Origin of the sequence: Mycobacterium sp. ACS4331 (assembly GCF_001667265.1) — a bacterium.
Lineage (GTDB): Bacteria > Actinomycetota > Actinomycetes > Mycobacteriales > Mycobacteriaceae > Mycobacterium.
In genome coordinates this window covers 1-55277 of sequence record NZ_LZHW01000010.1, presented here as the reverse complement: position 1 = coordinate 55277, position 55277 = coordinate 1, and the positions used below count along the sequence as shown (strand labels likewise).

The following is a 55277-nucleotide window of genomic DNA, read 5'->3' as shown; positions in this document are numbered from 1 at the left end:
TGGGACGGCGACGGCCCGACATCAGCGTGACCATCCTGCGCCTGGCCAACATGATCGGACCCGCCATGGACACCCAGTTGTCGCGCTACCTCGCCGGTCCGGTGGTGCCCACCACGATCGGTCGCGATGCGCGCCTTCAGCTTCTGCATGAGCAGGATGCGCTCGGCGCCCTCGAGCATGCGACCACGGCGGGCCGGGCGGGCACCTTCAACATCGGGGCCAGCGGCGTGATCATGATGTCGCAGGCGATCCGGCGCTCGGGCCGGCTGGCTTTGCCACTGCCCGCCACCGGGGTGCGTGTGGTGGATTCGCTGCGCCGGGCCACCGGTGCCACCGAGCTCAACCGCGAACACCTTCGCTACATGTCCTACGGCCGGGTGATGGACACCACCCGGATGCGCACCGAGTTGGGGTACCACCCGAAGTGGACGACGCTCGAGGCGTTCGACGATTACGTACGCGGTCGGGGTTTGACTCCGATCATCGATCCGCAGTGGGTACGCTCGGTGGAGACACGTGCTGTGGCCGTGGCGCAGCGGTGGGGGAGCTAGACATGCAGAACTTTCGTCGGGGGAGAGGTCATTGAGCGTGGCGGGTGACGGGCGAGCAAAAGTCATTCCGCTGCATGGCAATTCGAGCCGTGCAGCGTCATCCCGGAGAGCTGGCCAGCGCGCTGACGCGGCGCGGCGACATCCGTCGCTGCTGTCCGATCCGGACACCAGGGCGACTGCGGAGCAGCTCGCCGCGGTGGTGCGTGAGATCGATGAGCATCGAGCTTCCGCGGCAGGCCCCGACGGCGGAGCGGCCGAGCCCAACGACCTCGCGGTCAAGATCTCCTCGGTTGCTGAGTTTGTCCGAAGGCGGCTGACCGGGGACTACGTCGTCGACGATTTCGGCTTCGACAAACACCTCAACGAGGCCATGTTCCTGCCTTTGCTGCGGGTGCTGTTCAAGTCGTGGTTCCGGGTCGAGGTCAGCGGTGTGGAGAACCTGCCGGTCGACGGCGCCGGGCTTGTGGTGGCCAACCACGCCGGCGTGCTGCCGTTCGACGGCCTGATGCTGTCGGTGGGTGTGCACGACCACCATCCGACACAGCGCGATCTGCGCCTGCTGGCCGCCGATCTGGTCTTCGACATGCCGGTGCTCGGACACGCCGCGCGCAAGGCCGGCCACACGATGGCCTGTACGGCCGACGCGCACCGGCTGCTTGAGGGCGGTGAGCTCACCGCGGTGTTTCCCGAGGGCTACAAGGGCCTCGGCAAGCAGTTCAAGGACCGCTACAAGCTGCAGCGGTTCGGCCGCGGCGGGTTCGTCGCGGCCGCACTGCGGACCAGGGCGCCCATCATCCCGTGCTCGATCGTCGGGTCCGAGGAGATCTATCCGATGATCGCCGACGTCAAGCTGTTGGCACGCCTGCTGGGCCTGCCGTATTTCCCGGTCACTCCGCTGTTCCCGCTCGCGGGCCCGGTGGGGATGGTGCCGCTGCCGTCGAAATGGCACATCGAGTTCGGTGCGCCGATCTCAACCTCCGAGTACGACGAGAGCGCGGCTGAGGACCCGATGGTCACTTTCGAACTCACCGACCACGTCCGCGAGACCATTCAGCACACGCTGTACCGGCTGCTCGCCAACCGCCGGAACATGTTCTTCGGCTGAGGCCTGATCTGCTGCCCGGGGCGCGCGCCCCGGGGGCGTCACATCCCCAGGCGAGCCGCGATCGCGGCGACCTGCTCGTCGGTCTCGGAGTCGTGCGCGGCCTCACCGATCATCGTCACGACGCTGGTGATCACGGGCTCGCCGTTGGCGTCGGTCACCTCGGCGCGCAGTTCGGCGATCACGGTGCCGTGGGATTCGATCACCGAATCGAGGTAGGAGTCGAAGTAGATCTCGTCACCGACCACCAGCGGGCGGTGGTACTTGAACTTCTGGTCGCGATGGATCACCCGGGCGATGTTGATGCCCACGTCGAACCGCTTGAACATCTCCATCTGGACCCGGCGGCCCGCGACCGCGATGAACGTCAGTGGCGCGACCAGGCTCGGATAGCCGAGTTCGGCGGCGGCCGCCTCGTCGTGATGCGCGCCGTGATCGTCGAGCACAGCCGTGGAGTACTCCCGCACCTTCTCCCTGCCGACCACGAACTTGTCGGGGTAGCGGTAGTGCGTTCCGATGATCTCTTCAGCAACCATGACTGGCGGTGTGTCCTTCGGCTCAATGACGACGTGCGTAGCGACGGTATAACACCGCGGGCTCAGCGTTCGTTTCGCCGCGACGCGATGGCGGCCAGCGCGCCACCCGCGGCGCCCAGCGCCAACGCCGACGGAACCCCGATTCGGGCGGCCTTGCGGGCGGTCCGGAAGTCCCGGATCTCCCACCCCCGCTTGCGTGCCAGGTCCCGCAGGTCGGCGTCGGGGTTGATCGCCACCGCGGTGCCGACCAGCGTCAGCATCGGCACATCGTTGTAGCTGTCGGAGTACGCGGTGCAGCGGCGCAGGTTGAGCCCCTCGCGAATCGCCAGGGCGCGCACCGCGTGCGCCTTGCCCGCACCGTGCAGGATCTCACCGACCAGACGGCCCGTGAAGACACCGTCGACCGACTCCGCGACGGTGCCCAATGCTCCGGTCAGGCCCAGGCGGCGGGCGATGGTGTCGGCCAACTCGAACGGCGTCGCCGTGACCAGCCACACCTGCTGGCCCGCATCGAGGTGCATCTGGGCCAGATCCCGGGTGCCGGGCCAGATCTTGTCGGCGATGATCTCGTCGTAGATCTCCTCGCCGAGTTCGACCAGTTCGGTGGTGGGGCGGCCCTCGATGAACGACAGCGCCTTGCGCTTGCCCTCGGCGACGTCATCGCTGTTCTCGCGGCCCGTCAGCTGGAACTTGGCCTGGGCGTAGACGAACCCCAGCACGTCGCGGTAGGTGAAGTACTTGCGGGCGGCGAGCCCGCGGGCGAAGTGCACGAGCGAGGAGCCGTGCACCATCGTGTTGTCCACGTCGAAGAACGCCGCGGCCGTCAGGTCGGCCGGGACCGGCGGCTGGGGCTCATCGGCCAGATGCTCGAGGGCGGCCTCCGCGCTGGGCGCACCCGCCTGCCAGGCCGTGTCGTCCCCGGCGGGCGACTGACCGTCCGACGGCTGATCTGCCACGCGCACCCCTTTCGGATGACCGTCCGCGCACCCGCGCTCCAGCACTTGCCTCGTCACCCTATCCAAATGCCACAATTCGGCAGATGATCCCCGCGCAGGTCTGCCTGCTGACCAGAGCCGGATGCCAGATCTGTGACCGAGTCCACGCCCAGCTGGCGGCGCTGGCCGACGAACTCGGCTTCGAGTTGAGCGATGTCGACGTCGATGCGGCCGCGGCCGCGGGCGATGCGTCACTGCGCGCCGAGTTCGGCGACCGGCTGCCCGTGGTGCTGCTCGACGGCGCGGAACACAGTTACTGGGAGGTCGATGAACCCCGCCTCCGCCGAGACCTCGCCGCCCGCGGCTGTGGCACATGACATCATGGGGGAATTTGGTGACGGCGCAGGTGAGCGGCTACCGTTGTGCTCAGATTGAGCGTAAGTCTCTTCACCTGATAAGCGGCAAGGGAGCGTGCTGGGTGATTGCTCGAGTGGTCGCTGGGATGGCGCTGTGAGTGTCCTTCTTTTTGGTGTCTCGCACCGCAGTGCGCCCGTCTCCGTCCTCGAGCAGCTGTCGACCGATGAGGCCGAGCAGACCAAGATCATTGACCGCATTCTTCAGTCCCCGCTGGTCACCGAGGCCATGGTGTTGTCCACCTGCAACCGCGTCGAGGTGTACGCGGTCGTGGAGGCCTTCCACGGCGGCCTGACCGCGATCGGCCAGGTGCTCTCCGAGCATTCCGGAATGGCGATGTCGGACCTGACGAAGTACGCCTACGTCCGCTATGCCGAGGCGGCCGTCGAGCATCTGTTCTCGGTGGCCTCCGGTCTGGACTCCGCGGTGATCGGTGAGCAGCAGGTGCTCGGCCAGGTCCGCCGCGCCTATTCGTCGGCCGAGGCCAACCACACCGTGGGCCGCACGCTCCATGAACTGTCACAACGCGCTCTTGCCGTCGGCAAGCGGGTCCACACCGAGACCTCGATCGACGCCGCGGGCGCGTCCGTGGTGTCGGTGGCGTTGGGGATGGCCGAACAGCGGCTGTCCGGGCTTCGGGGCCGCACCGCCGTGGTGGTCGGCGCCGGTTCGATGGGCGCCCTCAGCGGTGCGCACCTGATCCGGGCCGGAGTCTCCGTCGTGCGGGTGGTCAACCGCTCCACCGACCGGGCGCTGCGACTTGCCGCGAACCTGCGTGAGCAGGGGGTCGCGGCCACCGCACACGGTCTGGAAGACCTGCCGATCGCGCTGGCGGAAGCCGACGTGGTGATCAGCAGCACCGGCGCCGTCTCCCCGGTGCTGTCGCTCGCCGACGCGCACGTCGCGCTGGCCCGCCGCAACGCGGGCCGCCCGGACGGGCGTCCGCTGGTGATCTGTGACCTCGGCATGCCACGGGACGTGGATGCCGCGGTGTCGGGCCTGCCCGGCGTCTGGGTCATCGACATGGACCGCATCCAGCGTGAGCCCGCCGCCAAGGCCGCGTCCTCCGACGCGGACGCCGCGCGCTCCATCGTGGCCACCGAGGTGGCCACCTACCTGGCCGGTCAGCGCATGGCAGAGGTCACGCCGACCGTGACGGCGCTGCGCCAGCGCGCCGCGGACGTCGTCGAGGCCGAACTGCTGCGGTTGGACAACCGTCTGCCGGGCCTGGACGGCGCGCACCGCGACGAGGTCGCCAGGACCGTGCGCCGCGTGGTCGACAAACTCCTGCACGCACCCACCGTTCGGGTCAAGCAGTTGGCCAGCGCCCCCGGCGGCGACAGCTACGCCGAGGCGCTGCGCGAACTGTTCGAACTCGATCCCACCGCTGTCGACGCCGTCGCCACCGCGGGCGAACTGCCCTTGGTGACAACGGATTTCGACGCTCTTACCGAACAGTCTGAGTGAACACTTGATCCGAATCGGCACCCGGGGAAGCCTGCTGGCCACCACACAGGCGGGGACCGTCAGAGACGCACTGATCGCACGCGGCCACGCCGCGGAACTCGTCATCATCTCCACGGCGGGGGACCGCTCGTCGGCCCCGATCGCCGAGCTCGGTGTGGCCGTCTTCACGGCCGAGTTGCGCGAGGCCATCGCGGACGGTCGAGTCGACGTTGCGGTGCACTCCTACAAAGATTTGCCGACGGCGCAGGACCCGCGGTTCACGATTGCCGCGATCCCGCCGCGTGAGGACTCCAGGGACGCCCTGGTGGCCCGCGACGGGCTGGTGCTGGGCGAGTTGCCGACGGGTTCCGTCATCGGCACATCATCCGTGCGCAGGGCGGCACAGCTTAGAGCACTGGGTCTCGGTTTGGAAATCCGCCCCCTACGAGGCAACCTAGATACCAGGTTGAACAGGGTAAGCAGCGGCGAACTCGACGCCGTCGTGGTGGCCCGAGCGGGTCTGTCCCGCATCGGACGCACGGATGTGGTCACCGAGACGTTGGAACCGGTACAGATGTTGCCGGCGCCGGCTCAAGGGGCCCTGGCGGTCGAGTGCCGTGCCGGTGACACGGGCCTGATCGAGGTGCTGGCGGAGTTGGACCACGCCGACACCCGGGCCGCGGTCACCGCGGAGCGAACCCTGCTCGCCGAGTTGGAGGCGGGCTGTTCGGCACCGGTGGGAGCGATCGCGGAAGTGGTCGAGTCCATCGATGAGGACGGCAATGTCTTCGACGAACTGTCGCTGCGCGGATGCGTGGCGGCGCTGGACGGATCCGACGTGATCCGCGCGTCCGGTATCGGGACTCCCGAGCGGGCACGAGAGCTCGGGCTCTCGGTGGCCGCGGAGTTGTTCGAACTGGGCGCGCGCGAGCTGTTGGGTTCCGACAGAACGACAGGCTAGTACAGGCTTTGCGAAGGCAGGAGTTGAGGATGACTCGAGGGCGTAAGCCGAAGCCGGGGCGCATCATGTTCGTCGGTTCGGGACCGGGCGATCCGGGTCTGCTGACGACGCGCGCTCGGGCGGTGTTGGCCAACGCTGCGCTGGTCTTCACCGACCCCGACGTTCCGGAGCCCGTGTTGGCCCTGGCGGGATCGGAGCTGCCGCCGACGTCGGGACCGGCACCCGCGCCCAAGGCCGCGGCCGACGGTGACGCGGCCCCGGCTGAACCGGCGGTCGTGACCGTGGCGCAGGGCCCCGACGTCCGGCCCGCGCTCGGCGATCCGGCCGAGGTGGCCAAGACCCTGACCCATGAGGCCAAGCTCGGTGCCGATGTGGTGCGCCTGGTGGCCGGTGACCCGCTGTCGGTGGACTCCGTGCTCGCCGAGGTGCAGGCCGTCGCCAAGGCCGGGATGGTTTTCGAGATCGTGCCGGGCCTGCCGGCATCGACGGCCGTGCCGACCTACGCCGGCCTGCCGCTCGGCTCGTCGCACACCGTGGCCGACGTCCGTGGGGACGTGGACTGGGCCGCCCTGGCGGCCGCGCCCGGCCCGCTGATTCTGCACGCCACGCCGCAGCACCTCGCCGACTCGGCGCGGACGCTCATCGAGCACGGGCTCGTGGAGAGCACGCAGTGTGTGGTGACCGCGCAGGGCACGACGTGTGCGCAGCGCAGTGTCGAGGCCACGCTGGCCGAGCTGACCGACCGCGCCGCGATCGGCGCCACCGACCCCGCAGGGCCGCTGACCGGTCCGCTGGTCGTCACCATCGGCCGCACCGTGACGCACCGCGCCAAGCTGAACTGGTGGGAGAGCCGCGCGCTGTACGGCTGGACCGTGCTCGTGCCGCGCACCAAGGACCAGGCCGGTGAGATGAGCGACAGGCTGGTCACCCACGGTGCCCTGCCGATCGAGGTGCCCACGATCGCCGTCGAGCCCCCGCGCAGCCCCGCCCAGATGGAGCGTGCGGTCAAGGGCCTGGTGGACGGCCGCTACCAGTGGGTCGTGTTCACCTCGACCAACGCGGTCCGTGCGGTGTGGGAGAAGTTCGGCGAGTTCGGCCTGGACGCCCGCGCCTTCTCGGGTGTGAAGATCGCCTGCGTCGGCGAGGCCACCGCGGATCGGGTCCGTGCGTTCGGCATCAGCCCCGAACTGGTCCCCGCCGGTGAGCAGTCCTCGCTGGGCCTGCTCGACGAGTTCCCGCCGTACGACGAGATCTTCGATCCGGTCAACCGCGTGCTGCTGCCGCGGGCCGACATCGCCACCGAGACGCTGGCGGAGGGCCTGCGCGACCGCGGCTGGGAGATCGAGGACGTCACCGCGTACCGCACGGTGCGCGCCGCACCGCCGCCGGCGCACACCCGCGAAATGATCAAGACCGGTGGGTTCGACGCCGTGTGCTTCACGTCGAGTTCGACCGTGCGCAACCTGGTCGGCATCGCGGGTAAGCCCCACGCCCGGACCATCGTCGCGTGCATCGGGCCCAAGACCGCAGAGACCGCCGCCGAGTTCGGGCTGCGCGTCGATGTCCAGCCCGAGACCGCTGCCGTCGGGCCGCTGGTCGAGGCGCTGGCCGAGCACGCGGCCCGGCTGCGTGCCGAGGGCGCGCTGCCCCCGCCGCGTAAGAAGAGCCGCCGGCGCTGACGCGATGACGAAGCGCCGAGGGACGAGGGGCGAGGAGTCGCGCGATTGGACACGCGAGAACCCATGAGCTACCCGAACGCGCGTCCGCGTCGACTGCGCTCCACGCCGGCCATGCGGCGCCTGGTGGCCGAGACGTCGCTGGAGCCCAGGCATCTGGTGCTGCCGATGTTCGTCGCCGACGGCATCGACGAACCGCGGCCGATCGCCTCGATGCCGGGGGTGCTCCAGCACACCCGGGATTCGCTGCGCGCCGCGGCCGCCGACGCGGTCGCCGCCGGCGTCGGGGGACTGATGCTGTTCGGCGTTCCGCGTGACACCGACAAGGACCCCTCAGGTTCAGCCGGACTCGATCCGGACGGCATCCTCAACGTCGCCCTGCGGGATCTGGCCAAGGACCTCGGCGACGCCACCGTCCTGATGGCCGACACCTGCCTCGACGAGTTCACCGATCACGGGCACTGTGGCGTGCTGGACGGCCAGGGCCGGGTCGACAACGACGCGACCAATGCGCAGTACGTGAAACTGGCTGTGGCGCAGGCTGATTCAGGTGCTCACGTGGTGGGGCCGAGCGGCATGATGGACGGGCAGGTTGCTGCCATCCGCGAAGGTCTGGACGACGCCGGTCATTCGGACGTGGCGATCCTGGCCTACGCGGCGAAGTTCGCGTCCGCGTTCTACGGCCCGTTCCGGGAGGCCGTCGCCTCGAGCCTGTCCGGCGATCGGCGCACCTATCAGCAGGACTCCGGCAACGCCCGCGAGGCCGTGCGCGAGATTGAGCTGGACATCGCCGAGGGCGCTGACATGGTGATGGTCAAGCCCGCGATGTCGTATCTGGACGTGGTGCGCGCCGCCGCCGACATCTCGCCGGTGCCGGTCGCGGCCTATCAGGTCTCGGGTGAGTACTCGATGATCTCGGCCGCGGCGGCCAACGGTTGGGTGGACGGTCGCGCCGCCGCGCTCGAGTCGCTGGTCAGCATCCGCCGCGCGGGCGCCGACATCGTCCTCACCTACTGGGCGGCGGACGCGGCCGCCTGGCTGGCGTGACGCTGCCGGTGCCGTCCGGGTCGGCCCCGCCGAGTCGACCCGACGACGTCGTCACGGGATTCTGGTTGTGGGCCGTGGCCCTGCCGCTGCTGATCACCGGATACCTCACCGACGCGGTGACCAGCAGGGCGAGCGTGCCGGTCGTGGTCGCCTTCTCGGTCTTCGTCGCGGTGATCCTGATCGCGGTGGTGGTGACGTTCCTGATGCTGATGCGCGCGGGGTACCGGTGGGCCAGGACGGTGCTCACCGCCGGCGGGCTCGCCTCGATCGTCAATGTCGGTTTCACCCTCTTCGCCGGCGAGCGGTCGGAGGCCGGCGCGGTGATCTATGCGGTGACCGGCATCTTCGGTGCGGTCCTGGTGGCCGGCGGCATCTACCTGCTGCACCGCCCGGAGGCGCACGCGTACTTCACCCGGTGACGGCTAGGCTGGCTCGTCGATGACTGATCCAGTTTCACCGCCCGCTCGGCCCCGCATCGTCGACATCGCCTTCTGGCTCCTGGTGCTCGGCGCCGTCCTGTTGATGTTCGGCGGCATGATCGCACTGGCCACGAACTTCGATGCGGTCCGTGCCGTCGTCCCCGACTCGGTGTCCGACGACACGGTGCGCGACTATCTGACCCTGCACCGCGGCGCCGGGGTGTTCTGTGTCGTGGTGGGCCTGAGCCTGGCGTATGTGGCGGGCCGAACGCGCTCGGGCGACGCCCGGTTCCGGCGTGCGGCGATTGCGTTGAGCATCGCGGCCGTCGTGCTGGTCGGACTCCTGGCGGTGTTTGCCGGCGTGCATGGGGTGGCGTTGCTGGCGCTGATCCTGGTGATGGGCTCGGCGGTGTTGTTGACCCGGCCCGCGGCGGCGGAGTGGTTCGGGCTGAGTGCGCGCGATGAGGGAGCACGTTGATGGATGAGCGACCACTGTTCTCCGAGAACGGTGCCAGCTGGTACTGGGTGCTGGCCGGCCCGGCTTCCGCGGTGGCGATGATGTTGGTGCAGATGTCCAGTGGCAACGGCGTGCAGTGGGTGGTCCCGATCGCCTTCCTGGTGCTGGTGTCGGGGTTCGTGGCGCTGCAGGTCAAGGCCGCCCGGATCCACACCTCGGTCGAGTTGACCCGCACCCATCTGCGGCAGGGCACGCAGACCATCGGCGTCGACGAGATCGTCAAGGTCTACCCGGCGCCGCCCAAGTCCGCTGGGCGCCGGCATTACGACGGCAGGATCGTCGCGAAGAACAATGCGCTGACCAACCGCGCGCTGCGGCAGGCCGGAATCGATCCCGCCGAACTGGCCGAGACGGCCGAACCCGAACCCGAACCGGTCTCCGAACCCGACACCGACCAGGCGACGATCGAGAAGTGGCAGTCCTCTCGGGCACTCGGCGAACTGACCGGTGTCCCGCGCGGCCGGACCGGTATCGGTCTGCGGCTGACCGGTGGGCGCACGGCCCAGGCCTGGGCCCGTGATCACAAGGGGTTGCGCGCGGCGCTGACGCCGTTGGTCCACGAGCGCGCCGAGCCCGGCGGTGCGCCGTGACCCCGCGGCGTCGCGGGCGGCTCGAACTGCTGGCGGCCGCGGTCGCAGCTGTGGGCTGTGTGCTCAGCTGGTTTGCCGCGCGGTCGACGGTGCAGGTCGCACCCGTTCTGGAGGGTGAGCCGAGCACCACGTCGGTGGCGTTCTATGGGCCGCTGCTGCTGCTGGCCCTGGTGGCCGCCACGGTCGCGGGCATCCTGGCGGTGCTGGGGACGGCGCGGCTGCGCCGAGCCCGGGCGGACGCGGGGGCACGCCACTCGCATACCCCATAGGGGTATATTGGCCGTCATGAGCGTGACGGTGACTGATCTGCGGCTGGCCGGGATGTCGTGCGCGTCGTGCGCCGCCCGGATCGAGCGGGGCCTCAATGCACTCGACGGGGTGTCGGCCTCGGTGAACTTCGCGGTCGAACGGGCGCACGTCGAGCACGGCGGTGACGTCGATGAGCAGGACCTGATCCGAGCCGTGGAATCGGCCGGGTACCGCGCGAGCGTGATCGAATCCGCCGCGGCGCCCGCACCGGACGAGACGGACGAGGGCTCCCTGCTGCCGCGGCTGGCGGTCTCGGCCGCCCTCGCCCTGCCCGTCGTCGCGGTGTCGATGATTCCGGCCTGGCAGTTCGTCGGTTGGCAGTGGCTCGTGCTGGCACTCACCACGCCCATCGTCTTCTGGGGCGGCTACCCGTTCCACCGCGCCGCGCTGCAGGCCGCGCGGCACCGGGCGTCGACCATGGACACCCTGGTCTCGATCGGCACCCTGGCGGCGTATCTGTGGTCGGTCTACACCGTGATCGCCGTCGGCGGACACGGACATGGTCACCTCTACTTCGAAGTCGCCGCTGCCGTCACGGTGTTCCTGCTTGCGGGCCGCACCGCTGAGGCCAGGGCGAAGCGCTCGGCCGGGGCGGCCCTGCGTTCCCTGCTGTCGTTGGGCGCCAAGGATGCCGTCGTCGAACGGGACGGTGCCGAGGTGCGGATTCCGGTCGCCGACCTCGAGGTGGGTGACGTCTTCGTGGTGCGGCCCGGGGAACGGGTCGCGACCGACGGCGTGGTGGCCGATGGAGCCACCGCGTTGGACACCTCGGCGATGACCGGGGAGTCGGTGCCCACCGATGTCGGGCCCGGCGACACCGTGCTGGGCGGCGCGGTCAACACCTACGGCCGGATCCGGGTGCGGGCCAGCAGGGTGGGCGCCGACACGCAGTTGGCCCGGATGGGTCAGCTGGTGACCGAGGCGCAGAACGGCAAGGCCGCCATCCAGCGGTTGGCCGACCGGATCTCGGCGGTGTTCGTCCCCGTCGTCCTGGTCATCGCCGCCCTGACCCTGCTCGGTTGGCTGGCCGCCGGCGGGACGGCGGTCGCCGCGTTCACGGCCGCGGTCGCGGTGCTCATCATCGCCTGCCCGTGCGCACTGGGACTGGCCACCCCGACCGCGATCCTGGTCGGCACCGGGCGCGGCGCCCAACTCGGCGTGCTGATCAAGAATCCCCACGTGCTCGAGGCCGTCGGCGGGATCGACACCGTGCTGCTGGACAAGACCGGCACCGTCACCACGGGCCAGATGAGCGTCGTCGGAGTCGACCCCCGTGCGGGGCAGGACGCGCAGGACCTGCTGGCCCGCGCGGCCGCGGTCGAGGCCGCATCCGAGCACCCCCTGGCCGCCGCGATCGTCGCGGCCGCCCGGGAACGCGGCCTCGCCGTGCCGGACATCACCGATTTCGCCAACGAACCCGGCGTCGGCGTCAGTGCGGACGTCGCCGGGGTTCGGGTGCGGGTGAGCCGCGCCGCCGTGGTCGCCGGACCCGACGGGGACGACGCCGCCGAAACCAGGGTCGACGTGGCCTGGGACGGCGCGGTGCGCGGCACCATCCGGATCGCCGATGTCGTCAAGCGCACCAGCGTCGAGGCGATCGCCGCGCTCAAGGCCATGGGCGTGCGTCCGGTGCTGCTGTCGGGTGACTCCGCGGCGGTGGCCAGGCGGGTCGCCCATCAGGTCGGCATCGCCGGGGACGACGTCATCGCCGGCGTGCTGCCGACCGAGAAGGCCGACGTCGTCCGGGACCTGCAGGCCCAGGGGCGCCGCGTCGCGATGGTCGGTGACGGAGTCAACGACTCGGTGGCACTGGCCGCCGCGGACATCGGCATGGCGATGGGCACCGGCACCGACGCGGCGATCGAGGCCGGCGACATCACGCTGGTGCGCGGCGATCTTCGCACCGTGCCGACGGCCCTGCGGCTGTCCGCCCGGACACTGCGGACCATCCGGGTGAACCTGTTCTGGGCCTTCTTCTACAACGTCGCGGCGATCCCGCTGGCCGCAACCGGACTCCTCAACCCGATGATCGCCGGGGCCGCGATGGCGGCATCCTCGGTGTTGGTCGTGGTCAACAGCCTGCGGCTGCGCTCCTTCCGGTGACGCTGAACGGGAGTTCGACGCTAAGCTCCTGACCGTGCGCGACGACTCTCGCACACGCAGCGAGCAGCGGGAGGTGCTCGCCGAACTCCTGATTCGCGAGCGTGTGTTCCGGTATGCCATCTCGGCGTTCGTTCTGGTGTTCGGCGTCGTGGGCCTCGTCGCGGTGCAGGCCACCGGAGGTCCGAGCACCTCCGCTGCGACAGCGGTCGCGATCCTGGTGTGTGCGAGCGTCGTCCCGGTGTCGGTGGCCATGAGCCGCGTGCATCTGGGTGCGGTGTGGTGGTCGAACAGGAGCAGGTGGCGGCACGGGCCCACCCTGTTCGTCGTCTACGCCGACGTCGGCGTCACGGCCTCGGTGATGATGTACTCGGATGCGGAGTTCGCGCTGTTCGGTGCGCTGCTGTTCGCCGTCGTCGGCGCCTATGCCTCTCATTTCGTGCGGCCCGTCGTCGGGATGGTCCATGTGGTGTTCACCAGCGCGGTGATCGTCACGATCGGCGTGGTGATGATTCGATCCGGTGAACACGACGTCGCAGGCACGATTGCTCGCGTCGCGATCGCGCTGCTGGCGGTCAACGGCACCGTGGCCCTGCACAGCCTGTACACGACCGAGGTCCGGCACAGCATCGCGCGCAGTTTCGCCTCGGCGACCACCGACCCCCTGACCGGGGTGGGCAACCGGCGTGCCTTCGAACAGCGTGCGCTGCGGCTCCTCGAGTCCGGTGTGGAGGTCGTCGTGGTGCTGCTCGACGTCGACGACTTCAAAGTCATCAACGACACCGTGGGGCACGGCGGGGGAGATGCGGCGCTGGTGAGTGTTGCCCGGGCGTTCGAGGTGGTGCTGGGCTCCGACGCGGTCGTCGCCCGTCTCGGCGGCGACGAGTTCGCAGCGGCCATGCCATCGGAGACGACGGTGCCCGTCGAGGACGTGGCGCAGGTGATCCGCGCCGCGGTCCGCGGTGCCACGGGTCTGGCGGTCAGCGTCGGTGCGGCGCGGGTGCGGGGCCCGGGGCCACAGGCGGCCGGGGCGCTGAAGGCCGCGCTGGCCGCGGCCGATGAGAATCTCTACGGGCAGAAGAGGATGACCCAGTCGGCTCGCCCGTGACCGCGCGTTCTCCCGGTGATCATGTGATCGGTCACACCCACGGCCGGAGGTTGGTACAAAGTTCGGTTTCTGTAACACTGTACCCATGACGGAACTGGTCGATGCCGAACCGAAGTCGGACGCCGCGCCCCTGGACGCCCACTCGCTGATCTGGCGGTGGTTCGGCGACAATCGGATGTTCCTGATCGGTCCGCGGCCTGCGGTGCTGCAGAACATGCTCGCCGAACTCGGGCAGGGCGTGCTCGACCATTCGGTGTTCTTCTCCGACACCGCCGAGCGGCTGCGGCGCACCATCCCGCCGATCTTCAACACCGTCTACGGTTCCGAGCAGGACAACGCGGGCACCCGGGTGCGGGACTTCCACACCGACATCAAGGGTGAGATGCCCGACGGTTCGCGGTACCACGCGCTCAGTCCGGAGACCTACTTCTGGGCACACGCCACGTTCGTCGAACAGGTGCTGTACTTCGCCGACACATTCGTCAAGCGCCTGACCGATGCCGAGCGCGAGCAGATCTACGCCGAGTCCAAGACGTGGTACCGCCGCTACGGCGTCAGTGACCGGATCCTGCCCGCCGACTACGCCGAGTTCGTGCAGTACTGGGATCGCATGATGGAGACCGTGGTCGTGCCGCACAAGACCGCCCTCTACGGCGTGGGCTACGTGACCAAGGGCTTCCCCAAGCCCAAGGCCGTCTCGCCGCTGGTGTGGAAAGTCGTTGCGCCGGTGTTCAATCCGATCGCGGCGTTCCTGACCACCGGTGGCCTGCCGCCCAAGGCGCGCGAGATGCTCGGCCTGCCCTGGACGCAGAAGCAGGAGCGGCGTTACCAGCGCTTCGCCGCCTTCTGGCGCTCCCGGCCCGTCAACGCGATCTGGGATCGGCTGCCGATGTCGCTGCGCTACAGCAGGTACGCCCAGGCGGCCTACGCGCGCGAAGGGGTCAGGCCATAGCCGGCGGAACCGACCCCGCCACCACCGCGATCCTCGACGCGGCCCTGGCGGAGTTCGAGCGGCACGGGTTCCGCCGCGTCGCACTCGACGACGTCGCCCGGCGGGCGAAGGTCAGTCGCACCACGATCTACCGGCGCTTCGCCGGACGAGACGAACTGGTGGCCGCCGTCATCGACCGCGAGAACGAGGGCCTGTTCCTCGAGATCGCCGAGCACATCAAGGGTGCGGGCCCGAAGGCCAACATCTACGTCGAGGCCTTCACGGCAGCGATCGTCAAGTTCCGCGACCACCGCGTGCTCAACCGGATGATCACCGACGACCCGGCGTTGGCGGTGGAGTTGGCCCATCAGCACTACGCCGCGGCGGTGGCCAGGATCGTCGCCGCCCTGCACGTCATCTTCCCGGCCGGGTTCGCCGACCGAGTCGGCGCGGTGACCGTGTCCGCGCTGGCCGACGCCATCCTGCGGTACTCACTCATGGCGCTGCTGCTGCCTAGCCTGCAGCCCCTGGACAGCGCCGAGGACATTCGGGCCTTCGCCACCACGCACTTTCTGCCCAGTCTTCCCGCGGCACTGCGTGCGCTGTCCGTATAAAGAGGTCATGGCAACGCTGGCGGACACCGCCGAACGCTTCGTCGCGATGGCGCACTCGATCGTCTGGGCCTCGGCCGCGACGGTCGACACCGACGGCAGGCCCCGAAGCCGGGTGCTGCACCCCCTGTGGGAGTGGGACGGGACGACGCTGACGGGCTGGATTGCGGTGTGGCGCACGCCGATCAAGGAGGCCGACATCGCGGCGCATCCGTATGTGTCGCTGAACTACTGGTCGCCGACGCAGTCGACCTGCACCGCCGAGTGCGCCGTGACCTGGGTGCTCGACGACGACGGCCGCCGGGCCGTCTGGGAGAAGTTCAAGACGGCGCCCGCACCGGTGGGGTATGACCCCGCGATCATTCCGCAGTGGAGCCAGGGGCCGACCGCGGCGGGTTTCGCGATCTGGCGACTGGCGCCGTATCGACTGCGCGTCATGCCCGGCACCGTGATGACGCAGGGCGTCGGCGAAGTCCTCAGCTGGCGCGCCTGAGCAGCAGTGTGTGCTCCACGCCGGCGCGGGCCATCAGCTGTCGCCACGGTGGCTTCAGTTCGGGCAGCACCGCCGCCGTGGGCACCACGCGGGGCTGATCCACCGCGAAGGTTCGGCCGGCGAACTTCACCCGGCCGCCACCGGTGTTCTGTAGATTCCTGATCCAATCCCGTTGCGGCCCATAGGGGAGCAGCACCGCCACGCCGTCGGGGGTGGAGAACATCGACACCGGCGTGCGATACGTCGTACCGCTGCGGCGGCCGGTGTGCTCGACGATCGACCACATCGGGACGTACCCCGACAGTGGCCGGACCAGGCGGTTGGTGACTCTGCGATTGAATTCGGCGCGTCGTTGCGAGAAGCGGACCATCCTCAGATTCTGCTGCCGAAACCGCGCTGGATCACCCCCGGCGCAGCAGAACGGCGCCGTTGTCGAACGGCAGGCGGCGAAACAGCACCCGGCCGAATCCGGTGACATGCTCGGCGGCCTCGGCCTTGGTCACCACCTGAGGGTCGGTCACCGCGAAGCTGCGGCCGTACCGCTTGAGGGTGCCGCCGCCGGCCGCGGTGATGTTCTTCAACCAGTCCCGGTCCGGGCCGTAGGTCAGCAGGATCGCGACCCCGTCGTCGGTCGAGAAGACGGTCAGGGGCGTGCGATAGGACCGGCCGGACGTGCGGCCGACATGCGCGAGGATCCCCATCGTGGGCGCGTATCCCGCCCAGATCCGCTGGATCGGATTGGTCACGCGTCGGTTGAACCGGGCCAGCCACTGCGGCAGCTGCATGCCCCCATTCAACCCCGCGGACCCAGGGTCCGTCGAGACCCCGCGGGGGTTGACATATTCGGCTGAAATTGTCACGTCCGTCGGCGGGCTGTGCGCATAATGGCCCGGTGAGCACCGACCTGCGTCCGCTGGAAGGGGCCCGACCATGACCGTGGATCAGCACGTCACCTACTGCCGGATCTGCGAACCGCTGTGCGGATTGATCGCCACCGTCGAGGACGGCCGCCTGCAGTCGCTGCGCCCGGATCCCGACCATCCGTTGTCGCGGGGCCGCGCATGTCCCAAGGGCATCGCCTTCACCGACGTCCAGAACGATCCGGACCGCGTCCTGCACCCGTTGCGCCGCACGGCGGACGGCACCTTCGAGCGGGTCGGGTGGGACGAAGCGCTCGACGACATCGCACGCCGCCTGTCCGAGATCGTGGCCACCCACGGCGGAGGCGCGGTGGGCCAGTACTTCGGCAATCCCACCGCCTTCGGCTACGCCACGGGGCTGTGGTCGGGGTTGTTCATGGCGCGCCTCGGCGCTCATCACCAGTACTCGTCGGGCTCCCAGGACATCAACTCCCGATTCGTCGCCAGCAAGCTGCTGTACGGCGCGGCCTTCCAGATCCCGTTCCCCGATCTGCCGCGCACCGACTTCCTGTTCATGCTCGGCGCCAACCCGCTGGTGTCGCACGGCAGCGCGGTGCGCACTCCGCGGATCAAGGACGACCTCGCCGACATCGTGCGCCGGGGCGGCCGCGTGGTGGTGGTCGACCCCCGCAGGACCGAAACCGCCCGCGCCTACGAGCACCTGCCGGTGCGTCCAGACTCCGACGCGTGGCTGCTGCTGTCGATGCTGCACGTGATCTTCGCCGAAGGCCTCGCCGACGAGACGGCCATCGCCGAGCAGACCACGGGGGCGTCGCGGTTGCGGGATCTCGCCGCGCAGTTCTCCCCGGAGGACACCGCCGAGCGCACCGGTGTGTCCGCCCAGACGCTGCGCGGGCTGGCCCGCGATTTCGCGACAGCGCCGTCCGCCGCCGCCTACGGCCGGGTGGGCGCCTGCCTGGGCCGGCACGGCACGTTGGTGTCCCACCTGCTCGATGCGCTGACCATCGTCACCGGCAACCTGGACCGCGCGGGCGGGCTGCTCATGCCGCGCGCCGTGATCCCCCTGGAGGAGATGGGGGAGCGCACCGGACGGCTGACCTACAACAAGGCCACCTCACGCATCGGTGGGCTGCCCGACGTCATCGGCACGTTCCCGGCCGCGCTGATGGCCGACGAGATCCAGACTCCCGGTCCGGGCCAGATGCGCGCGCTGTTCGTCACCGCGGGAAACCCCGTGCTGTCGGTGCCCGACGGGCCGAAGCTGGAGTCGGCGCTGGAGCAGCTGGACCTGATGGTGTCGCTGGACTTCTACATCACCGAGACCAACAAGCACGCCGACTACATACTGCCCAGCACGACCTTTCTGGAACGCCACGATCTGCCGTTCGGGTTCGCCTGGTCGTCGTCGACGGTGTTCCTGCAGTCGGCTGAACCGGTGCTCGAACCGTACGGCGAGGCCCGCAACGAATGGGAGGTGTTCGACGATCTGGCCCGGCGGATGGGCCTGGCGATGTTCGCCACCGGTCCGCTGCAGCGCTTCAACGGCGTGCTGGCCTGGCTCGACCGCCGCGGCGTCGGCCGGATGACGCCCCGGCGCCTGATGGAACTGCTGCTGCGGACCGGGCCCTACGGTGACCGGTTCGGACTCCGGCGCGGCGGGCTCAACCCCCGGCGGCTCCGCGAGAATCCGCACGGTGTGGTGCTCGCGGAGCAGGCGCCCGCGGGCATCCTCGCCGAGGTGATCCACCATGACCACGGCCGGGTCGTGCTCGAGCCGGAGGAGATCCTTGTCGAGGCGGCCAGGCTGGGCGACCGCCATCCGAACGATCCGGCGTTCCCGTTGATGGTGATCGGAATGAGGGAGATGCGTTCGCAGAACTCCTGGATGCACAACAGCGCGACGCTCATGAAGGGCGACCGCAGGCACCGGGCCCGGATCAGTCCCGCCGACGCCGCGGACGCGGGCCTGGCCACGGGCGACCGCGTGCGGATCACCTCGCCGCACGGGTCCATCGAGACCCAGGCCGAGATCACCGACGACCTTCTGCCGGGCACCATCGCGGTGCCTCACGGTTGGGGGCACGCCGGGGGGTGGCAGCGGGCCAACCAGTCGGCCGGCGCCAACGTCAACGAACTGGTGTCAACGTCCAGCGACCAACTCGAGAGGCTGGCCGGCATGGCGGTGCTCAACGGCGTCCCGGCCCGCATCGAAGCGGTCCGGGCCGCGATCATGGTCCCTGACCACCCCCATTCAGGGGTCGTGTGACCGATCTCTCAGGGCCGCGCTCAGGAGCCTCGATGCGGGGGCCCGACGTGCCCGCACCCGGGCAACTCGTCGACCGCGTCCGCGACCGTCTGCTCCGCCTTTCCAGCGTCTTTCGCGAGTTCCTCGATGGATTCCTCACCCTCGTCGGCGCGCATGTCGGACCTCCCTCTCGTCGTCCGTGGACGTGGGGTTGCCGGTCGTCGGGGACGGCAAACGGCGGTGCGGGCAGGTCAACTACACCCTGTAGCAGAAGCTGGTCGCCGCAACTGGGACACTGGTGGCCATGAGCTGTACCGATCGCTCCGCCAAGCTGTTCACCGACGCCTCGGCGGTGATCCCGGGCGGGGTCAACTCGCCGGTGCGGGCGTTCAGCGCCGTGGGCGGGACGCCGCGCTTCATCACCTCGGGACGGGGCTGGGAACTGACCGACGCCGACGGCAACCGTTACGTCGACCTGGTGTGCTCCTGGGGTCCGATGATCCTCGGTCACGCGCACCCCGCCGTCGTCGAGGCCGTGACCAGGGCCGCGGCGCACGGCCTGTCCTTCGGCGCGCCCACCCCGACCGAGTCGGAGTTGGCCGCCGAGATCATCGACCGCGTGGCCCCGGTGGACCGGGTGCGCCTGGTGAACTCGGGGACCGAGGCGACCATGAGTGCGGTGCGGTTGGCCCGCGGCTTCACCGGCCGCCCCAAGGTCATCAAGTTCTCGGGCTGCTATCACGGCCACGTCGACGCTCTGCTGGCCGACGCGGGATCGGGCGTGGCGACGCTGGGCCTGCCGTCGTCACCCGGCGTCACCGGAGCCACCGCGGCCGACACCATCGTGCTGCCCTACAACGACGTCGAGGCCGTCGAGGCGGCCTTCGCCGCGCACGGTGACCAGATCGCCGTCGTCATCACCGAGGCCAGCCCAGGAAATATGGGCTGCGTGCCGCCCAAGCCCGGCTTCAACGCCGCCCTGCGGCGCATCACCGCCGAGCACGGCGCGCTGCTCATCATCGACGAGGTGATGACGGGCTTCCGGGTCAGCCGCAGCGGGTGGTACGGCCTGGACCCGGTGGACGCCGACCTGTTCACCTTCGGGAAGGTCATGAGCGGCGGCCTGCCCGCCGCGGCCTTCGGCGGCCGCCGTGAGGTCATGGAGAAGCTCGCGCCACTCGGGCCCGTCTACCAGGCCGGGACGCTGTCGGGAAACCCCGTCGCGATGGCCGCGGGACTGGCCACGCTGCGCGCGGCCGACGCGTCCGTCTACGCCGCGCTGGACGCCAACGCCGACCGGCTGGCCGGCCTGCTCGCCGGGGCGCTCACCGAAGCCGGTGTGGTGCACCGGGTTCAGCGCGCCGGGAACATGCTGTCGGTGTTCTTCACCGAGGACGAGGTCACCGACTTCGCGTCCGCGCGGGCCAGCCAGACGTGGCGGTTTCCACCCTTCTTCCACGCGCTTCTCGACGCCGGGGTCTACCCGCCGTGCAGCGCCTACGAGGCCTGGTTCGTCTCGGCGGCGCTCGACGACGACGCGTTCACCCGCATCGAGGCGGCCCTGCCCGCCGCGGCCCGAGCCGCCGCCGCGGCGACCGATCCGGAGGCCTGAGTGAGCGCGACCACGAGAGTGCACGTCATGCGGCACGGTGAGGTGCACAACCCGGAGGGCATCCTGTACGGCCGGCTGCCCGGCTACCACCTCTCCGAACGCGGCCGGGCCCAGGCCAAGGCCGTCGCGGATGCGTTGGCCAACAACGACATCGTCGCGGTGTTCGCCTCGCCGCTGCAGCGCGCGCAGGAGACCGCGACCCCGATCGCGGCCGTGCACGGGCTCTCGATCGACACCGACGACGACCTGATCGAGTCGGCCAACTATTTCGAGGGCAAACGCATGTCGCCCGGTGACGGCGTCTGGCGCCACCCGAAGGTGTGGTGGCAGGTGCGTAACCCGTTCACACCGTCATGGGGCGAGCCCTACACCCAGATCGCGGCCCGGATGACCGCGGCGGTCGAGCGCGCGCGTCTCAAGGGCGAGGGGCATGAGGTGGTGTGCGTGAGCCACCAGCTTCCCGTCGAGACCCTGCGCAGGTCCATGCAGGGCAGGCGGCTGCCGCACGATCCACGCCGGCGGCAGTGCAACCTGGCGTCGCTGACCACGCTGACCTTCGAGGACGACCGCCTCATCGACGTCTCCTATCGGGAACCGGCGGCGGGTCTGTGACCATGCGCAGTCGAGTGATCGCGATGCTGGCGGCGCTGACCGCCTGCCTTGTGGTCGCCGGCTGCGCCACCGGCGACGACGCCGTGGCCCAGGGGGGCAGTTTCGAGTTCGTCGCACCGGGTGGGAAGACCGACATCCTCTACGACCCGCCGGCTGACCGAGGCCGGCCCGGGCCGATCAGCGGCCCCGACCTGATGGACCCCGATCGGCAGCTCTCGCTCGACGACTTCGCGGGCAAGGTCGTGGTCATCAACGTCTGGGGTCAGTGGTGCGGCCCGTGCCGCTCCGAGATCAGCGAGTTGCAGCAGGTGTATGACGACACTCGGGAGCAGGGCGTCGCGTTCCTGGGCATCGACGTCCGCGACAACGACAGGCAGGCCGCCGAGGACTTCATCCGCGACCGCAATGTCACGTTCCCGTCGATCTACGACCCGCCGATGCGGACCATGATCGCGTTCGGCGGTAAGTACCCGACGTCGGCGATCCCGTCGACCATCGTGCTGGACCGCGAGCACCGGGTGGCGGCGGTGTTCCTGCGTGAGCTGCTGGCCGAGGATCTGCTGCCCGTGGTACAGCGTCTGGCCACCGAACCCGCGGGGGAACCGGCGGAGGGACAGACCAAGTGACCGGAGCGGCCGATCTCGCGGCCAACGGGCCGCTGCTGCTGGCGCTGGGCGTGTGCGTGCTGGCGGGGCTGGTGTCCTTCGCGTCCCCGTGTGTCGTGCCGCTGGTGCCGGGCTACCTGTCGTATCTGGCCGCGGTCGTCGGTGTCGACGACTCGGAGGCCGGGACGGTCAAGGTCAGCACCGCCACCCGCCTGCGCGTGGCGGGATCGGCGCTGCTGTTCGTTGCGGGATTCACCGTGGTGTTCCTCCTCGGCACGGTCGCCGTGCTGGGTGCGACCACCACCCTGATCACCAATCAGGTTGTGCTGCAACGGGTCGGCGGTGTGCTGACCATCATCATGGGGCTCGCGTTCATCGGTCTCATCCCCGCCATGCAGCGTCAGGTGCGGTTCACGCCGCGCACGCTGTCGACCGTCGCCGGAGCGCCGCTGCTGGGTGCGGTGTTCGGCCTGGGCTGGACGCCGTGCCTGGGTCCCACCCTGACCGGGGTGATCACCGTGGCGTCTGCGACCGACGGCGCCAGTGTCGCGCGCGGCGTCGCGCTGGTGATCGCCTACTGCCTGGGCCTGGGCATCCCGTTCGTGGTGCTGGCCTTCGGGTCGTCGTGGGCCGTCGGGGCGCTGGGCTGGCTGCGTCGCAACACCAGGACCATCCAGATCATCGGCGGCGTGCTGCTGATCCTGGTCGGGCTGGCCCTGGTCACGGGCGCCTGGAATGAGTTCATCTCCTGGGTTCGCGACGCGTTCATCAGCGACGTGAGGCTGCCGCTGTGACCCGACTGTTCGCCCTGATCCGCAACACCTGGCGGGGCCTCACATCGATGGGCACCGCCCTGGTGCTGCTGTTCCTCGTGGCGTTGGCCGCGGTGCCCGGCGCGCTGCTGCCGCAGCGCAGCCTGAACGCGAGCAAGGTCGACGAGTACCTCCTCGACCATCCGACCCTCGGCCCCTGGCTGGACCGTTTCCAGTTCTTCGAGGTGTTCGGAAGTTTCTGGTTCACCGCCATCTACGTGCTGCTGTTCGTCTCGCTGGTGGGCTGCCTGACCCCGCGGATGATCGAGCACGTGCGCACGCTGCGCGCCACGCCGGTCCCGACCCCGCGCAACCTGGGGCGCCTCCCCAAGCACGCCGAGGGTTCGGCGACCGGCACGCCTCGCGCCGTGGCCGAGCGCATGGCGTCGCGCCTGCGCGGGTGGCGCACAGTCATCCGCGAGCAGGACGGAACGGCCGAGCTGTCGGCGGAGAAGGGCTACCTGCGCGAGTTTGGCAACCTGGTGTTCCACTTCTCGCTGCTCGGACTGCTGGTCGCGGTCGCGGCGGGCAAGATGTTCGGCTACGAGGGCAACGTCATCGTGATCGCCGACCGCGGCCCCGGTTTCTGCTCGGCGTCGCCGGCCGCATTCGACTCGTTCCGGGCCGGCAACACCGTGGACGGCACGTCGCTGTACCCCATGTGCATCCGGGTCAACGACTTCGAGGCCAACTATCTGGACAACGGGCAGGCGACGTCCTTCGGCGCGAACATCGACTACCAGGTCGGCGAAGACCTGGTGACGGGTCAGTGGCGGCCCTACAAGCTCGAGGTCAACCGTCCGCTGCGGGTCGGCGGTGACCGCGTGTACCTGCAGGGGCACGGGTACGCGCCGACGTTCACCGTGACGTTCCCCGACGGCCAGGTCCGCTCGCAGACCATCCAGTGGCGCCCCGACGACCAGATGACGCTGCTGTCGTCCGGTGTGATGCGCATCGATCCACCCGCGGGCATGTATCCCGACGAGGGGGAACGCCGCAAGAACCAGATCGCGATCCAGGGCCTGCTGGCCCCGACCGAACAGCTCCACGGCACGCTGCTGTCGTCGAGCTTCCCGGCGCTGAACAACCCGGCCGTGGCCGTCGACATCTACCGTGGCGACACCGGTCTCGACACCGGGCGGCCGCAGTCCCTGTTCACGCTCGATCTCCGGATGATCGACCAGGGCCGGCTCACCAAGGTCGATCGGGTCAACCTGCGGCTCGGCCAGGACGTCCGTCTCGACGACGGCACCGTGATCCGGTTCGAGCGTGTGACACCGTTTGTGAACCTGCAGGTGTCACACGATCCCGCCCAGGTGTGGGTCCTGGTGTTCGCCCTCACGATGATGGCCGGGCTGCTGGTGTCCCTGGTCGTGCGGCGACGCCGGATCTGGGTGCGGCTCTCCCCGGCCACGACCGCCATTACGGACAATGCCGATGTCACCGGTACCGTGAACGTCGAACTGGGTGGTCTGGCGCGTACCGACAACTCCGGCTGGGGCGATGAGTTCGAGCGCCTCGTCGAACGACTTCTCGCGCCTGCCCCGGATGCCGCGGTCGATCCGGCGACCGCAAGAGAGAAGGTGTGATGATCTCCGAGCACGTGGACCTCGGCTTGGCGCGCTACTCCGACTGGGCCTTCACGTCCTCGATTGTGGTGCTCGTCGTCGCGCTGCTGCTGCTGGCGGTGGAGCTGGCCTACAGCCGCAGCCGCAGGGTCAGCGAGCGTGAGCTGGTCGCGGCGGGTGCGGGGTCGACCGTCGCCGCCGACAGCGCCACCCCCGGTGTGGTGCAGACGGCGCAGAGCCGCTCGGTGGACGAACGCGTGGGCCGGGCCGGGCTGGCGCTGACCTACCTCGGCATCGCACTGCTGCTGGCGTGCATCGTCCTGCGCGGGCTGTCCACCAGCCGCGTGCCCTGGGGCAACATGTACGAGTTCATCAACCTCACGAGCCTGTGCGGCCTGCTCGCGGCTGCCGTCGTGCTGCGCAAGCCGCAGTACCGCGCGCTGTGGGTGTTCGTCCTGGTGCCGGTGCTGATCCTGCTGACCGTCTCGGGTCGCTGGCTCTACAGCCACGCCGCGCCCGTCATGCCCGCGCTGCAGTCCTACTGGCTGCCGATCCACGTCTCGGTGGTCAGCCTGGGCTCCGGGGTGTTCCTGGTGGCGGGTGTGGCCAGCATCCTGTTCCTGCTCAAGATGTCGCGCTTCGGTGCTCCGGACGCCGAGGGCTTCCTGCCCGGGATCGTCTCGCGCCTGCCCGATGCGCAGACCCTGGACCGAATCGCATACCGCACCACGATCTTCGCGTTCCCGGTGTTCGGCTTCGGCGTCATCTTCGGCGCCATCTGGGCCGAGGAGGCGTGGGGCCGCTACTGGGGCTGGGACCCCAAGGAGACCGTGTCGTTCATCGCGTGGGTGGTCTATGCCGCCTACCTGCATGCGCGTTCGACCGCGGGCTGGCGTGACCGCAAGGCCGCCTGGATCAACGTCGTGGGCTTCGTGGCGATGGTGTTCAACCTGTTCTTCATCAACCTCGTGACCGTCGGCCTGCACTCCTACGCCGGCGTCGGCTGAGGCAGAGCCGCCTGGGCTGCCGCGCCCGGCCCACCCCAGCTCGTCGGGAAAATGTGCGAAATTGCAGGTGAATTCGCCGAATCAGCGACAATTCCGCACATAATTGGCCGCGGAGGGGCCAACGGCCCGCCGAGGGCGCGCACGACGCCCGACCTCCCGGCGGCGCCTGCGATAGTGTGCACCCAATGTCGTCGGACAAGGGGAGTGCGCGAAGGTGACTGAGCAGCCCACGCCCAGTGCAGACCATCATCGTGACCCCGAGAACACCGATCCGCCAACATGGTTGACGCAGGGTGAATCGCGTGCCGCCGAGGACGGGGCCAGGCATTCGGCACCCGAACCCGAGCGCAGTGCGGGCTTCCGCGCCGAGCAGCGTTTCGCGGCGCCGTCGGCTCCCGCGCATCCGAGCGAGCCCGACTGGAACACCGCGACGCCGGCGACCGGGATCCCCGTCGCCGCGCCCCACCACCTCGGTGCACCCCACTACGGCCCGCCGGCGGGGCCCGCACCGGGGGCACCACCGGCCGGTCAGCACCCCGGCGCACCTTTCTCCGGCCCGCAGACTCCGCCGGTCCCGCAGTATCAGCCGGCGGTGCCGCAGTCGCCGTACCCGGACCTGTCCACCCACGCGCTGCTGCGCCCGGTGAAACCCGCCCCCGCCCGGGGCTGGCGGCGTGCGCTCTACCTGGCCTCGGGCAAGCTCATCAACCTCGGGGAGAGCGCCAAGGAGACGCATCACCGCAATCTCGTCGCGCACGTCAACCGGCCGTTGAGCGGCTGCTACAAGATCGCCGTGCTGAGCCTGAAGGGCGGTGTGGGCAAGACCACCATCACCGCGACGCTCGGGGCCACGTTCGCCTCGATCCGCGGCGACCGGGTGATCGCCGTCGACGCCAACCCCGACCGCGGCACGCTGAGCCAGAAGGTGGCCCTGCAGACTCCGGCCACCGTGCGCGATCTGCTGCGCGACGCCGACCGGGTGCAGCGTTACAGCGATGTGCGCCGCTACACCTCACAGGGCCCCAACCGGCTGGAGGTGCTGGCCTCGGACAGCGACCCGGCGGTCTCGGAGGCCTTCAGCTCGCCGGACTACACGCGGACCCTTGACGTCCTGGAGCGGTTCTACAGCCTGGTGCTCACCGACTGCGGGACCGGCCTGATGCACTCGGCGATGTCGGCGGTGCTGGCCCAGGCCGACACCCTCATCGTGGTGAGCTCGGGTTCGGTGGACGGTGCCCGCAGTGCGTCGGCGACGCTCGACTGGCTCGACGCGCACGGCCACGAGGCGCTGGTGCGGGGTTCGGTCTGCGTGATCAACGCGGTGCGGCCCCGGTCGGGCAAGGTCGACATGCAGAAGGTCGTCGACCACTTCTCGCGGCGTTGCCGGGCGGTGCGGCAGGTGCCGTTCGATCCGCACCTGGAAGAGGGCGCCGAGATCAGCCTGGACCGGCTCAAACCCTCGACGCGGGAGGCGCTGCTCGATCTGGCTGCGGTGGTCGCCGACGGATTCCCGGCTGACTTCGGTCCGGGCCCGTCACGCTAGGTCACTGCGGCTTGTTGTCGCCGCGCGACAGACGCCACAGGAACTCGGGGTCGTCATCGGGACCGATGACCCTGGTCTGCGGTCTGGCCTGGTGGGCACGCAACATTCGCCACCCGCCGTAGGCGAGGGCGCTGATCAACAGGATGAGGAGCAGGTAGTGCACGGAAACCTCCTTCATCTGAATATACGCGCGTCGGTAGGCTCAGGGCGTGGCTGATGATGATCGCTCCACCGGCGGAATGGTGCTCGACGTCCTGGCGTACCTGGCGGCGCGGCTGGCTCTGGTGGCGGCGCTGGCCGCGGTGATCTTCTACGGCGCGTCGCTGTTCGGCGTCGAGGTCCCGTTGGTCGTGGCGCTGCTGTTCGCCATCGTCGTGGCCCTGCCGTTGGGGATGTGGGTGTTCGCGCCGCTGCGCCGCAAGGCGACCGTGAGTATCGCGGCCGTCGACGAGCGTCGCCGCCGCGACCGCGAGCAGTTGCAGGCCCGTCTTCGCGGCGACGAGGACACCCCAGAGCAGCCATAGGTTTGAATCCGGTCCCCGGTGGAACACACCGGGATGACCGATCAACGAGAGCCTCCGTCGCCGGATCCTGATCCCGCGCAGACCGCGGGTCTCGGCGCCGGTGGCGATGTCCAGCCCGGCGACACACCACCCGACTCGGATCAGCTGTCGGCGACGTCCAACCCCGATCCCCCGGTGCGGCATCGCGCCAGTCCCACCTCCGTTGTCGCGTTGGTCGCCGCAGCGGTCTTCATCCTGTTGTTCGTGGCCGCTGCGGTGCTGCTGATCGCCCGGATGGCCGGCGCGCTGGGCTGACCGCTGCCGTCACTGTGCCCGCAGGTCCTCCAGCGCGGTCACCCGCCGATCGATCCACTCACGCAGCGACTGCGCCGAGGCGTCCAGGTCCTCGCGGCTCAGTCCGTCGGTCACCGGGATCGTCTCGACGATCCGGTCCAGCAGACGCTGGGCCCGACCGTCGGCGTACATCTGGTCGAACAGCTGCCAGTACGCGTGGTGGCGGATCGGCGTGAACTTCTTCGACTCCAGGAACCTCTTCTTGAGCGGATTGCCCTTGAACAGCGCCTCGAAGCCACCGGGCGGTTCGGGTAGGTCCAGGCCGGGCGGCGGGGGCGGGAGCGTCACCTCGTCGTCCGGGCCCGTCGCGGCGTCGCCGACCATCGCCAGGTTGAGGTCCCAGGACAGCACCGACAGCCTCTCTGTGCGCAGGTCGTACCAGAGGTAGTAGTTCTGGCCCGGGCCGCCCATGTCGTCGGCGTTGACGAGCAGGTTCTGGGTGGCCAGGTAGCGGGCCAGTGAGTCGACGTCCACCCAGTCGGCCAGATGGGCGTCGAACTCCGGCTGGTCGGCGTGATCGAGCCACTGCAGGAAGTTGATGACGGGCGCCAGGTTGCCGTGCTCAGCCGAGTTGATCTGCTGGAACTGCTCGGAGTACGACGACTGGTCGGTGCCCTTGAACACCAGCGACGAACCCGCGTCAGCCTTGTACAGATAGCCGTCGGAGTCGAACAGCGACTCGGCGTACGCCTCGTCGGGGTGCTCCAGCAGCAGCCTCGTGCTGGTCTGCCCGTTGATCGTGTACGCCGCGTAGGTGTAGCGCTGCGTCGGTTGACCGGTGGCCGCGGTCAGCGACAGCGCCAGCGCCTCGTTGAGCACGGGGGAGCCGGGACGCACCGACAGCTCGGTCATGCCCTGATACCCACGGCCTGCGGCGTTCTCGGCGAAGCTGATCAGCAGCGGCAGCGACGTGGGGTCGTCGGGGTCGGCGCCGACGAACATGGCCATCGGGTCGACCCCATCCGGACCACCCGGCGTGCCCGGTGCATCCGGCTTGTGAGCGCTCGATCCGCCGGGTTCGGGCTCACCGCCCTTGCCCGGCGCACCCGGCGGGCCGTCGCCGCGCAACCCCATGAGCGTCGAGTTGCCCTTCAGCCGCACCGCGGCGTCGGCGATCACGGTGCCGTCGATCGTGATGTCGGCGGTCACCCATTTCTTCTCGCCGTCCTTCTCGTACGCCGAGAGCATGGTCCGGTACTCGGCGGGGGTGATGTCGACGACCAGGGTGTGCTCCACGTCGGGATCGAACAGGTCGACGGTTCCGGTGATGTTGTCGGTGATCTCGGAGGTCATCACGGTGATGTCACCGGTGATGTAGGGCCGAATCATGGTGTTGCCGAACACGACTGCCAGTGCGACGGAGACCGTCACAAGGGCGGCGAGCAGTCTCCAGTGCTGGCGCAACCGCACGGGGACGCGGTGTGCCAGCCGCCGCGGTGGGGGCGCGGCGGTCTGCGGGCCCGTCATCAGATGTCGGTCTGGTCGTATCCGGTCAGGACGGTCACGCGCTGGCCGGAGTTGACGGCACTCAGGGCCGGGATCAGATCGCCGGGCTTGCGGCCCTTCTTCAGCTGGGCGGTGTAGTACAACTCAGTGAGTGCGCCGGATCGTGCGGATTCCGTTGACACCAACTCGAACTCGCTGCAGAAGTCGATCAGCACGTCCTCGACGCGCGCGGTGTACTCGGGTTCCGGCGGCACCTGCACTTTGACCACCTGGCGCTGCACGTCGAGTTTGAACCAGTTGAATCGGTACATGATGATCAGCACCAGGCAGATCACCACGGTGGCGGCGACGGCCAGGACGTAGAACCGGGTGCCGGTGGTCATGCCGATGGCCATGGCCAGGAAGACGAACCCGACGTCGCGGGTCTCCTTGATGGCGTTGCGGAATCGGATCACCGACAGTGCACCGACCAGTGCGAAGGCGCGGGCGATGTTGGACCCCACCACCAGCATGATGACCGAGATCACCATGCACACCATGACCAGGGTCTGTACATAGGACTGGCTGTAGGAGACGTTCTTGTGGGTGTAGCGGTAGACCCAGCCGATGATGGAGGCCAGTACGAATGACAGTGCCAGGGACGCGATCACGTCGAAGACGGTGAAGGTGCCGGACAGGTCCTGCAGATTGATGGTCACGGTGGTCTTTCAGTTGAACGGTGAATCAGTGTGATGCGGAGGGGGTTTCGTCGATCGGTTCGATGAGCGCGAATGCGCCGTCGCGCGATCGCGGGGCCAGTTCGAAGGCCTGCACCGACTGGCAGTATTTCGAGATCCGCACCACGGACATGTCGATGCGGGCCGCCAGGTCGGTGACCCAGTAGGGCACCCGCTCGTTGGCCTTGATCTCCACGATCGCCAGTCGCGGCGGGATGATGAACCGGTTCGGCGCGCCGGAGGCGAAGTGGAAGTCGCGGTCGCGGCCGTGCACGCGGTGGTCGATCGTGACGCGCAGGCCCACGTCGGCGTCGCGTCCCACGTACGCCTCGCGCAGATAGCCCGTCGTGACGATGGGGCGCAGGTCGAGGTTGCCGATCAGCGTGCTCACCTCGTCGACGAAGGCGCGCTCAGTGCCCCGGCACTCGGGCGGTTCGCGGTGGTCGAGCCAACGGCGGGCCGTCCCGTACGGCAGCGCCAGCCGGCGTTTCTGCGTGACCCGGTTGACCCGCTGCTTGATCTCGACCTGCACGCTCGTCTCATCGGTGCATTCAGCGGGATCGCCGTACAACCGCATGCGCAGTTTCCGGCGAAACCTCAGCCCCTCGATCTTCTCCCAGTAGAACCGCAGATCGGCCGTGTCGTAGTAGAGCGAGCTCACGGGGTATCCACCGACGGGCGAGAACGAATCGGAGTCCATGCGCTCGGCCACGGCCGCCCGCAGCTCCGGCACCTTGAACTCGTCGAGCAGGTACTTGATCTCGTACCGGTTGAACGCGTGCAGGCGACTGGCGGTCTGCTGGTAACCCATCGGTTTCGTCGGTGCGTCCTCGGGGCGCCGGGGCCGTTCGCGTGGGCTCCTGGGGAACCGGTCGAGCACGCCCACGCGGTGACACATCCTTTCCCTGCTGTTCATCGCCCGGTCATCGGCGCTGTCCGGAGAGCATCATCGACAACCAAGATGTGCGGACGCTGTGAATGACCTGTACGCACCCTCATGACGCGGACTCGCCGCGGAGTGTCAATGTTCATTGACACAGGTACCACGTCAAGTTATGTTGACAACCATGGCTGAACCACTGCCCGACATCCCCGGTGTCGACGACCTCGGGGATCGGCTGGGTGACCGTCTGGGGGACCGCCTGGGGGACATCGACCCCGCGGTCGGTCTGCGTGCGGTCGGGGCCCTGCAGCGTCTGCAGGAACGCCTCGAGGCCCTACACGTCTCCAACGCCCGTGAACAGGGATGGAGTTGGCAGGCGATCGCCGACGCGCTCGGTGTCAGCCGCCAGGCCGTGCATCAGAAGTACAACCGGAGGCGGTGAGCGGACATGTTCGAAAGGTTCACGCGCGACGCCCGGGTGGCGGTGCTGCTGGCCCAGGAGGAGGCCCGCGACCTCAACGCCCGCGACATCGGCCCCGAGCATCTGCTGCTCGGGGTGCTGCAGAGCGCCGACGACGGGTTGCGGGCGGTGCTGGACGACGTCGGGCTCACGGCCGACGGCGTGCGGGGGAGGTTGACGTCGGCAGACGACGACGGGTTCGACGACGACGCCGCGGCCCTGCGTGCCATCGGCATCGACCTGCACGCCGTGCGTGACGCCGTCAACGCGTCCTTCGGTCCCGATGCCTTCGAGGACGCGTTGCAGCGCTCCGGGCGTCGCCGCCGCCGCCGTGGACGCCTGTCCCTGAGTCGCGACGCCAAGAAGGTGCTCGAGATCGCACTGCGGGAAGCGCTGGCCCACCGGGGCAGGCAGATCCGTGCCGAGCATGTGGTGCTCGCCCTGCTGCGGGGTGGCGACCACGCGACGGTCGGGCTGATCACCGAGTACGTCCAGCCCGCACAGTTGCGCGCGGCGGTCGCGGCGCTTCTCGACCAGGCGGCCTAGAGGACTCGTGCCGGCCGGCTCAGCCGAACATCAGCGCCAGCGTCACCGCGACGGCCCACACCAGCATCGTCAGCCCCGTGTCCCGCAGCACCGGAATCAGCGCGGGTCCCAGCGCCCCGGTGACCACGGGGCGCGCCGCCCGTGCCGCCAGTGGTGCGGCCAGCAGGCCCGTCAGGCACCACGGCGACGCGAACGCCAACAGCAGTGTCGCCACGCCCGCCGCCGCCACCAGCGCCACGTACAGGCCCCGCGTGCGCCGGTCGCCCAACCGGACCGCGAGCGTGATCTTGCCCGACGTCGTATCGGTGGGGATGTCGCGCAGATTGTTCGCCACGAGCACGGCCGACGACAGCGCGCCGACCGCCACGGCCGAGACCGCGCCCACCCAGTCGATCCGCAGGGCCTGCGTGTACTGCGTGCCCAGCACCGCAACCAGGCCGAAGAACACGAAGACCGCGATCTCCCCGAAACCCGAATACCCGTAGGGCTTTGAGCCGCCGGTGTAGAGCCACGCCCCGGCGATGCAGACCACGCCGACGGCGATCAGCCACGGACTGCTCATCAGGGCCAGCACCAGGCCGGCCACCGCCCCGATCGCCAGGCTCACGATCGCCGCGGTCAGCACGGCCCGCGGTGAGGCCACGCGCGAGCCGACCAGGCGCAGTGGTCCCGCGCGTTCGTCGTCGGTTCCACGGATGCCGTCGGAGTAGTCGTTGGCGTAGTTGACGCCGACGATCAGCGCCAGCGACAGCACCATCGCCAACACGGCCTTCCACCACACCGCCGAACCGAGCCAGGCGGCCGCACCGGTCCCGGCCAGCACCGGGGCCACCGCGTTCGGCAGTGTCCGGGGTCGGGCGCCTTCAATCCACTGTGCGACGGTGGCCATGGCTCGATCGTCCCATTCGAACCACCGCCCGGATTCGGCAGGATCGCGCAGCGGCCCCACAATGGTCGGATGCTTGGAGTGATCGGCGGCAGTGGCTTCTACTCGTTCTTCGGCCCGGAGGCGCGAAGCATCGGCCTGGACACGCCCTACGGCGCCCCCAGTGCGGCGGTGACGGTGGGCACCGTCGGCGGTCACGAGGTGGCGTTTCTGCCCCGTCACGGCATCAATCACGAGTTCTCCCCGCACACCGTGCCGTACCGGGCGAACATGTGGGCGCTGCGGGCACTGGGCGTGCGTCGCGTGTTCGGCCCGTGTGCGGTCGGAAGCCTCACCCCGGATCTCGGCCCCGGAGCGATCGTCGTCCCTGATCAGCTCGTCGACCGCACGAGCGGGCGGCCCGCCACGTACTTCGACGCGGGCGGCATCCATGTCAGCTTCGCCGACCCGTACTGCCCGGGGCTGCGGGCCGCGGCCACCGGACTTCCCGGTGTCGTCGACGGGGGCACCATGGTCGTGATCGAGGGTCCGCGGTTCTCCACGCGGGCCGAGAGTCAGTGGTATGCGCGGCAGGGTTTCACGCTGATCAACATGACGGGGCACCCCGAGGCTGTTCTGGCCCGGGAGCTCGAAATGTGCTATTCAGCAATCGCTTTGGTGACCGACCTGGATGCCGGGGTGGAGGCGGGCGCGGGTGTCAAGGCGGTCGACGTGTTCGCCGAGTTCGAACGCAACCTGGTGCCGTTCAAGAAGCTCGTGCACGAGGCGCTCGATCAGGTCACCGACGAGGACACCTGTGCGCACTGCCGGGCACACGACGGCGTGACGCTGCCGTTCGAGCTGCCGTGATCTGCGGTGACACCCCCATTGAGCTTTTGACACCCGTCAAGTCATACTGACCGGGTGAAGACTCCGATCTGCGATCAATTCGGCATCGAGTTCCCCCTGTTCGCCTTCAGCCACTGCCGCGACGTCGTCGCCGCGGTCACGAATGCGGGCGGCTTCGGTGTGCTCGGCGGCACCGCGTACAGCCCCGACCAGCTTGAGCAGGAACTGGCCTGGATCGACTCCGAGGTCAAGGGAAAGCCCTACGGCGTCGACATCATCGTGCCCGCGAAGTTCGAGGGCAAGGGCGAGAACGTGTCGGGTGCGCAGCTGGCCGACCGCATCCCCGGCGAGTATCGGGAGTTCGTCACCGAACTGCTGTCGAGGCATGACATCCCGGTTGAGGAGAAGAAGGCGCGCCTCGGAGGCAGCGGCCTGTCCGGTGACACCGGTGAGCAGCTGCTCGAGGTCGCGCTGCGCCATCCCATCAAGCTCATGGCCAACGCCCTGGGCGTGCCGCCGGACTACATGATCGAGGCCGGGCGCTCCTCGGGTGTGCCGGTGGCCGCGCTGGTGGGTGCCAAGGAGCACGCGCTCAAGCAGGTCAAGGCCGGTGTGGACCTGATCATCGCGCAGGGCACCGAAGCCGGTGGGCACTGCGGTGAGGTGTCCACCCTGGTGCTGGTGCCCGAGGTGCTGGACGCCCTGGCGAGCGTCGGCAGCGACGTGCCGGTGCTGGCCGCGGGCGGCATCGTCACCGGCAAGCAGATGGCGGCCTGCGTCGCGATGGGCGCCGCGGGTGCGTGGACCGGCTCGGTGTGGCTGACCACCGAGGAGGCGGAGACCGCGCCGGCCACGGTGCAGAAGATGCTGGCGGCGACCTCCCGTGACACCATCCGGTCGACCGGGCGCACCGGAAAGCCTGCGCGCCAATTGGTCTCGGACTGGACCAAGGCGTGGGCCCCCACGCCCGGCGGGCATCCGACGCTGCCGTTGCCCCTGCAGAACATGCTCGTCGAACCCCAGCTGCGCCGCATCGACAAGCTGGCCGCCACCGGCCACGAGGGCGCGCAGGCGCTGGCCACCTACTTCGTCGGCCAGGGCGTCGGCCTGATGAACAAGGTCAAGCCGGCCCGTGAGGTCGTGCTGGAGTTCATCGAGGACTACGTGAGCGCCGCCGAGCGGTTGTCCGGTTCGCTCGAGGACTGATCGGCTCAGTCGGCGCGCGGCAGCCGGACCTCGAACCGCGCGCCGACGTCGGTGTTGTGTGCGGTGAGCGTGCCGCCGTAGGCCGCCACCAGGCCCGCCGCAATGGCCAGGCCGAGCCCCGAGCCGCTGGGCAGGGACGAATCCGACCGCGGCACCCGGTCGTTGGAGCCGCGGTAGGCGACGTCGAAGACGCGCGCCAGGTCGGCTTCGTCGATGCCGACCCCGGTGTCGTCGACCCGTACCCACACGTCACCGTCACGGCCCAGCGACAACGTCACCGAGCCGCCGTCGGGGGTGTGCGCGATCGCGTTGGCCACCAGATTGGACAACACCCGGGTCAGGGCTCGATGGCTGCCGATCACGCGGATCGGTTTGGCGGGCAGGTGCGCCCGCAACGTCACCCTCGCGCGCCCGGCCACGATGCGGTGTGCGGCCACGACGTCGTCGATGACCTCGTCGAGTGCGACGGTGTCGAAGCGGGTGGTGACCGCGCCCGCGTTGATCTTCGACATTTCGAAGAGGTCCTCCACCATCTCCGAGAGCCGGATCGACTCCAACTCGATGTGTCTGGCGTGGCTGCGGATGTCGTCGTCGGTGACCACACCGTCGGCAATGGCCTCGGAGACCGCGCGGATGCCGGCCAGCGGTGTGCGCAGGTCATGGCTCACAAACGCCACAAGCCGGCGCCGAGACTTCTCGGCGGCCCGTTCGGCGTCCAGGATCTCCTGCTCCCAGACCGTGCGCCGGGCCTGGTACCGGCCCAGCATGACGGCTGCGGGGATGGTCACCACGGACACCACCAGAAGCACCACCGAGGTCGTCGGCTCGATGATGCGGCCGAAAGAGGACTTCATCATGATGGCGTTGGCGCCCAGCACGCCCGTGAACGTCGCGACCAGCGGGATGAGCACGAGCACCACCATGCTCGCGGCCAGCGACAGTGACCTCGCAAACCGGATGGTGACCGCCCCGGCCAACACCACCGGAACCGAGCACGCCAAAACGATCCCAATGATCTTGATCAGATCACTGGTCACCGGGGACGCTCTCCGGTGCGGGATCACGCTGCCACAGATAGCCGCGCCCCCACACCGTCTGGATGCGGTGATGCTCTCCGAGTTTCGACCGCAGACGCTTGACGTGCACGGTCACGGTCGACAGGTCGCCGTAGTCCCAGCGCCACACCTGGCTGAGCAGTTCCTCGCGGGTGAAGACCGTGCCGCTGTGGGTCAGGAAGAACAGGAGAAGGTCGAACTCGCGGTTGGTCAGGCCGATCGGCCTGCCGTCGACAGTGACCGTGCGGGCCGCGGCCGACACCGTCATGTTGCCGAGCCTGATGTCACCGGGATGTGTGGTCGGCGGGGTGCTGGCCCTGCGCAGCACCGAACGCACCCGCAACGCCAACTCGCGCGGGCTGAACGGTTTGGTCAGATAGTCGTCGGCGCCGGCCTCCAGACCGGCGATCCGGTCGTCCTCCTCGCCGAGCGCGGTCAGCAGGATCACCGGCACGGTGTAGTCACCGGCCTGCCGCAGACCCCGGCACAGCGTGATGCCGTTGGGGCCCGGCATCATCACGTCCAGCACCGCGACGTCGATGTGTTCACTGCCCAGCAGTCGCAGTGCCTCATGACCGTCCGCGGCCACCGCGACCTCCATGCCGTCGCGCTCCAGGTACCGACGGACCATGTCCCGCAGGACAAGGTCGTCGTCGGCGATCAGCACATGTGCCCCCACACACAAACGGTAGCCCGATTTGACTCGGTCGAAACCCCCATCACCTGCGCCGAGGCGCGGTTTGGGTTGCTGGCTGCCGCAGTGTTACACAGTGGAACCATGTCCGAGGACCAGTCCGCGCACGATGTGCGACGGGTCGCGGAGGTCACGGCGCCCATCGGCCTGGCATTCATTCCGCTGGGGATGGCGCTCGGGTTTCTCGTGGTGCACGCGGGATTGCAGTGGTGGTGGGCGCCGGTTTTCGCGGCCGTCATCTACGCCGGTTCGCTGGAGTTCCTGATGGTGGGCCTGGCCGCGACGGGAGCTCCAGTGGCCACCGTGGCGTTGACGACGTTCATCGTCAACTCACGCCACGTGTTCTATGCGCTGTCGTTCCCGCTGCACAGGGTGCGCAGTGTCGCGGGCCGGCTCTACAGCACCTACACGCTGTCGGACGAGGCCTACGCCGTCGGCGTCAGTCCTGAGGCCTCGTCGTGGACCACGCGTCCGATCCTGACGATGCAGGTTCTGCTCCAACTGCTGTGGGTCACGGGTGCCGGGATCGGCGGTGCGGTGGGCGAGGCCCTGCCGATCGAGCGTCTGCAGGGGCTGGACTTCGCGCTCACCGCGCTGTTCATCGTGTTGGCCATCGACGCCTACCGGCAGCGCCCCGACCGTCTCACCGCGGTCTCGGCCGCCCTGTGCGCGGTGGTGGCGTGGATCGTGGCGCCGGGGCAGCTTCTGGTGTGCGCGTTCGCGGCGTTCACCGCGGTGCTGGTCGTGCGGTTTGCTGTGGGTCGCGGGCGCGATGCCTGACAACGCGCACATCGCGGTCCTGGTGCTGGTGGCCGCGGCGGTCACCTGGGCGTTGCGCGCCGTGCCGTTCGCCGTGTTGGCGCCCATGAGGCACAGCGCCGTGGTGAAGTACCTGAGCGTGCACATGCCGGTCGGCGTCATGGTGATGCTGATGATCTACACGCTGCGGCCGGGCGTGGTCTCCGGCGGAGTCCATCTCGCATGGCTGGCGATCGCGGTCTTCGTCACCGCGGGTCTGCACCTGTGGCGTGGGCACGCGCTGCTCAGCATCCTGGCAGGCACCGTCGTCTACGTCGTGCTGATGTCAGCCTTCTGATCAGCCTTCTGAGCCGGGGGCCAGTTCGGGGCGTTCCTCGGCAGGCGCCTGTCCCAGCAGCGCGCCCGTCAACCCGCCGTCCCGATGCATCCCGTACAGCCGTCGCAGGTAGTCCCATTGGCTCGCATTGGCGTTCTCGGCGCCTGGGGCAACCCCGACGACGGTGCCCTCGCCCGGGGCGGCAGGCTCGGTGTGCTGCGGCAGCAGATACGCGTTGTTCCAGGCGTTCAGCGGCGGCGGCACACCGGGATCGGCGCCCGGTGCGCTCGGCGCCTGCGCCTGACCCAGCACCATCTCTGTGCCGGACGTCCCGGGCGGCAGGCCCGCGGGGCCCATGGGGGCGTCGCTCTGGGCCAGCGGGCCGTGCCACGTCGCATTCGGCGCGGGGGCGGGATCTGCCGGTTCGACCGAGGGTTCGGGGGTGGGTTCGACGGTGGGTTCGGCCGACGCCGGTGCCGCCGCGGTGAGGCCCAGACCGCACGCGATCATTGCTGCCAGCGGCCGGTGCCCTCGTCTCACGGCACTCACCGTAACGCAGCGTGGCCGGGCGCGGCGCCGCTGCCGGGATCGGGCCGCGAGATGCGCGGTCACGGTGATGTCCCTCGGCGGCGGGCCACGCCGAATCCCGGGGATGTGTTCAGGTGCCGGTCAATAGAGCATGGTGCGCATGTTGTCCTCGTCGTAGTGGCGCTTCAGTTCGGCGAGGCTCACCCCCATCCGCAGGGCGTGGGCCATCTGCGCGACGCTGGGCAGCGCGGCGGGGTTCCACGACTCGGGACGCCAGGCGTCGGCACGCAGAAATGCCTTGGCGCAGTGGAAGAACACCTCTTCGACGGTGATCTCGAGGGCCAGAAGTGGGCGCTTGTCCTGCACCGTCATGGCGTCGAAGTAGTCGGCGTCGGCCACGATGGTCGCGCGCCCGTTGATCCGCAGCGTGTCACCGCGGCCCGGGATCAGGAAGATGGTTCCGACGTGTGGGCGCTGCAGCACGTTGAGGTGGCCGTCGACGCGCCTGTTGCCCGGGCGTTCGGGAATGGCGATCGTGGTGTCGTCGAGGACGTGCACGAAACCGGCGGGGTCCCCTTTGGGTGACACATCGAGTCGCCCCTCCGCGTCGGTCGTGGCCACGAACCCGAGCGGGGAGTGCGCGAGCCAGTCACGGTGAATGGGGGACAGCCTGTCGCGCACCTTGTTGGCCACGACCTCGTTCGGATGACCGACGATGGCGCGCAGTTCTTCAACGGTGTGGATCTCGCGACGCATGCCGCCCATCATGCCCGCGTTCCGGCGGGGTTCGGCGGCTCCGTCAGCCGAACCGCTGCGCCAGCGCGCGGCGGTCGACCTTGCCGATGCCTCGACGGGGGAGTTCGTCGACGATGTGGACCTCGCGCGGAGCGGCGGTCCGGTCCAACGCCAGGCCGACGTGCGCGGCCAGTTCGGTGACCGTCGGCGCGACGGCGCCCTGCGTCAGGGCGATGGCCGCGACGACGCGTTGTCCGAGTCGGTCGTCGGGCACGCCGAAGACCGCGCACTCGGCGATCGCGGGGTGGGTCGCGAGGACAGCCTCCACGGGTTGCGGCAGCACCGTCAACCCGCCGGTGCTGATCGCGTCGTCGCTTCGGCCCAGCACCTGCAGAACCCCTGAATCATCCAGCGCACCAACATCATCGGTGCGGAACCAGCCCGGCTCGGCGAAGGGGTCGGGGTCCTGCGGATTGCGGTAGCCCTTGGCCAGGGTGACGCCGCCGAGCTCGATCCGCGAATCATCCAGGCGTACCTCGACGCCGTCGAGGGGGACGCCGTCGTACACGCATCCGCCCGCGGTCTCACTCATGCCGTAGGTGCGCACCACCGTGATGCCCGCGGCTGCGGCGCCCTGCAGCACCGGCAGGGGTGCCGGGCCACCGCCGAGCAGCACGGCGTCGAGTTCCGCGAGCGCCTCGGTGGCGGCCGGATAGGTCAGCGTCTTGGCCAGTTGTGTGGCCACCAGCGAGGCGTATCGGCGACCCGAACCCATCGCGGCGACCGCGGCCGGCAGTGCCGTCACGTCGAACCCGGCGGACACATCGAGCTCGACGGGCACGGTGCCCGCCGTCACGCTGCGGATCAGCACCTGAATCCCCGCGATGTGGTGGGCCGGGAGCGCCAACAGCCAGGTGCCCGGGCCGCCGAGGCGGTCATGCGTCGCCGATGCGCTCGCGACCAGGGCGGCCGCGGTCAGCATCGCCCCTTTCGGGGTTCCGGTGGTCCCCGACGTGGACACCACCAGCGCGACGTCGTCGTCGATCTCCTCACCGACTCGCAAAGACGTTGTGAGAAGGTCACTTTGGCGCAGATCGCCAGCAGGTATCGGCAGCACCGCGCTCGCGGTGCCGTCGAGTACGACGTCGAGTGCGGCCATCATCGGTGACGCCGACGGGCCTGGGGGGACGACCAGTGCGCGCAGCGGGGCTATTCGCCGACCTCCCCGTCTCGGGGATCGTCGAGCGGCCACCCCTTGGCGGCGAGGCGCTCGCGAACGCGTTCGACATCGGTGGGGGAGGGGAGTTCGTCGGTGATCCGCATGATGGCCGCGCCGATGTCGATGTCGTCGAACTCGGGCCGACTCGTGAGCTCGCCCGCCACGATCTTGACTTCGTCGGTGGTCAGCCGGCGCGACAGCAGCGCCAGCAACGGCAGGTAGTCATTCTGGGGCACGCCCTCGGGGTACCCCGCGCGCAGCCAGGAGACGATCGAGCTGAGAAAACGATTCACGGCGTCGGCTCCTGATAAGTCGTGGCTCGACCAGAATCCTAGTGTGCTGCAGCACCCCCGCGTCCGCCAGCGAGCAGCCGCTGCCGCCAACGGGTCCCAGACAGAAGATGAACAGTAGATGAACACAGTCACCACTCAGGCAAAGTGCCAGTTCGCTCGGTGTTCTGGGGCGTGGCGCGGCTAGGTAAATCGGTCGGTGTGGCCCCAGAATGAGCACCATGAGCGCCGAGCTGATCATCTTGGTGCTGTTGGTCACAACAGCCCTGGCTTTCGACTTCACCAACGGCTTCCACGACACCGGAAACGCCATGGCGACGTCGATCGCGACCCGGGCGCTCAAGCCCAAGACCGCGGTGCTGCTCGCGGGGGTGCTCAACCTCGTCGGCGCATTCCTTTCGGTCGAGGTCGCCGTCACGGTCACGACGTCGGTGCTCAAGATTCAAGACGGCAAGACCGGCTCACTTCTGCCCAGCATCGACGCGTCGATGGGTCTGACCATCATCTTCGCCGGTTTGATCGGCGGCATTCTGTGGAACCTGCTGACGTGGCTGTTCGGCATCCCGTCGAGTTCGTCGCACGCGCTCTTCGGCGGTCTGATCGGCGCCGGCCTCGCCGCGATCGGCCTGGCCGGGGTGAACTGGTCCGGTGTGACGCAGAAGGTGCTCATCCCCGCGCTCGCGGCACCGCTGATCGCCGGCATCGTCGCTGCCTGCGGCACGTGGCTGGTCTATCGCATCACCCGCAGGGTCGCCAAGCGCCAGCGTGAGCGGGGCTTCCGCTGGGGACAGATCGCGACGGCCTCCCTGGTCGCGCTGTCGCACGGCACCAACGACGCCCAGAAGACCATGGGCGTCATCGCGCTCGCGCTGATCACCACCGGCCACCTGACCGGCAACGTCAAGGAGGACGGCCTGCCGTTCTGGGTGATCGCCAGCTGTGCGCTGGCCATCGGTTTGGGCACCTACCTCGGCGGGTGGCGCGTCATCCGGACGCTCGGCAAGGGCCTGGTCGAGATCGAGTCCCCGCAGGGGCTTGCCGCGGAGGCCTCGTCCGCGGCCATCATTCTCAGTTCCAGTGCCGCGGGCATGGCGCTGTCGACCACGCATGTCGCCACCGGTTCGATCCTGGGATCGGGCGTCGGCAAGCCGGGCGCCGAGGTGCGGTGGGCGGTTGCCGGCCGGATGGCCGTCGCGTGGCTGGTGACGCTGCCCGCTGCGGGCCTGGTCGGCGCGGTCACCTTCTGGGTCTCCCACGGCATCGCGGGCATCACGTCGCCGCTGGTCGGCGATCTGGTGATCTTCAGCGTCCTGGTCGGTCTGTCCTACTACATGTGGCGGCGGGCCCAGCAGCAGAAGGTCGACCACACCAACGTCAACGCCGACTGGGACACCACCACCAACTCGGTGGTGCCCGCAGATCTGCGGGGCGTTGCGACAGACCTCACCGTGACACCGGTGTCCGGTGACGAGACCAAGGCAGGGACGCTCTGATGCATTACGTGGACAGCATCTTCCGGGTGCTCGTGGTGGGTCTGATCCTGGGTGCCGGTCTGCCCGCGCTGTTCGCGGTCGGCCTGGTCTTCCATTCGGCCGGAGCCGGTGACGTCGACGTCGACGGCGCGAAGCGGGCACCGAACCCCGCCCTGAGGTTTCTTGGTCTGCTGTTGTTCGCATTCGTCGGACTGGTGATCGTCGCGGCCATCCTGTGGATCACGCGCACGACCGTCATTCACCACTTCGACGTCGACATGTTCCCCTTCATCCCCAAGAAGTGAGGTTGGAGTGTCTGAAAGCCCGAGCGTTCTCGACAACGTCCTGCACTGGCTGCACGACGGTTATCCGCAAGGCGTGCCCACCAAGGATTACTTTCCGCTGCTGGCGCTGCTGGCCCGCACGTTGACCGAGGAAGAGGTCAAGCTGGCGGCGCGGGTCGTGCTGCTGCAGAGCGACGACGCCGCACCGGTCACGCCGGAGCAGATCGAGCAGGCCATCCGTGAGGTTGCCGAGAAGGAGCCCAACCCGCAGGAGATCCACCAGGTGGCCGCGCGGTTGGCGTCCGTCGGGTGGCCGCTGGCGGCCCCGGCGCGTTGATCGGGAGCCGTCTGAACGACGGCCGCCCGCCGCTTGCGGGGTTCAGTCTCGGGTGTCCCGGCGCAGCGGATGCGTCTCGGGCACCTGCACGAAGATCAGGGTGACGCCATCGGGGTCGGCGACGTGCATCTCATGCAACCCCCACGGTTCGCGACGGGCCTCGCGGCTGATCTGTGCGCCCCGGGCCTGCAGTTCGGTCTGCGTGGCGTAGAGATCTCGGACCTGCAGCCACAGTGCGCCGGGAAACGGCGGCGATCCCGCGGGTGGTCCGCCGTGCCCGGCCAGTTCGATCAGCGACTGGCCCGCGTAGAAGACCGTGCCGCCGCCGTACTCACGGGCGATCGCCAATCCGAGCGTGTCGCGGTAGAAGGCCAGTGACCGCTCATAGTCTGCCGGCCGGAACAGCACCCGGCTGGCCAGAATCTCCATGACGAACAGTCTTGTTGGTGTCGGCTCGTGATCACGTGCGACACACCGGGTCAGGTGGGTTGGATGCCTTGGCGTTTCATGATGTTCGCCAGCAGGCCGGGTGCGACGACGTCGACGGCGCGGGCGGTCACCGCGATGCGCGGCGCAATCCGCACGGGTCGGGTGCGAGCGGCGCGGATCATCCACTCGCCCGCCTCCTCGGCTGACAGTGCCGGCAGGCCGTCGTAGGCCTTGGTCGGCGCGATCATGGGCGTCGCGACCAACGGGTAGTACAACGTGGTCGAATGCACGCCCTTGGGGGCCCATTCGGTTTCGATGACTCGGCTGACTGCGGACAGTGCCGCCTTGGACGCGTTGTACACCGCGAAAAGCGGTGCGGCCTCGTTCATGACACCCCACGTGGCGACGTTGATGATGTGGCCGTCGCCGCGCTCGATCATGCCGGGGGCGAACGCCCGGATGAGGCGCAGCGGCGCGTAGTAGTTCAGCGTCATGGTGCGCTCGACGTCGTGCCAGCGGTCCAGCGACTCGGCCATCGGCCTGCGAATCGAACGTCCCGCGTTGTTGATCAGAATGTCCACGGCGCCAACGGTTTCCGCGATCGCGTCGATGGCCTCCAGATCTGCGAGGTCACACGCCACGGCCCGCGCATCACCACCGTTGTCGATGATGCGGGCCGCCACTTCGTCGAGCAGTTCCTGCCGCCGGGCGACCAGGATCACCGCGGCGCCCGCGTCGGCGAACTGTCTGGCCGCGGCCTCGCCGATTCCGGACGAAGCACCTGTCAGCAGCACCCGCTTTCCGCGCAGGTCGATGCGCGTGCCGGTGGGCAGGCTCAGCGGTGGGCGCATCCCGGCCATTGCCAGGGAGTCCGTCAGACGGCGCAGAGGGTTCACGAAACTGCACTCTAATTCGCCCGACTGGCAAGCCTCTGTTGTGTTCATCGAGCCGCGTACAGGAGGCGGTCGCATCCCGGCCGACTGCGTCGGCCTACCCGGCTGTGTCGTGCCATGCCGACACCCTCCGGACTGCGTTCGCCCTCCGGGCTGCGTTCACCCTCCCGACTCAGTCGGGGTCGGGGCCGCCTTCGTTGTCCTCCGGGTCGCGGGGTGCGAGGAGGTTTTCGGGGTGGTGGTGGTCGTTGACCCGTGGTCCACCATTGTCGAGATGCGGTGGCGGGATCCATTCACACCGCCCGCGGCGCATGCGGGTTCGCCATTTGGTGGGGCCGACTTTGCGGTTGTCGGGCCCGCACGCCAAAGCCAACTCGTTGATATTCGTTTCCCCGCCCTGGCCCCAATCGAGGGTGGCGTGGTGGACCTGGGATTGATACGCCGAGGCGGTGCAACCGGGTGCGGTGCATCCCCGGTCGCGGGCGTGCAGCACGATGCGTTGGGCGGGGGTGGCGATCCGCTTGGCCCGCCCCAGATACAGGGCTTGGCCGTCGTCGTCGAAGACTGACAGGTAGTGGAAGGCGTGGGTGGCCATCCGGATCAGATCCCGCATTGGCAACAACGACCCACCGGCGGTGATCCCGAACCCCGCCCCCGAGGACAGCTCCTTCAACGTCGTGGAGACGATGACGGTCACCGGTAGCCCGTTGAGCTTGCCCAGCTTCTTGGAGGCCAGCAGCATGCGTCCGGCGGCGACCAGGGCGTCGTGCTGGCGTTGGGCTGTGGTGCGCTGATCGGCTTTGATCTGCTCTTGGGTGGGCCGCCCCGACACACACGGATTCTCATCGTCGGGGTTGCACATCCCGGGGGCGGCCTTCGTCGCCATCACCGGCTCCCAGACTGCCCACGCTTCCGGGGTGAGGTGTCCACTGACTCGGATGAGTCCGTCCGGACCCTGCTTGCCGAAGGTGATACCGCGGCGGCGTTGGATGTCGGCGTCGTTGAACGACCCGTCGGGATCCAGCCACAACAGCATCCGCTCCAGTGCGGCCCGCAGGTCGGGCACCCCCATCGTGGCGGCGTGGTCGGCGGCCAACCGCTCCGCCTCGACACGGGCACTGAGATCCACATGGTCGGGCAGAGCTGTGAAGAACTTTCGGATCCTGTCCACGTGCGCGGGTCCGACCCGTCCCTCAGCCACCCGGGCAGCGACGTTCGGCATGACCGGTTCCAACACCTCGCCGGTCATCGCCCGCCGCGGTCCCAGGACTTCGGCGTCGGCGACGCGCTGGCGGGCCTCGTCGGCCGGGATCCTCAGCCGGTGGGTCAGGACCTTGGCGACCGTGTCCCCACCCAACTCGTCGGGCCCACACTCCTGCAACCGCACAATGAGTTTGTGGTCGACGGCCGCATCGGCCCAGCTGACTTTCTGGAGGCGTTCCATCACGGTCAGCACCTGCGTGGCGGAGAGGTCATCGACGCTGGCGGCGGCCAGGCGGGCGTGGACGCCCTCAAGCTCAGAGAGCAGGGCGGCCACTGACGTCATACTCGAACAGTAGTTCGAACCACCGACAAACCCTGTCGCGATGTGGCAGGAGAAACCCAAGGGGCAGAAGAGATTTCAAGCGTCCACGTGGCCGAAGAAGCATGATCCCGTGAAATTCGCTCGTAGTCGGGCATTTCAAACAACGGACCCGGAGACACAGTCCCGGGGGCCGGGCGAGACCGGTGCCACGAAGCGCTGGAACGCCGCAACACCGCGACCCCGAGGGCGCCGCACGCCAATCCCCACAGACGCCGACGGCAGCCGAAAGCCCGATACCTCAGAAGTACCGCGGGAACGGATCCCAGTTGGGATCGCGCTTCTCCAGGAACGCATCGCGTCCCTCGACGGCCTCATCGGTCATGTAAGCCAACCGGGTGGCCTCGCCCGCGAACAACTGCTGACCGACCAGGCCGTCGTCGAGCAGATTGAACGCGTACTTCAACATCCGTTGCGCCTGAGGCGATTTGCCGTTGATCGCGGCAGCCCACTCCAACCCGACATTCTCCAGGTCGGCGTGGTCGACCACCTCGTTCACCGCACCCATATGGTGCATCTGCTCGGCGGTGTACGTGCGCCCCAGGAAGAAGATCTCGCGTGCGAACTTCTGGCCGACCTGCCGCGCCAGATACGCACTGCCGTAGCCGCCGTCGAAGCTGCCCACGTCGGCATCGGTCTGCTTGAACTTGGCGTGCTCGCGGCTGGCCAACGTCAGGTCACAGACCACATGCAGAGAATGACCGCCGCCCGCGGCCCACCCGTTCACCAGGCAGATCACGGGTTTGGGCATGAACCGAATGAGTCGCTGCACCTCCAGGATGTGCAGACGGCCGGCCCGCGCCACGTCGACGGTGTCAGCGGTCTCGCCGGCGGCGTATTGATATCCGGTGCGGCCGCGGATGCGCTGATCCCCGCCCGAGCAGAACGCCCAGCCGCCGTCCTTGGGGGACGGCCCGTTACCGGTGAGCAGGACGACTCCGACGTCTGGGGACATCCGGGCGTGGTCCAGCGCGCGGTACAACTCGTCAACCGTGCCGGGCCGGAACGCGTTGCGCACCTCGGGTCGGTTGAAGGCGATGCGCACGGTCGGCTGCGGGCGGCCCGCGCTGTCGATGTGGCGGTGGTAGGTGATGTCGATCAGATCGGCAAACCCGTCCACCGGCCGCCACAGACTGGGATCGAAGGGGTTTTCGCTCACGACATCACACCGTAGTCGTGGCGGCGCGGCCTCAATCGAGCGGATCGAACCGGAACACCGCGCACCGACCGGCGAGGGCCTCGAACTCGTCGGGTGCATCGCTGGTGACCAGACCGGCGTTCTTCATGAAGTCCACACCCGACGGCACCAGGGCGGGGAACTGCCGCAGCAGTGGCCGCGCCTCCTCGGCCGACATCTCGGTCATGTGCACGCGCTCGTCTGTGCGCCCCCTGGTCAGCGTCGCGGCGGGGTTGGCGCGGGCGTTGCGCACCCAGTCCGCGCCGGGGAATCCGCCGACGACGTACCGGTGCCCATCGACGACCATCGGCGTGATGGGTGTCGAGCGGGGCTTGCCGGAGCTGCGGCCGACGACGGTCAGCACCAACGGCATCTCCCTGCCGAACGTCGGCAGACCGAGTCGCATGGTGGCGATCAAGACCCTGTTGAACGGCTTGAGCCACCAGGGCGGCCGGATCCGTTCGCTCACGAGACGTCGACGCCGTGGTGGAGCAGTGCACGCCGCAGGCCGTCGGGGCGATCGGCGATCGGCAGTGGATCGACCAACACGAATTCGCACCCCAGCGCCTGCACCGCGCCGTCGGCCTCCTCGCTGTCGCCGACCATGATCGCCTCGGCGGGCTCGACCTCAAGGCGCTGCAGCGCGGTGGCGAAGATCTTCGGGTCGGGTTTGACGGCGCCCACCTCGTACGACAGCACGAACTCGTCGACGTGGTCGGTCGCCTCGATCCGTTCGAATGCGGGGCGGATGTCGAAGGCGATGTTGGACACCACCGCGGTCCGAATGCCCGACTGGGACAGCTTGCGCAGGACGTCGGCGGTGTCGAGGTACGGAGTCCACGACGACGGCGAGATCAGGCGCTGATACAGCGATTCGGCGTGGTGGTCGGTCACCCCGGACTCCCGCAGCACGTGCAGGTAGGCCTCGCGGTGCAGGTCCGGCTGGAGGTCTCGATTGGTCCAGGCGTAGTGCTCGTTGGGCCCCATCGGGACCATGTGCCCGGTCGGTGCGGTCATCCTGCGCATCAACTCGGCCTGGACATGGCCGTCGATCCGCCGGTCGGCCTGGCCCGGCAGTTTGATTCCCTCGAACCAGCTGTCCTTCTCCTCCAGGCGGAACAGTGTGCCGGAGAAGTCGAACAGGACGGCTTTGAGTCCTCGCAGCGACTGCACGCACTCCATGGTGCCACTGCTCCGCTCGTTGGGGAATGTGTGGAAATCGTCGTGAACGGCTACCTAGCAGCTATGTCGGTGATGTACGAGTGCGCTGCGGGGGCGGGGCCGCACTGCGAAGCCGAGGCCCCGTCCGGTGGCGCATCTGTGACAGTGAGGGATTCAGCATGACGGCGGGTGTGATCTCGCATTGGCTCGACATGGGACGCCTGGATCTGCCGCTGCCCGCATCCGGGGCGACGGCGCGGCGCTGGCGACTGCTGACCGAGATGGCCCGCGAGGACATCACGGCCGCCAGCATCGCCGAGGCGCACGTCGACGCCGTCGCGATTCTGCACGAATTGGGTGGTAAACCCGTGCAGTTCAACGAACTCTGGGGCGTGTGGACGGCCGAGTCGCCGGATGGGGTCCTGACCGCCGCGGCGGCCACTGACGACACCTCGATACTCAACGGAACCAAGGCGTGGTGTGCGGGCGCCTCGTTCTGCACCAACGCCCTGGTGACGGCCACCGACGCCGACGGCCGACGCGGCCTGTACGCCGTGACTCTGACGGACCAGAGCGTCCGGCCGCTGCCGAGCACGTGGGCCAACCCCGGCATGGCGGGACGTGACACCCGCGCGGTGCAGTTCAACAACACCCGTGCGGTGCCCGTCGGGGAGCCCGGTGAGTATCTGAGCCGACCGGGTTTCTGGCACGGCGCCATCGGGGTCGCCGCGTGCTGGCTGGGTGGGGCCCAGGCGGTGGCCCAACCCCTGTACGACCACGTCGCCGCGGGCGGAGCCGATGAGCACGCGTTGGTCCATCTGGGTGCGGTCGATGCGGCCCTGACGGCCGCCGAGGCGGTGTTGGAGAGGGCGGCGACGGAAATCGATGCCGACCCCTTCGACCGTGCCGGGCGCGGTGAGGTGCTGGCGCGGCGGGTGCGGGCGGTCGCGGAGACCGCCGTGGACGAGGCGGTCACACGCACGGCCCGCGCGTTGGGACCTGGTCCGCTGGCCACGGAGGATCGGCTCGTCCGCCGGATGGCGGACCTGTCGATCTACGTGCGGCAGAGCCACGCCGAACGTGATCTGGCGACTCTCGGCGCATTGGCGGGTGCACGCCGATGACGTCCGCGGTCAGCAACTGCGCGCGTTTCGCCGCCATGCCGCTGTCGAACGGCGGCACACCGGTTTCGCAGTGGTTGCCCAGACCGCAGATGCCCGAACTCAACCTCGTCGACTGCCCCGGGCTCGTGGTCGTGGCGGCGCACCCCTACGGCGAGACGCTGGGGGTCGGTGGCTTGGCGGCCACGCTGGCCGAACGCGGCATTCAGGTCGACGTGGTCTCCGTCAGTGACGGCGGTGCCGCGTGCCGCGACCTGTCGGCATTCGACAGGATCAGTCTGGAGGGCCGTCGCCGCAACGAGTTGAATGCCGCCGCAAGGCTTCTCGGCGTTCGGCAACCTATTCACCTCGGCTTCCCCGATGGCCGGGCGGGTGAGCGCGCCGACGCGCTGATTGAACTCCTGACCATGATCCTGCTGGACCGGCCCGGGATGTGGTGTGCGGCGCCGTGGCGCGGCGACGGAACCGCTGACCATGAGACCGTCGGCGCCTGCGCCCATACGGCAGCGGGTCGCGCGGGCAATCCAGTCCTGGAGTATCCGGTGTGGATGTGGCACTGGGCCCGCCCGGGAGACCCCGATGTGCCGTGGAACAGGGCCCACTCGGTCCCGGTGACCCGCTCCGCGCTGGGGCGAAAACACCATGCGGTCAACTGTTTTCGCAGTCAGTTGGATCCTCCCGCGCCCGGCGCCGAACCGGCGCTGCCGGCCTTCGTGGTACGTCGCCTGCTCGCGGTGGGGGAGGTCGTGTTCCGTTGAGCAGGCTGCCCGACCATCACTTCGATCGCATCTACGCCGCCGCAGAGGACCCCTGGCAGTTGTCGACGCGGTGGTACGAACAGCGCAAGTACGCGATCATCACCGCGATGTTGCCGCACCGGCAGTACCGGCACGCCTTTGAACCGGGCTGTTCCATCGGCACTCTGACTCAGCGCCTCGTCGAGAGGTGCGACCACGTCACCGCGATCGACGTGGCCGACGGCGCCCTGCAGGTGGCCGACGAACGCCTGCGCCGACTCAACTGCCGCCACCGGGTGACGCTGGCCCAGGCCTCCCTGGACCAACCGTGGCCGCAGGGGTCCTTCGACCTTGTGGTGCTGTCCGAGGTGGCGTGCTACTTCAACGCCGGTCTGCTCTCAGCGGTGCTCAACCGCGAATGTGCGCGGCTGATGCCCGGCACCACCGTGGTCGCCGCGCACTGGCGGCATGAGGTGATCGACTACCCGCTGACCGGTGACATCGCGACCGACATCATCGCCTCGACGCACGGCCTGCGCTCGATCGGGCGCTACTGCGACCGCGATGTCGTCATCGAGGTGTTCGCCACCGGGGCGGGTGCCTCGGTGGCGGCGCGACAGGGCGTCCCCGGCGCGGCCCCGTAAACGATCCGGGTGACGAAATGTGCGCTTTGGCATGCAAATCCCCTGAAAAGGCTGCTATTTCGCACATTTCACCTGGATCAGCCCACCGACCGTGACGCACCCTCCCAGAACCTGGCCCGCACGGCCTTCTTGTCGGGCTTGCCCAACCCGGTCAGCGGCAACGCGTCGACGACGACGACCTGCTTGGGTGCCTGTACCGAACCCTTGCGGTCCTTGACCGCGGCCTGGATCTCGGCGGTCATGGTCGCGATCGCATCCTCGTCCCGGCCGGCGTCCTCGCGCAGGACGACCACGGCGGTGACGGCCTCGCCCCACTTGTCGTCCGGCGTGCCCACCACGCACACCTGCGCGACGGCGGGGTGCTCGGCGACGACGTCTTCGACCTCGCGCGGGTACACGTTGAACCCGCCCGTGACGATCATGTCCTTGACCCGGTCGACGATGAACCAGAACCCGTCGGAGTCCTCGCGGGCCATATCGCCCGTGCGCAGCCAGCCGTCGCGGAACGTCTTGGCGGTCTCCTCGGGAAGCTGCCAGTAACCGCCGGACAGCAGCGGTCCGGACACGCAGACCTCGCCGACCTCACCCTGTGGCACGGGGTTTCCGTCGGCATCCAGCAGCGCGCAACGGGCGAACAGCGTGGGCCGACCGCATGATGTGAGTCGCTGCTCGTCGTGGTCCTTCTTGGCCAGGTAGCTGATCGCCATGGGCGCCTCGGACTGGCCATAGTTCTGCGCGAAGATCTGGCCGAACCGCTCGATGGCCTCGGCGAGGCGCACCGGGTTGATCGCGGAGGCGCCGTAGTACACGGTCTCGAGCGACGACAGGTCCCGTGTGCGGGAGTCGGGGTGGTCCAGCAGGGCGTAGAGCATCGCGGGCACCACGAACGTCGCGGTGATCCGGTGCTCTTCGATGTAGCGCAGCGCGGCCCCCGGGTCGAACTTGGCCATCACATGCATCTCGCCGCCCTTGATCAGGGTCGGCAGGAAGTAGGCGGCGCCGGCGTGTGACAGCGGCGTCAGCATCAGGAAGCGGGGGTTCTCGGGCCACTCCCACTCCGCGAGTTGGATCGTGGTCATGGTCGTCGTGGCCCGGGTGGTCATCATGACGCCCTTGGGCTTACCCGTGGTGCCACCGGTGTACGACAGGCCGTTGACGTGGTCGGGGGAGAGGTTGGCGGCCACCAGCGGCCGCGGTTCGTATTTGTCGGCCTCGGCCGTGAGGTCCAGCACCGCCACGTTGGCCGCCTCGGCCGCGGTCGCCAACTCCGCCGGCACCGCGCCGATGGTCAGCACCTGCCTGAGGGTCTCGACCTTGCCGATCAGGCCGATCGCACGCTCGGTGAACGCCGGATTGGGGTCGATGATCAGCGAGGTCGCCCCGGAGTCGCTCAGCACGTAGGCGTGGTCGTCGAGCGAGCCCAGCGGGTGCAGTGCCAGCCTGCGGTAGCCCTGCGTCTGTCCGGCGCTGGTGATCATCAGCACCTCGGGGCGGTTGAGCGACAGCAGGCCCGCGGTCTCGCCGGAGCCGGCGCCGAGGCCCTCGAACGCCTGCACGTACTGGCTGATCTTCTCGGCCATCTGGCCGCCGGTCAGGGTGGTGTCGCCCAGATGCAGCACGGGCTTGTCCTTGTGCCGTTTCAGAGCGCCGATCAGCAGGTGACCGGAGTGGACAGGGTGGCGCAGCAGTTCGTCACTCATGCGATCCACACTAGAACGTGTTCCAGTTCTAGTACACCTCCGTCAGTTGGCCGCCGCCCAGACGGCCTCGATCTCGGCCGGATCGGCGTGGCCGACCTCATCGCGCAGGGCCTGTCCCACGAGCAGCTTTCCCGTGCTGACCAGGTGGGCTTCCATGGCTGCCGCCGCGGTGTCGGGTTGGCCGCGAAGCAGGGCGTCGACGATCGGGGCGTGCTCGGCGTCGATGTCGACGAGTGTTCGTGTTTTCTCGGCGGTCGAGGCGCCGAGCAGGCGGGTGGTCTCCCGCAGGCCCCTGACGATCCCGCGGGCGCGCGCGTTGCCCGCGAGTTCGAGGATCAGGTCGTGCAGGCGCTGATCGTGGGCGACGAATGCGCGTTCGTCACCCGCGGCCGCGGCGGCCCGCATCAGGTCCCGCTGCCGCTCGAGCCGGTCCGGCGGGCATCCGGTCGCCGCGACCCGGCGCACCGCGGGCAACTCCAGTGCCAGGCGCACCGCGAAGATGTCGGCGATGTCGGCCGCGCGGGGCAGCAGGATCTGAAAGCCCTGCCGCGCTTGGAATTCGACCAGGCCGACCTCCTCGAGGCGCAGCAGCGCCTCGCGCACCGGGGTGCGTGACACGCCCAGCGACTCGGCGAGTTGGTACACCGAGTAGCGCACGTTCGGCCTCATCCGGCCGTCGTCGATGGCCTCGCGGACGGCAGCGACGACGGCCTCCATGCGCCGACCGTTCGGGGGGAGGGTCTGCGGGTCGGGTAGTCCCATCGCCACCGCCCGACCGTAGCATGCCACGCGGTGTAGCATGCTAGGAATGGATGGCGCGACGCTGGCAGATCTGTTGCGTCGCGCCGGGGTGTCCGATGTGCGCGACGACGGCACCACTCGCGCGGCGTATTCCGGCGACGCCTCGCTGTATCGCGTGCCACCCCTGGTCGTCGCGCGCCCCCGGCATGTCGACGAGGTCGCGGCGGCGCTCGCTGTCTGCCGCGCCGAGGGCGTGCCGCTGACAGCGCGCGGGGCGGGCACCTCGATCGCGGGCAATGCGGTGGGTGCGGGCCTGGTGCTGGACTTCAGCGCGCACCTGCGGCGCGTGCACTCCATCGATCCCGACTCCGCGACGGCCGTGGTGGAACCCGGTGTGGTGCAGGAGGATCTGCAGCGCGTGGCCAAACCCCACGGACTGCGGTTCGGCCCGGACCCGTCGTCGTCGTCCCGGTGCACGATCGGCGGCATGATCGGCAACAACGCCTGCGGCACCCGCGCGCTGGGGTACGGCCGGACCAGCGACAACGTCGTGAGCGTGCGGGGCGTCACCGGCGCGGGCACACCGTTGGACGACGCCGCCGTGCTGGCCGAACTGCGCCGCGTGACCACCGTCGGGCTGGGCCCCATCCGCACCGAGATGGGCAGGTTCTCGCGGCAGGTCTCGGGTTACGCCCTGGAGAATCTGTTGCCCGAGAACGGTTTCGACGTCACCAGGATGCTCGTCGGCAGTGAGGGCACACTCGGCGTGCTGACCGAGGCGACCGTACGGCTGGTCAGCGATCCGCCGCACCGCGTCCTGGTCGTGCTGGGATATCCCGACATCGCGCTGGCCGGTGATGCAGTTGTCGAGGTGCTCACCCACGGGCCGACCGCGTGTGAGGGCATCGACTCGCGCATCGTCGACGTGCTGCGCGAACGCCGTGGGCCCCAGGCTGTTCCGCCCCTGCCCGCGGGTGCGGCGTGGCTGTTCGTCGAAATCGCGGGGCAGGACCTCGACGACGTGATGACGAGGGCGCGCCGGGTGGCCGCGGAGTGCGGCGCAGTGGCGTCGACCGTCGTCACCGACACCGCGCAGGCCGCGCAGTTGTGGCGCATCCGGGCCGACGGCGCCGGGCTGTCGAGTCGCAGCCCCGCGGGGCTGCCCGCACACGCCGGGTGGGAGGACGCCGCGGTGCCGCCGCAACGACTCGGCGCCTACCTGCGCGACTTCGACGCGCTGATGGCCGACTACGGACTGACGGGCCTGCCCTACGGCCACTTCGGCGACGGCTGTCTGCACATCCGCATCGACTTCCCACTGCAGAAGCCCGGCGGCACCGCGGTGTTCCGGGAGTTCCTGACCGCCGCGGCCACGCACGTCGCCGGGTTCGGCGGATCGCTGTCGGGTGAGCACGGTGACGGCCGGGCCCGCAGCGAACTGCTGCCGATCATGTACTCGCGCGAGGCCATCGCGCTGTTCGAGGCGGTCAAGGCAGTCTTCGATCCGCACAACCTGCTCAACCCGGGCGTGCTGGTGCGCCCGAATCCGCTCGACGCCGACCTGCGTGAGCCCGCCGCGCCCGTGCTGCGTCGTGACCTGGCGCTGGCCTATCGCCACGACGGCGGTGATTTCACTCAGGCCGTGCACCGCTGCACCGGGGTGGGGAAGTGCCGGGCCGACAACAGCGGCACCGGCGGCGTGATGTGCCCGTCGTATCAGGCCACGCGCGAGGAGAAGGACTCCACGCGGGGCCGGGCCCGGGTGTTGCAGGAGATGGTCAACGGCACCGTGGTGACGGGCGGGTGGCGCTCACCCGAGGTCCATGAGGCGCTGGATCTGTGCCTGTCGTGCAAGGGGTGCCTGTCGGACTGCCCGACCGGAGTCGATATGGCGTCGTTCAAAGCCGAAGTGCTGCACCAGAGTCACCGCGGCAGGATCCGTCCCGCCGCGCACTATTCGCTGGGCTGGCTGCCGCGCTGGGCGCGTGCCGCGAGTGCCGCGCCCCGGCTGGCCAACGCCGCGACCAGGCTGCCGGGCGCGGCCAGGCTCGGAATGTCGCTGGCGGGAGTGGATTCCCGCCGCTCCGTGCCGCGGTTCGCCACGCAGACGTTCCGTGCCTGGTTCGACCGGCGGCCGCCGGCCAGCGGGGACCCGGTGCTGCTGTTCGTCGACACGTTCACCAACCACTTCACCCCCGAGGTGGGCCAGGCCGCGGTCGCGGTCCTCGAAAATGCGGGCTACGCACCGCGGTTGACCGACCGGCAGCAGTGCTGTGGCCTGACCTGGATCTCGACCGGCCAACTCGACGCCGCCAAGAGGATCCTGGGCCGCACCGTCTCCGCGCTGACGGGCGACATCCCGATCGTCGGGCTCGAACCGTCCTGTACCGCGGTGCTGCGCTCCGACGCCGCCGAGCTGCTGGGGCCCGTCGCGGACTCCGTCGCGTTCCGCACCCGGACGCTGGCTGAACTGCTCACCGCACGCGGCTGGGAGCCGCCGTCCTTGGCGGGCACGTCGGTGGTCGCCCAACCGCACTGTCATCACCATGCCGTGATGGGCTGGACCGCCGATGCGCAGCTGCTTCAACGGGCCGGGGCCGACGTGCAACGGCTGAGCGGATGCTGTGGTCTGGCAGGCAATTTCGGTGTCGAGAAGGGACACTACGACGTCTCGGTCGCGATCGCCGACCTGCAGCTGCGGCCCGCGGTCACCGCGGCGTCACCGGATGCCACGATCCTGGCTGACGGGTATTCGTGTCGCACCCAGGTGGCCGATCTGACCGACCGGCGCGGCACCCACCTGGCGCAACTGCTGGCCGCCGCGCTCTGATTTCGGCGCGCTTTTGGGGGGGGGGGGGGGCGGCCGGCCGCGGCCCCGCCCCGGGGGGGGGGGGGCGGGGGGCGCGGGGGGGGGCGCCCCCCGCGCGGGGGGTGGGGGCCCGCC

63 protein-coding genes (1 of these 63 running past the window's edge) are annotated in these 55277 nt (G+C 69.3%); 39 read left to right on the top strand and 24 right to left on the bottom strand.

Features of this window, described 5'->3' with window-relative positions:
• A protein-coding gene (locus A5727_RS02940) for an SDR family oxidoreductase (protein WP_068244186.1) crosses the window boundary here: on the top strand, nt 1-551 show its 3' portion. 520 nt of this gene lie to the left of the window's left edge; 551 of the gene's 1071 nt are visible here — the last part of the coding sequence; its start codon lies beyond the left edge, outside the window; it ends in the stop codon at nt 549-551.
• Nucleotides 552-582: 31 nt separating this feature from the next.
• A complete protein-coding gene (locus tag A5727_RS02935) occupies nt 583-1656 on the top strand; it encodes a lysophospholipid acyltransferase family protein (protein WP_231991933.1) in 1074 nt (357 codons plus the stop codon).
• Nucleotides 1657-1694: 38 nt separating this feature from the next.
• Here the strand turns inward: A5727_RS02935 and A5727_RS02930 are convergent, their stop codons facing one another.
• Nucleotides 1695-2189, bottom strand: a complete 495-nt coding sequence (locus A5727_RS02930; protein ID WP_068244180.1) for an FAS1-like dehydratase domain-containing protein — start codon at nt 2187-2189, stop codon at nt 1695-1697.
• Between the two features lie 62 nt (nt 2190-2251).
• Complete coding sequence (locus A5727_RS02925; RefSeq protein WP_231991938.1) at nt 2252-3052, bottom strand: HAD family hydrolase; 801 nt, start codon at nt 3050-3052, stop codon at nt 2252-2254.
• A gap of 176 nt (nt 3053-3228) precedes the next feature.
• Here A5727_RS02925 and A5727_RS02920 point away from each other — a divergent pair, with 176 nt between their 5' ends.
• The 14 genes from A5727_RS02920 (at nt 3229) to A5727_RS02850 (ending at nt 15746) form a co-directional block, all read left to right on the top strand.
• A complete protein-coding gene (locus tag A5727_RS02920; protein WP_068244177.1) occupies nt 3229-3501 on the top strand; it encodes a glutaredoxin family protein in 273 nt (90 codons plus the stop codon).
• A gap of 133 nt (nt 3502-3634) precedes the next feature.
• Nucleotides 3635-5005: a glutamyl-tRNA reductase gene (locus A5727_RS02915; protein WP_068244174.1), complete on the top strand. Its 1371-nt coding sequence runs from the start codon at nt 3635-3637 to the stop codon at nt 5003-5005.
• A gap of 4 nt (nt 5006-5009) precedes the next feature.
• On the top strand, nt 5010-5945 hold the full coding sequence (hemC, locus tag A5727_RS02910; protein ID WP_068244171.1) for a hydroxymethylbilane synthase: 936 nt from the start codon (nt 5010-5012) through the stop codon (nt 5943-5945).
• 29 nt (nt 5946-5974) lie between these two features.
• A complete protein-coding gene (locus A5727_RS02905; protein WP_068244168.1) occupies nt 5975-7624 on the top strand; it encodes a bifunctional uroporphyrinogen-III C-methyltransferase/uroporphyrinogen-III synthase in 1650 nt (549 codons plus the stop codon).
• Between the two features lie 63 nt (nt 7625-7687).
• Nucleotides 7688-8668 carry a porphobilinogen synthase gene (hemB, locus tag A5727_RS02900; protein WP_068244165.1) on the top strand — a complete coding sequence of 327 codons (981 nt, stop codon included), beginning with the start codon at nt 7688-7690 and terminating at the stop codon, nt 8666-8668.
• Nucleotides 8665-9087, top strand: a complete 423-nt coding sequence (locus A5727_RS02895; RefSeq protein ID WP_082949564.1) for a hypothetical protein — start codon at nt 8665-8667, stop codon at nt 9085-9087. The genes hemB and A5727_RS02895 overlap by 4 nt, the downstream gene beginning before the upstream one ends.
• Before the next feature lie 19 nt (nt 9088-9106).
• The gene (locus A5727_RS02890) at nt 9107-9565 is read left to right on the top strand and encodes a hypothetical protein (protein ID WP_068244162.1); all 459 of its coding nucleotides are present in this window, start codon (nt 9107-9109) and stop codon (nt 9563-9565) included.
• Entirely contained in the window at nt 9565-10194 is a 630-nt protein-coding gene (gene mce1N, locus A5727_RS28040; RefSeq protein ID WP_231991932.1) for a transport-regulating membrane protein Mce1N, read from the top strand. Before A5727_RS02890 ends, mce1N begins: the two co-directional genes overlap by 1 nt.
• Entirely contained in the window at nt 10191-10463 is a 273-nt protein-coding gene (locus tag A5727_RS02875) for a hypothetical protein (protein ID WP_068244160.1), read from the top strand. The genes mce1N and A5727_RS02875 overlap by 4 nt, the downstream gene beginning before the upstream one ends.
• Before the next feature lie 16 nt (nt 10464-10479).
• Nucleotides 10480-12606 carry a heavy metal translocating P-type ATPase gene (locus tag A5727_RS02870; RefSeq protein WP_068244156.1) on the top strand — a complete coding sequence of 709 codons (2127 nt, stop codon included), beginning with the start codon at nt 10480-10482 and terminating at the stop codon, nt 12604-12606.
• A 34-nt stretch (nt 12607-12640) separates the two neighbouring features.
• Nucleotides 12641-13711, top strand: coding sequence for a GGDEF domain-containing protein (locus tag A5727_RS02865; protein WP_068244153.1), 1071 nt, complete (start codon nt 12641-12643; stop codon nt 13709-13711).
• An 85-nt stretch (nt 13712-13796) separates the two neighbouring features.
• Nucleotides 13797-14663, top strand: a complete 867-nt coding sequence (locus tag A5727_RS02860) for an oxygenase MpaB family protein (RefSeq protein ID WP_068244150.1) — start codon at nt 13797-13799, stop codon at nt 14661-14663.
• The gene (locus A5727_RS02855) at nt 14660-15256 is read left to right on the top strand and encodes a TetR/AcrR family transcriptional regulator (protein ID WP_068244371.1); all 597 of its coding nucleotides are present in this window, start codon (nt 14660-14662) and stop codon (nt 15254-15256) included. Before A5727_RS02860 ends, A5727_RS02855 begins: the two co-directional genes overlap by 4 nt.
• A gap of 7 nt (nt 15257-15263) precedes the next feature.
• Entirely contained in the window at nt 15264-15746 is a 483-nt protein-coding gene (locus A5727_RS02850; RefSeq protein WP_068244147.1) for a pyridoxamine 5'-phosphate oxidase family protein, read from the top strand.
• Here A5727_RS02850 and A5727_RS02845 read toward each other — a convergent pair.
• The gene (locus A5727_RS02845) at nt 15730-16116 is read right to left on the bottom strand and encodes a nitroreductase family deazaflavin-dependent oxidoreductase (protein WP_068244144.1); all 387 of its coding nucleotides are present in this window, start codon (nt 16114-16116) and stop codon (nt 15730-15732) included. The two genes, A5727_RS02850 and A5727_RS02845, sit on opposite strands and share 17 nt — an antisense overlap.
• 31 nt (nt 16117-16147) lie before the next feature.
• Nucleotides 16148-16531, bottom strand: a complete 384-nt coding sequence (locus A5727_RS02840; RefSeq protein WP_068244141.1) for a nitroreductase family deazaflavin-dependent oxidoreductase — start codon at nt 16529-16531, stop codon at nt 16148-16150.
• A gap of 145 nt (nt 16532-16676) precedes the next feature.
• On the opposite strand from A5727_RS02840, the gene A5727_RS02835 reads away from it, so the two are divergent.
• Nucleotides 16677-18893: a molybdopterin-containing oxidoreductase family protein gene (locus A5727_RS02835; RefSeq protein WP_068244138.1), complete on the top strand. Its 2217-nt coding sequence runs from the start codon at nt 16677-16679 to the stop codon at nt 18891-18893.
• Between the two features lie 20 nt (nt 18894-18913).
• On the opposite strand, the gene A5727_RS28325 is transcribed toward A5727_RS02835, so the two are convergent.
• Nucleotides 18914-19048, bottom strand: a complete 135-nt coding sequence (locus A5727_RS28325; RefSeq protein WP_286150004.1) for a hypothetical protein — start codon at nt 19046-19048, stop codon at nt 18914-18916.
• 128 nt (nt 19049-19176) lie between these two features.
• Between A5727_RS28325 and hemL the strand changes: the two genes are divergently transcribed.
• The 7 genes from hemL (at nt 19177) to A5727_RS02800 (ending at nt 26631) form a co-directional block, all read left to right on the top strand.
• Entirely contained in the window at nt 19177-20484 is a 1308-nt protein-coding gene (gene hemL / locus A5727_RS02830) for a glutamate-1-semialdehyde 2,1-aminomutase (protein ID WP_068244134.1), read from the top strand.
• A complete protein-coding gene (locus A5727_RS02825) occupies nt 20485-21096 on the top strand; it encodes a histidine phosphatase family protein (RefSeq protein WP_068244130.1) in 612 nt (203 codons plus the stop codon).
• 2 nt (nt 21097-21098) lie between these two features.
• A complete protein-coding gene (locus A5727_RS02820; RefSeq protein ID WP_068244127.1) occupies nt 21099-21722 on the top strand; it encodes a TlpA disulfide reductase family protein in 624 nt (207 codons plus the stop codon).
• Nucleotides 21719-22495 (top strand): cytochrome c biogenesis CcdA family protein, encoded by a 777-nt coding sequence (locus A5727_RS02815; RefSeq protein WP_068244124.1) that lies wholly within the window; start codon nt 21719-21721, stop codon nt 22493-22495. Before A5727_RS02820 ends, A5727_RS02815 begins: the two co-directional genes overlap by 4 nt.
• A gap of 47 nt (nt 22496-22542) precedes the next feature.
• Nucleotides 22543-24102, top strand: coding sequence for a cytochrome c biogenesis protein ResB (gene resB, locus A5727_RS02810; RefSeq protein ID WP_082949572.1), 1560 nt, complete (start codon nt 22543-22545; stop codon nt 24100-24102).
• On the top strand, nt 24102-25088 hold the full coding sequence (gene ccsB / locus A5727_RS02805; protein WP_068244368.1) for a c-type cytochrome biogenesis protein CcsB: 987 nt from the start codon (nt 24102-24104) through the stop codon (nt 25086-25088). The genes resB and ccsB overlap by 1 nt, the downstream gene beginning before the upstream one ends.
• A gap of 214 nt (nt 25089-25302) precedes the next feature.
• Nucleotides 25303-26631: a MinD/ParA family ATP-binding protein gene (locus tag A5727_RS02800; protein WP_157521187.1), complete on the top strand. Its 1329-nt coding sequence runs from the start codon at nt 25303-25305 to the stop codon at nt 26629-26631.
• Between the two features lies 1 nt (nt 26632).
• Here A5727_RS02800 and A5727_RS27770 read toward each other — a convergent pair whose 3' ends face one another.
• Nucleotides 26633-26809: a hypothetical protein gene (locus A5727_RS27770; RefSeq protein WP_502687647.1), complete on the bottom strand. Its 177-nt coding sequence runs from the start codon at nt 26807-26809 to the stop codon at nt 26633-26635.
• Between the two features lie 61 nt (nt 26810-26870).
• Between A5727_RS27770 and A5727_RS02795 the strand changes: the two genes are divergently transcribed.
• Nucleotides 26871-27155: a DUF4229 domain-containing protein gene (locus A5727_RS02795; protein ID WP_197507571.1), complete on the top strand. Its 285-nt coding sequence runs from the start codon at nt 26871-26873 to the stop codon at nt 27153-27155.
• 33 nt (nt 27156-27188) lie between these two features.
• Entirely contained in the window at nt 27189-27449 is a 261-nt protein-coding gene (locus A5727_RS02790) for a DUF6480 family protein (RefSeq protein WP_068244365.1), read from the top strand.
• Nucleotides 27450-27458: 9 nt separating this feature from the next.
• Here A5727_RS02790 and A5727_RS02785 read toward each other — a convergent pair whose 3' ends face one another.
• Genes A5727_RS02785 through A5727_RS02775 form a run of 3 tightly spaced genes read right to left on the bottom strand, consistent with a single transcriptional unit; the run spans nt 27459 to nt 30536 of the window.
• Nucleotides 27459-28955, bottom strand: coding sequence for a CotH kinase family protein (locus A5727_RS02785; RefSeq protein ID WP_068244112.1), 1497 nt, complete (start codon nt 28953-28955; stop codon nt 27459-27461).
• Nucleotides 28955-29632 carry a DUF4956 domain-containing protein gene (locus A5727_RS02780; protein ID WP_068244109.1) on the bottom strand — a complete coding sequence of 226 codons (678 nt, stop codon included), beginning with the start codon at nt 29630-29632 and terminating at the stop codon, nt 28955-28957. The genes A5727_RS02785 and A5727_RS02780 overlap by 1 nt, the downstream gene beginning before the upstream one ends.
• Before the next feature lie 25 nt (nt 29633-29657).
• Nucleotides 29658-30536 carry a polyphosphate polymerase domain-containing protein gene (locus tag A5727_RS02775; protein WP_068244106.1) on the bottom strand — a complete coding sequence of 293 codons (879 nt, stop codon included), beginning with the start codon at nt 30534-30536 and terminating at the stop codon, nt 29658-29660.
• A gap of 232 nt (nt 30537-30768) precedes the next feature.
• On the opposite strand from A5727_RS02775, the gene A5727_RS02770 reads away from it, so the two are divergent.
• On the top strand, nt 30769-30975 hold the full coding sequence (locus tag A5727_RS02770; protein WP_068244362.1) for a helix-turn-helix domain-containing protein: 207 nt from the start codon (nt 30769-30771) through the stop codon (nt 30973-30975).
• Between the two features lie 6 nt (nt 30976-30981).
• Nucleotides 30982-31539, top strand: coding sequence for a Clp protease N-terminal domain-containing protein (locus A5727_RS02765; protein ID WP_068244104.1), 558 nt, complete (start codon nt 30982-30984; stop codon nt 31537-31539).
• A gap of 19 nt (nt 31540-31558) precedes the next feature.
• On the opposite strand, the gene A5727_RS02760 is transcribed toward A5727_RS02765, so the two are convergent.
• Complete coding sequence (locus A5727_RS02760; RefSeq protein ID WP_068244359.1) at nt 31559-32428, bottom strand: 1,4-dihydroxy-2-naphthoate polyprenyltransferase; 870 nt, start codon at nt 32426-32428, stop codon at nt 31559-31561.
• A gap of 69 nt (nt 32429-32497) precedes the next feature.
• On the opposite strand from A5727_RS02760, the gene A5727_RS02755 reads away from it, so the two are divergent.
• Both A5727_RS02755 and A5727_RS02750 read left to right on the top strand, forming a co-directional pair.
• On the top strand, nt 32498-33274 hold the full coding sequence (locus A5727_RS02755) for an S-methyl-5'-thioadenosine phosphorylase (RefSeq protein WP_068244102.1): 777 nt from the start codon (nt 32498-32500) through the stop codon (nt 33272-33274).
• A 54-nt stretch (nt 33275-33328) separates the two neighbouring features.
• Nucleotides 33329-34459 (top strand): nitronate monooxygenase, encoded by a 1131-nt coding sequence (locus A5727_RS02750; protein ID WP_068244096.1) that lies wholly within the window; start codon nt 33329-33331, stop codon nt 34457-34459.
• Between the two features lie 5 nt (nt 34460-34464).
• Here A5727_RS02750 and A5727_RS02745 read toward each other — a convergent pair whose 3' ends face one another.
• Nucleotides 34465-35496, bottom strand: a complete 1032-nt coding sequence (locus A5727_RS02745; protein ID WP_068244095.1) for a sensor histidine kinase — start codon at nt 35494-35496, stop codon at nt 34465-34467.
• Nucleotides 35486-36193, bottom strand: a complete 708-nt coding sequence (locus A5727_RS02740; protein ID WP_157521186.1) for a response regulator transcription factor — start codon at nt 36191-36193, stop codon at nt 35486-35488. The genes A5727_RS02745 and A5727_RS02740 overlap by 11 nt, the downstream gene beginning before the upstream one ends.
• 99 nt (nt 36194-36292) lie before the next feature.
• Between A5727_RS02740 and A5727_RS02735 the strand changes: the two genes are divergently transcribed.
• Together A5727_RS02735 and A5727_RS02730 are read left to right on the top strand one after the other, a co-directional pair.
• Complete coding sequence (locus A5727_RS02735) at nt 36293-36988, top strand: AzlC family ABC transporter permease (RefSeq protein WP_068244092.1); 696 nt, start codon at nt 36293-36295, stop codon at nt 36986-36988.
• Complete coding sequence (locus A5727_RS02730; RefSeq protein ID WP_068244352.1) at nt 36981-37304, top strand: branched-chain amino acid transporter permease; 324 nt, start codon at nt 36981-36983, stop codon at nt 37302-37304. The genes A5727_RS02735 and A5727_RS02730 overlap by 8 nt, the downstream gene beginning before the upstream one ends.
• Here the strand turns inward: A5727_RS02730 and A5727_RS02725 are convergent, their stop codons facing one another.
• From A5727_RS02725 to A5727_RS02710, 4 genes are all read right to left on the bottom strand, one after another.
• Nucleotides 37305-37823, bottom strand: coding sequence for a hypothetical protein (locus A5727_RS02725; RefSeq protein WP_231991931.1), 519 nt, complete (start codon nt 37821-37823; stop codon nt 37305-37307).
• A gap of 129 nt (nt 37824-37952) precedes the next feature.
• Complete coding sequence (locus A5727_RS02720) at nt 37953-38567, bottom strand: pyridoxamine 5'-phosphate oxidase family protein (RefSeq protein ID WP_068244349.1); 615 nt, start codon at nt 38565-38567, stop codon at nt 37953-37955.
• Between the two features lie 43 nt (nt 38568-38610).
• Nucleotides 38611-39705: an o-succinylbenzoate--CoA ligase gene (gene menE / locus A5727_RS02715; protein ID WP_082949571.1), complete on the bottom strand. Its 1095-nt coding sequence runs from the start codon at nt 39703-39705 to the stop codon at nt 38611-38613.
• A gap of 50 nt (nt 39706-39755) precedes the next feature.
• Nucleotides 39756-40058: a DUF3349 domain-containing protein gene (locus tag A5727_RS02710; protein ID WP_068244085.1), complete on the bottom strand. Its 303-nt coding sequence runs from the start codon at nt 40056-40058 to the stop codon at nt 39756-39758.
• Between the two features lie 218 nt (nt 40059-40276).
• Here A5727_RS02710 and A5727_RS02705 point away from each other — a divergent pair, with 218 nt between their 5' ends.
• The 3 genes from A5727_RS02705 to A5727_RS02695 are packed head-to-tail and all read left to right on the top strand — an operon-like array spanning nt 40277 to nt 42148.
• The gene (locus tag A5727_RS02705; RefSeq protein WP_068244079.1) at nt 40277-41548 is read left to right on the top strand and encodes an inorganic phosphate transporter; all 1272 of its coding nucleotides are present in this window, start codon (nt 40277-40279) and stop codon (nt 41546-41548) included.
• Entirely contained in the window at nt 41548-41832 is a 285-nt protein-coding gene (locus A5727_RS02700) for a hypothetical protein (protein ID WP_068244076.1), read from the top strand. Before A5727_RS02705 ends, A5727_RS02700 begins: the two co-directional genes overlap by 1 nt.
• Nucleotides 41833-41839: 7 nt before the next feature.
• The gene (locus A5727_RS02695) at nt 41840-42148 is read left to right on the top strand and encodes a DUF3349 domain-containing protein (RefSeq protein ID WP_068244073.1); all 309 of its coding nucleotides are present in this window, start codon (nt 41840-41842) and stop codon (nt 42146-42148) included.
• A 42-nt stretch (nt 42149-42190) separates the two neighbouring features.
• On the opposite strand, the gene A5727_RS02690 is transcribed toward A5727_RS02695, so the two are convergent.
• From A5727_RS02690 to A5727_RS02665, 6 genes are all read right to left on the bottom strand, one after another.
• Nucleotides 42191-42577, bottom strand: coding sequence for a VOC family protein (locus A5727_RS02690; protein WP_068244070.1), 387 nt, complete (start codon nt 42575-42577; stop codon nt 42191-42193).
• Between the two features lie 50 nt (nt 42578-42627).
• Nucleotides 42628-43521 (bottom strand): SDR family oxidoreductase, encoded by an 894-nt coding sequence (locus tag A5727_RS02685; protein WP_068244067.1) that lies wholly within the window; start codon nt 43519-43521, stop codon nt 42628-42630.
• A gap of 121 nt (nt 43522-43642) precedes the next feature.
• Complete coding sequence (locus A5727_RS02680; RefSeq protein WP_068244062.1) at nt 43643-45016, bottom strand: HNH endonuclease signature motif containing protein; 1374 nt, start codon at nt 45014-45016, stop codon at nt 43643-43645.
• 277 nt (nt 45017-45293) lie between these two features.
• Nucleotides 45294-46211 (bottom strand): 1,4-dihydroxy-2-naphthoyl-CoA synthase, encoded by a 918-nt coding sequence (locus tag A5727_RS02675; protein ID WP_068244060.1) that lies wholly within the window; start codon nt 46209-46211, stop codon nt 45294-45296.
• A 31-nt stretch (nt 46212-46242) separates the two neighbouring features.
• Nucleotides 46243-46698 (bottom strand): nitroreductase family deazaflavin-dependent oxidoreductase, encoded by a 456-nt coding sequence (locus A5727_RS02670; RefSeq protein WP_068244057.1) that lies wholly within the window; start codon nt 46696-46698, stop codon nt 46243-46245.
• Nucleotides 46695-47393, bottom strand: coding sequence for an HAD family hydrolase (locus A5727_RS02665; RefSeq protein ID WP_231991936.1), 699 nt, complete (start codon nt 47391-47393; stop codon nt 46695-46697). The genes A5727_RS02670 and A5727_RS02665 overlap by 4 nt, the downstream gene beginning before the upstream one ends.
• 176 nt (nt 47394-47569) lie before the next feature.
• On the opposite strand from A5727_RS02665, the gene A5727_RS02660 reads away from it, so the two are divergent.
• From A5727_RS02660 to A5727_RS02650, 3 genes are read left to right on the top strand one after another with little or no spacing between them, the layout of a single operon-like run.
• Entirely contained in the window at nt 47570-48514 is a 945-nt protein-coding gene (locus A5727_RS02660; RefSeq protein WP_068244050.1) for an acyl-CoA dehydrogenase family protein, read from the top strand.
• Entirely contained in the window at nt 48511-49269 is a 759-nt protein-coding gene (locus A5727_RS02655; RefSeq protein ID WP_068244047.1) for a PIG-L deacetylase family protein, read from the top strand. Before A5727_RS02660 ends, A5727_RS02655 begins: the two co-directional genes overlap by 4 nt.
• Nucleotides 49266-49892 carry a class I SAM-dependent methyltransferase gene (locus A5727_RS02650; protein WP_068244044.1) on the top strand — a complete coding sequence of 209 codons (627 nt, stop codon included), beginning with the start codon at nt 49266-49268 and terminating at the stop codon, nt 49890-49892. Before A5727_RS02655 ends, A5727_RS02650 begins: the two co-directional genes overlap by 4 nt.
• A 77-nt stretch (nt 49893-49969) precedes the next feature.
• On the opposite strand, the gene fadD8 is transcribed toward A5727_RS02650, so the two are convergent.
• Complete coding sequence (gene fadD8, locus A5727_RS02645) at nt 49970-51592, bottom strand: fatty-acid--CoA ligase FadD8 (RefSeq protein ID WP_068244041.1); 1623 nt, start codon at nt 51590-51592, stop codon at nt 49970-49972.
• A gap of 42 nt (nt 51593-51634) precedes the next feature.
• Complete coding sequence (locus A5727_RS02640) at nt 51635-52354, bottom strand: GntR family transcriptional regulator (RefSeq protein WP_068244035.1); 720 nt, start codon at nt 52352-52354, stop codon at nt 51635-51637.
• A gap of 37 nt (nt 52355-52391) precedes the next feature.
• On the opposite strand from A5727_RS02640, the gene A5727_RS02635 reads away from it, so the two are divergent.
• Complete coding sequence (locus A5727_RS02635) at nt 52392-55163, top strand: FAD-binding and (Fe-S)-binding domain-containing protein (RefSeq protein WP_068244032.1); 2772 nt, start codon at nt 52392-52394, stop codon at nt 55161-55163.
• Nucleotides 55164-55277: the final 114 nt, after the last annotated feature.

Excerpts from the sequence above, each read along its gene's own strand:
- A5727_RS02785 (WP_068244112.1), bottom strand. The coding sequence starts at position 28,955 with ATGACGGGCCCGCAGACCGCCGCGCCCCCACCGCGGCGGCTGGCACAC.
- A5727_RS02690 (WP_068244070.1), bottom strand. The coding sequence starts at position 42,577 with ATGGAGATTCTGGCCAGCCGGGTGCTGTTCCGGCCGGCAGACTATGAG.
- ccsB (WP_068244368.1), top strand. The coding sequence starts at position 24,102 with ATGATCTCCGAGCACGTGGACCTCGGCTTGGCGCGCTACTCCGACTGG.
- A5727_RS02735 (WP_068244092.1), top strand. The coding sequence starts at position 36,293 with ATGTCCGAGGACCAGTCCGCGCACGATGTGCGACGGGTCGCGGAGGTC.
- A5727_RS02890 (WP_068244162.1), top strand. The coding sequence starts at position 9,107 with ATGACTGATCCAGTTTCACCGCCCGCTCGGCCCCGCATCGTCGACATC.
- A5727_RS02700 (WP_068244076.1), top strand. The coding sequence starts at position 41,548 with ATGCATTACGTGGACAGCATCTTCCGGGTGCTCGTGGTGGGTCTGATC.
- mce1N (WP_231991932.1), top strand. The coding sequence starts at position 9,565 with ATGGATGAGCGACCACTGTTCTCCGAGAACGGTGCCAGCTGGTACTGG.
- A5727_RS02840 (WP_068244141.1), bottom strand. The coding sequence starts at position 16,531 with ATGCAGCTGCCGCAGTGGCTGGCCCGGTTCAACCGACGCGTGACCAAT.
- A5727_RS02920 (WP_068244177.1), top strand. The coding sequence starts at position 3,229 with ATGATCCCCGCGCAGGTCTGCCTGCTGACCAGAGCCGGATGCCAGATC.
- hemL (WP_068244134.1), top strand. The coding sequence starts at position 19,177 with ATGAGCTGTACCGATCGCTCCGCCAAGCTGTTCACCGACGCCTCGGCG.
- A5727_RS02760 (WP_068244359.1), bottom strand. The coding sequence starts at position 32,428 with ATGGCCACCGTCGCACAGTGGATTGAAGGCGCCCGACCCCGGACACTG.
- menE (WP_082949571.1), bottom strand. The coding sequence starts at position 39,705 with ATGGCCGCACTCGACGTCGTACTCGACGGCACCGCGAGCGCGGTGCTG.
- A5727_RS02835 (WP_068244138.1), top strand. The coding sequence starts at position 16,677 with ATGACCGTGGATCAGCACGTCACCTACTGCCGGATCTGCGAACCGCTG.
- hemB (WP_068244165.1), top strand. The coding sequence starts at position 7,688 with ATGAGCTACCCGAACGCGCGTCCGCGTCGACTGCGCTCCACGCCGGCC.
- A5727_RS02640 (WP_068244035.1), bottom strand. The coding sequence starts at position 52,354 with ATGGGACTACCCGACCCGCAGACCCTCCCCCCGAACGGTCGGCGCATG.
- A5727_RS02765 (WP_068244104.1), top strand. The coding sequence starts at position 30,982 with ATGTTCGAAAGGTTCACGCGCGACGCCCGGGTGGCGGTGCTGCTGGCC.
- A5727_RS02930 (WP_068244180.1), bottom strand. The coding sequence starts at position 2,189 with ATGGTTGCTGAAGAGATCATCGGAACGCACTACCGCTACCCCGACAAG.
- A5727_RS02755 (WP_068244102.1), top strand. The coding sequence starts at position 32,498 with ATGCTTGGAGTGATCGGCGGCAGTGGCTTCTACTCGTTCTTCGGCCCG.
- A5727_RS02680 (WP_068244062.1), bottom strand. The coding sequence starts at position 45,016 with ATGACGTCAGTGGCCGCCCTGCTCTCTGAGCTTGAGGGCGTCCACGCC.
- A5727_RS02660 (WP_068244050.1), top strand. The coding sequence starts at position 47,570 with ATGACGGCGGGTGTGATCTCGCATTGGCTCGACATGGGACGCCTGGAT.
- A5727_RS02870 (WP_068244156.1), top strand. The coding sequence starts at position 10,480 with ATGAGCGTGACGGTGACTGATCTGCGGCTGGCCGGGATGTCGTGCGCG.
- A5727_RS02790 (WP_068244365.1), top strand. The coding sequence starts at position 27,189 with ATGACCGATCAACGAGAGCCTCCGTCGCCGGATCCTGATCCCGCGCAG.
- A5727_RS02655 (WP_068244047.1), top strand. The coding sequence starts at position 48,511 with ATGACGTCCGCGGTCAGCAACTGCGCGCGTTTCGCCGCCATGCCGCTG.
- A5727_RS28325 (WP_286150004.1), bottom strand. The coding sequence starts at position 19,048 with ATGCGCGCCGACGAGGGTGAGGAATCCATCGAGGAACTCGCGAAAGAC.
- resB (WP_082949572.1), top strand. The coding sequence starts at position 22,543 with ATGGGCACCGCCCTGGTGCTGCTGTTCCTCGTGGCGTTGGCCGCGGTG.
- A5727_RS27770 (WP_502687647.1), bottom strand. The coding sequence starts at position 26,809 with ATGAAGGAGGTTTCCGTGCACTACCTGCTCCTCATCCTGTTGATCAGC.
- fadD8 (WP_068244041.1), bottom strand. The coding sequence starts at position 51,592 with ATGAGTGACGAACTGCTGCGCCACCCTGTCCACTCCGGTCACCTGCTG.
- A5727_RS02730 (WP_068244352.1), top strand. The coding sequence starts at position 36,981 with ATGCCTGACAACGCGCACATCGCGGTCCTGGTGCTGGTGGCCGCGGCG.
- A5727_RS02635 (WP_068244032.1), top strand. The coding sequence starts at position 52,392 with ATGCTAGGAATGGATGGCGCGACGCTGGCAGATCTGTTGCGTCGCGCC.
- A5727_RS02795 (WP_197507571.1), top strand. The coding sequence starts at position 26,871 with ATGGTGCTCGACGTCCTGGCGTACCTGGCGGCGCGGCTGGCTCTGGTG.
- A5727_RS02705 (WP_068244079.1), top strand. The coding sequence starts at position 40,277 with ATGAGCGCCGAGCTGATCATCTTGGTGCTGTTGGTCACAACAGCCCTG.
- A5727_RS02905 (WP_068244168.1), top strand. The coding sequence starts at position 5,975 with ATGACTCGAGGGCGTAAGCCGAAGCCGGGGCGCATCATGTTCGTCGGT.
- A5727_RS02720 (WP_068244349.1), bottom strand. The coding sequence starts at position 38,567 with ATGCGTCGCGAGATCCACACCGTTGAAGAACTGCGCGCCATCGTCGGT.
- A5727_RS02685 (WP_068244067.1), bottom strand. The coding sequence starts at position 43,521 with ATGAACACAACAGAGGCTTGCCAGTCGGGCGAATTAGAGTGCAGTTTC.
- A5727_RS02820 (WP_068244127.1), top strand. The coding sequence starts at position 21,099 with ATGCGCAGTCGAGTGATCGCGATGCTGGCGGCGCTGACCGCCTGCCTT.
- A5727_RS02860 (WP_068244150.1), top strand. The coding sequence starts at position 13,797 with ATGACGGAACTGGTCGATGCCGAACCGAAGTCGGACGCCGCGCCCCTG.
- A5727_RS02850 (WP_068244147.1), top strand. The coding sequence starts at position 15,264 with ATGGCAACGCTGGCGGACACCGCCGAACGCTTCGTCGCGATGGCGCAC.
- A5727_RS02845 (WP_068244144.1), bottom strand. The coding sequence starts at position 16,116 with ATGGTCCGCTTCTCGCAACGACGCGCCGAATTCAATCGCAGAGTCACC.